Raw genomic sequence first — 43,515 nt, forward strand, 5'->3', positions numbered from 1 at the left:
TCGGTGCGCCGATGCAGCGTTCGCCGAAAAGTACCGAAGCGGTTTACTTGCTGGCCAAGCAATCCTTTGCGCTGGGCTATCGTCGCCTGGAGTGGAAATGCAACAACGGCAACGCCCGCTCCAAGTACGCGGCGGAGCGGTTGGGATTCAGTTTTGAAGGCGTGTTCCGCCAGCACATGGTGGTCAAAGGGCAGAACCGCGATACCGCGTGGTACTCGATTCTGGACTCGGAATGGCCGACGGTCGGCGCCGGGTTCGAGCGCTGGTTGAGTGATGAAAACCAGACGCCATCGGGGCAGGCGAAAACGTTGGCAGAATGCCGCGGCTGACATTGGCCTGAGAAAACGCCTTCGCGGGCCAGTCGCGACGCCGCAACGGTCCGACTGGCCCGCGAAGCTTTCTATCGTCGAAAGCCCGGTTTCCATATTGGCTAGAGCCGTATCAATTCACTTCGCGTCGAATTCGCACTACGCCCATCTTCAGTCCAAACGGACGGAACACTGCGTTCAGCGATTTCAATGTCTGATTCCCTTCGCCGTGCTCGATATGCACCAGCGTGCGGACCGAAATCTTGCACATTTTTGCGAATTGGGACTGGTGCAAACCTGTGACCTCGACGCGTAATCGACGAACCGCTTCGCCTGTTTCAAGGGTGCCTTGAGCCAGCGCTGTCTGGATGCTTTCTATGAGCAGAGTGCGCTCTGCAACAGTCATGCTCATTTCAGATCCCACTCTTTCAAACGCTGCTGCAGATTTTTCAAGGCAATTCGCGGATGGTTCATCGTTGCGGCGGGCAGTCCACTGGCAGTCAAAATATCGGGCAGTGCGGCGAGGCGTCTGGCGTCCTCGCGCAATCGATCGAATGATTCGGGCGCATCATTTAGCCCGGCCAACGGATCATCCGGATCGGCAATATTGGCCAATGCACGACACACTCCGCGCCAATCAACGTCCCCCGCTCTTTCTAACTCCTTTGGCCACTTGGTGGTGCGTGTCACACCCTCATCGTCCATCACCATCGGCGCCAAATCGTAGATCGGCGCCAGGCGATACGAAGCTGTGCCGCGGATGATCGCGGTGTTGCGGCCATGGTTGTACATACCGTCTTCACCTGCATTTAAATGCATTTTCTTAAAGGTTTTTGAAGTCATGAATGCAATATAGTGCATTCATGACGTTCGGAACACCTTCTTGAATGCATTAAAATGCAGTTCAAGGATCAAAATCCTTTCAAAATCGCAAAATAATGCACATGTGAAACCTAGACATCATTTTGTAAAAACCCTCCGCTATACAGGACGCCCCGCTTATAACAAAAAGGCTGTCCATCCATGCCGTTCTCGCCCCAGCGCCTGGCGCTCACCATCGCGTTGCTGATCAGTGCCACTGCCGCCCACGCCAAAAACGTACAGATCGATACCGCCACCACCGCGGCGCAAACCCTCGGCGGCAGTGACACGCTGACGATCTCGGCGCCAGGCAGCATCAGTAACGCGGGCAAGACCGTGAGCCTGAAGGACAGCACCAGTGGCGCCGGCGTGGTGATCGATAACGCGGGCCAGATCATTTCCACTGGTGGCCGGGCGATCGACAGCAGCGGCGACCTGACCCAGGCGCGCAACTACAGCATCTATAACCGCGCCGGCGGGCAGATTCCCGGCTTCAACGATGCGCTGCGCATCGACAGCAATTTCCCCGGCGGCAGTTTGCTGATCGACAACAGCGGCATCATTCGCTCCACCACCGGCCAAGGCCTGGACCTCGATGCATTGCGCAGCGCCGGCGTCAAAACGACGATCATCAACCGCGCCGGCGGCTTGATTCGAGGGGACGCCAGCGACGGCATGAAGACGGGGGCCAATGCGACGATCACCAACTATGGCGAGATCTCCACCGGCGACTCGCACAATGCCGATGAAAAATTCGACGGCATCGATATCGACACCGCGACCGGGGTCACGGTGACCAACTACGGCAACATTTCCGGCGGTCGCCACGGCATCACCACCGACCTTGGCGCCACACTCGTGAACTTCGGGACCATCACTGGTCGCAACGGCTCGGGTTATGGCTCCGATGGCGATGGCACGGTAATCAACCACGGCACGATCACTGGCGCCTATTCGGGCCTGCAACCCAACGGCGACGGCGATGGCGTGGACATCGACAAACTCGCGCACATCGAAAACTACGGCACCATTCAGGGCGTCGGCGCGGGCGGTGTGGACAAGGGTGGTTTCGCCAACGGCAGTGAAGGCATCGCGCTGGGCGGCGGCTATGTGTTGAACGCCAACGGAGCGCTGATCAGCGGCGCCAACAGCGCCATTCTGGTGGACGACGGCAGCGGCGGTTCGGGCGTGGCGGCGACCACCCTGGAAAACTTCGGCACCATCCAGGGCCTCGATGGTTTTGGCGTGAAGTTCGTCGGCGAGTTCGATGACAGCGTCATCAACGGCGGCACCATCAGCGGCAGCAACGGCCTGGCACTGGACCTGGGCGGCGGCAACGACAATTTGACCCTGCGCAATGGCAGTCGATTCGTCGGCGTGGTCGACGGCGGTAGCGGTTACGACCGTGTGGTGATGGATGACGCATCGGGCGGCAGTTTCGGCGCCAGTCGCAACTTCGAATGGCTGGAGGTCAGACAGGGCGCGTGGACCCTGACCGGCAGCGGTGATTTCAGCGACGGCGGCGCAGTGCGCAATGGCGCGACGCTGATCAACCAGGGCGGCATCGCTGGCACCCTGACGGTCGATGCCGGCGGTGTATACGCTGGCGGTGGTTCGGTGGGCAATCTGCTGGTCAACGGCACACTGCGCACCAACTCCCAACTCGGCACCGCGACCATCACAAACGACCTGACCATGGGCAGCGGCTCGACCCTGGCCTTCGGCGTCAATGCCGATGGCAGCAGCGCGCCGATCCAGGTCGGCGGCGTGGCCAATTTGAACGGCGCGACGCTGGCGGTGAACCCCGGCAGCGGCACCTATCCGTGGCAAAGCCACTACACCGTGCTGCAAGCGGCGAGCATCAACGGGACTTTCGGCAAGGTCACCAGCGACTACGCGTTTCTCACGCCGACCCTGGCTTACACCCCGACCGCAGTCGACCTGACCTATACCCGCAACGACGTTGCCTTCAACCAACTCGCGGTGACCGGCAACGGCGCCAGCGCCGCCAACAGCCTGGCCTCGATCGGCAAAAACAACGCGCTGTACAACGCCCTGCTCAATACCACCAATGCCACGGCCGGTAGCGCCATCGAACAACTGGCCGGCGCCAGCAATGCCAACCTGACCAGCGCCACACTGGGCGCCAGCAGTCAGATCGGCAGCAGCATGCTGTCGGCGATGCAACACATGGGCGGCGGGGCGGGATTGTTGGTCGGCCTCGATCAGCGCGACACGCCGGTGCTCGCCTCCAGCGGCGTGCCGTCCGAAGCGCGCAACCTGAACGACCCGAACGCGCAGGTCCGACTCTGGCTGCAAGCCATTGGCGGCTACGGCAAGCTCGATGGCGAACACGGCAGCAGCGGCCTGGAACAGCGCACCAAAGGCAGCGTGCTCGGTGCCGATTGGGCGCTGAATCCGCAATGGCGCCTGGGCATGCTTGGCGGTTACTCGAGGACCGACCTGGACGCCACCGGCGTCGATGGCAACGTCGAGAGCTGGCACGCCGGCGTCTACGCGCTACGGCAAAGCGGCCCATTCGCCCTGCGCCTCGGCGCGGCCTACAGCGGCCACCAGGGTGAAAGCAAACGCACCGTTGCCTTCAACGGTTTCAGCGACCGACCAAAAGGCGATTACGACGCCGACAGCCAGCAAGCCTTCGCCGAACTGGGCTACGCGATGGGCAGCGGCCGCCTCAGCGCCGAGCCCTTCGCCAGCCTCGGCTACCAGCGTTATCACCGCGACAGCTATCAGGAAAAAGGAGGAGCTGCCGCACTGCACGTCGACGAGCAAACCCAGGACAACTTCAGCAGCACTTTCGGCCTGCGCCTGGCACACCTGAATACGCTGGACAACGGCATGAGCCTGACGCCGCGCATGACGGCGGGCTGGAAGCACACCTATGGCGACGTGAGCAGCTCGACGCGTCAGGCGTTTGTGGTCGGGGGGACTGCATTCAGCGTGGATGGCAGCGCACTGGATCGCGACAGCCTGGTGCTGGAAGCCGGACTCGACCTGGGCATCTCGGCGCGGCATACGGTGGGGGTGGGCTACAGCGGGGAGATCGGCAGCAATAGCCGCAATCACGGGTTGATGGGTCAATGGCAGATGAGCTTCTGATTTTTCGCCAACAGATGCTTCCGGGATTGCTGTAGGGCAATACGTTTGATGATCGTTGAAACCGGACGTGTTCCAGGCCCTCGGTAGATTCGGCTACAAGCGACGTTTCCATGCCTTTCAACGCACCCGGAAATGCCCGGCATCCTGAAATTGCAGCGACTTTTAGAGTTTGGCCTTCCTTCGAAAAAGGCCAAACCCGATGTCTGATCCATTCAAGTTCCGACCACATCGCCTTACGCTGGCCATTGCGCTGGTGCTGGGATGCGCTGGATTTTCAAACGCTCAAGAGCCGTCTGTTCACACCGAATCACCTGCCCCCGTCGATGCCGGGGAATTGCCGAGGATTGAGTTGAAACGCGACCCTCTGGGTGTTCTTCAAGCCTTTACCAACGCCGGAAATACCGTTGTCTCAGAGGTCGACTCACCTCGCAGGCTCATAAAAGGAAAAGAGGCCAACGACCTCATCATCTTGAAGAACGGTGGCAGCTTCGAAGGCCGGGCTGACGGCGGCAAAGGCATGAATGTCATACACCTTGATGCCTCTGACGGTGGAGAGTTGGGAGACACAAAAAACTTCGCTGGCCTGTTCAGTTCCCAAGGCTCATGGACGTTGAACAGCAAAAGCGATTTCAAAGACGGTGTGGCGGTGTTCAGGGACGGCGTGCTGACCAACAACGGCAAGATCCTCGGTCGTGCGATTGCGGTGGGGCAACTCTTCAACAACGGCGACATCAGGGGCCGCGTCGACGTCGAAGAAGGTGGCACCTTCGCGGGCTCTGGCACCGTCGGCAGCCTTCACGTACACGGTCAAGTCAACGTCAATAGACTGCACGGTGCTCCAAAGGTCAGAGGTGACTTGAGCCTTTCCAAAACCGGCGTATTGGCCTACGAGATCAACCCGGACGGCAAAGGCGAAACCATCAAGGTCGCAGGCACTGCCAGCCTGGGCGGCTCAACGCTGAAAATCGTCACAATGCCGGGCGTCTATCCACCCAGCAGCCGACACACCCTCATTGAGGCGAAAAAGGTCGAAGGCGAATTCGGCAGCGTCCTCAATGACCTGGCCTACATGGAACCCGAACTCCACTACAACAAAACCAATGTCGGCCTGACCTACGCCCGTAACGATGTGCCTATCGAGAACCTTGCTACTAGCGAAAATGGACGCGAGTTCGGTAAGAACATCGTTGAGCCACCTGTCATTCCGGGCGTTGAAATACCTGCAGAAACCGTAAACACGGCAGTCGCCGAATTAACGCCATCCGCTGCCACTGAAACTCCCGAAGCCGTTGCAGCACCCTCCACCGTCGAGGGCATCTCCGCCACTGCGCTACAACCTGCGGCCATCGCAGACACCTCGGAAACGGCGCCGCAACCTTCCGCCTTGCCCGATACTCCCGGCGCCGTTCCAAAGCCGTCGCCCACCGCCAGCACTCCGGTAACCGCTCAAACACCACCCACCCCAACGAACGCCGCCGTCGCCGCCCTGCTCGCCTCGAACAAGCAAACAGCCGCCCTCGCCCTTGAGCAACTGGCCGGCGCCAGCAACGCCAACCTCGCCAAAGCGACCTTGAGCAGTGTCGATCCGGTGAGTGGCAGCCTGCTCTCGGCCATGCGCCAACTCGACAGTACTCACGGCAGCGGCAACTTGCGCGAGCGGAACAATGCGCCACGTCTGGCGGCCGGCACCGAAGACCATGGCCGGGTCTGGCTGCAAGCGCTTGGCCACGGCGGAAAGCTCGATCGCGGCGTTGCCCCCCTGCAACATTCGAGCAAAGGCCTGCTGCTCGGCGCGGACTGGAGCATCGATGAGGAATGGCGCCTGGGGTTAATGGGCGGTACATCCCGGACTCGACTGGACAGCAAGGAATTCGACGGCGATCTCGACAGTTGGCATGTGGGCGCTTATGCGTTGCGTCAGCACGGTCCGATGGCGCTTCGTCTGGGCGCGACTTACAGCCGCCACGACGGCAGCACCGCACGCCGGGTAGCGTTCAACGGTTTCAGCGACCGCCCTCAAGGCCGCTACGACGCCAACACCGAACAAGCCTTCGCCGAAGTCGGTTACAACCTGGGCCGCGCCAACGTCAGCATCGAACCCTTCGCCAACCTTGGCTACCAACGCTACCAGCGCGACGGCTACACCGAAAAAGGCGGCGCCGCCGCGTTGAAGGTCCAGGGCCAGACCCGGAACAACATGCACAGCACCTTCGGCCTTCGCCTGGCGAAACTCAACACGCTGGATAACGGCATGCAACTGACGCCGCGCTTCAGTGCCGGCTGGAAACACACGTATGGCGATATCTACAGCGACACCCGCCAGCGCCTGGTGACCGGCGGCAAGAACTTCACCGTTAGCGGCGCGCCGCTGGATCGTGACAGCCTGTTGGTGGATGCAGGGCTGGACCTCGGGTTGTCCACCCAGCACAGCATTGGCGTCGGCCTCAACGGCGAGATAGGCACCGACAGCCGCAACCACGGCGTAACCGGCCAGTGGCGGATGGCGTTCTGAATAACCCGCGCCGCTCTCACTGACGCGATGCAGTAAATGTGGGAGCGGGCTTGCTCGCGAATACGGTGTGTCATTCAGCATGTATGTCAGCTGACCCACCGCTTTCGCGAGCAAGTCGAATCGTCACTCCCACATGGGCACGAGGCGCCCCAAATGACAGGCAAAAAAAGGGGAGCACATGCCCCCCCGAGGTTTAAAGCGGTCTATCGAGGCTGTTAACTCAGCCTTCGATCTCGATCAGGATTTCGCCCGGATTCACCCGGTCGCCCTTGGCCACGTGAATGGCGGTGACTTTGCCGGCGACGGCGGCCTGGACTTCGGTTTCCATCTTCATCGCTTCGGTGATCAGCACGGCTTGCCCGGCTTTCACGGTGTCGCCTTCCTTGACCAAGACGTCGACAATGTTGCCCGGCATGGTGGTGCTGACGTGGCCCGGAGCGGTGGCCTGCTTGCGCTTGCTGCTGCCGCCGCTGACGAATTCGTTGAGCGGTTCGAACACCACTTCTTCCGGCATGCCGTCGATGGACAGGTAGAAGTGACGCTTGCCTTCCGCCTTGACGCCGACGCCAGTGATGTCGACGCGGTAGGTTTCACCGTGAACGTCAATGACGAACTCCGTCGGCACGCCTTCGCCGCCAGCGGAGGCCACGCCGCCCGCCTCAGGAATCGGCAGCAGCACTTCTGGCGTGAGGGTGCCGGCAGCGCGTTCTTCGAGGAACTTGCGGCCGATGTCCGGGAACATGGCGTAGGTCAGCACGTCTTCTTCGGATTTGGCCACGGCACCGATTTCGGCACGCAACTTGGTCATTTCCGGCTTCAGCAGATCGGCTGGGCGGACGTCGATCACTTCTTCGCTGCCGATCGCCTGACGACGCAGTTTCTCGTTCACCGTGCCCGGTGCTTTGCCGTAGCCGCCTTGCAGGTAGAGTTTCACTTCGTTGGTGATGGTCTTGTAGCGCTCACCGGCCAGCACGTTGAAGAACGCCTGGGTGCCGACGATTTGCGAAGTCGGAGTCACCAGCGGCGGGAAGCCGAGGTCTTCACGCACGCGCGGGATTTCGGCCAGCACTTCGCTCATGCGGTTCAGTGCGCCCTGCTCTTTCAACTGGTTGGCCAGGTTGGAAATCATCCCGCCCGGCACCTGGTTGACTTGCACACGGGTATCGACGGCGGTGAACTCGCTTTCGAACTGGTGGTATTTCTTGCGCACGGCATAGAAGTACAGGCCGATCTCTTGCAGCAATTCCAGGTTCAGGCCGGTGTCGAACTCGCTGCCTTTAAGGGCGGCGACCATCGACTCGGTGCCCGGATGGCTGGTGCCCCAGGCGAAGCTGGAGATCGCGGTGTCGATATGATCGGCGCCGTTTTCGATGGCCTTGAGCTGGCACATTGCGGCCAGGCCTGCGGTGTCGTGGGAATGGATGAACACCGGCAGCGACTGCTCGGATTTCAACGCTTTCACCAGTTCGCCAGTGGCGTACGGCGTCAGCAGGCCGGCCATGTCCTTGATCGCGACCGAGTCGCAGCCCATGGCTTCCATTTGCTTGGCTTGCGCCACGAACGCTTCGATGGTGTGCACCGGGCTGGTGGTGTACGCGATGGTGCCCTGGGCATGTTTGCCGGCGGCTTTCACCGCTTCGATGGCCACGCGCAGGTTACGCACGTCGTTCATCGCATCGAAAATGCGGAACACGTCGATGCCGTTGACCGCTGCCTTGGCGACGAAGGCTCTGACCACGTCATCGCTGTAATGGCGGTAGCCCAGCAGGTTCTGGCCACGCAGCAGCATTTGCAGGCGCGTGTTAGGCAGCGCCGCACGCAGTTGGCGCAGGCGCTCCCACGGGTCTTCTTTCAGAAAGCGCACGCAGGCGTCGAACGTTGCGCCGCCCCAGCATTCCAGCGACCAGTAGCCGACTTTGTCGAGCTTGTCGCAGATCGGCAGCATGTCTTCGGTGCGCATCCGGGTGGCGAGCAGCGATTGGTGGGCGTCGCGCAGGATTGTGTCGGTTACGTGGATTTTCTTGGTCATTGGAATATTCCTCACAGGCCTGCGTGGGCGGCGATGGCGGCGGCGATGGCCAGGGCCAGCTCTTCGGGTTTGCGCTTGATCGAGTAGTTGGTCAGTTCAGGGTGGGCTTCAACGAAGCTGGTGTTGAACTGGCCGCTACGGAATTCCGGGTTACGCAGGATTTCCTGGTAGTACGCGGCGGTGGTCTTGACCCCTTGCAGACGCATGTCGTCGAGGGCGCGCAAGCCACGGTCCATTGCCTCTTCCCAGGTCAACGCCCACACCACCAGTTTCAGGCACATGGAGTCGTAGAACGGCGGAATGGTGTAGCCGGTGTAGATCGCCGTGTCGGTGCGCACGCCGGGACCGCCGGGCGCGTAGTAACGGGTGATCTTGCCGAAGCTCGGCAGGAAGTTGTTTTTCGGGTCTTCGGCGTTGATCCGGAATTGCAGCGCGAAACCGCGGTGCTGGATGTCTTCCTGTTTCACCGAAAGCGGCAGGCCGGACGCGATGCGGATCTGCTCACGCACGATGTCGATGCCGGTGATTTCTTCGGTGATGGTGTGTTCCACCTGCACGCGAGTGTTCATCTCCATGAAGTACACCTCGCCCTCGGCAAGCAGGAACTCCACGGTGCCGGCGTTCTCGTAACCCACGGCCTTGGCCGCACGCACCGACAGGTCGCCGATGTAGGCGCGCTGTTCCGGGGTCAGTTGCGGGCTCGGGGCGATCTCGATGAGCTTCTGGTTGCGGCGCTGGATAGAGCAATCGCGCTCGAACAGATGCACCACATTGCCGAAGCTGTCGCCGAGGATCTGCGCTTCGATGTGCTTCGGGTTGACGATGCACTTTTCCAGGAACACTTCCGCCGAACCAAAGGCTTTGGTCGCTTCGGAAATCACCCGTGGGAAAGCTTGTTCGAGTTCTTCGCGGCTGTCGCAGCGACGAATCCCACGACCACCGCCACCGGAGGTCGCCTTGAGCATGACCGGATAACCGATACGGTCGCCTTCGACCAAGGCTTCGGCGATGTCCGCGACGTTGCCTTCGGTGCCCGGCGTGACCGGCACGCCGGCCTTTATCATGCTGCGGCGGGCTTCAGTCTTGTCGCCCATGCGGCGAATGACTTCAGCCGATGGACCAATGAATTTGATCCCGCGCTCGGCGCAGATATCGGCCAGTTCGGCGTTTTCCGAGAGGAATCCGTAGCCGGGATGCAATGCATCACAACCGGTTTCGACAGCCAGGTTCACCAACTTGCGCGCATTCAGGTAACCGGCCAGTGGCTCGGCACCAATGCTGTGGGCCTCGTCCGCACGCTTCACATGCAAGGCATGACGGTCGGCGTCGGAATAGATCGCGACCGAGCGAATGCCCATTTCGGCGCAGGCACGTACGATTCGTACGGCAATCTCACCACGGTTGGCGATCAGGATCTTTGTTATCAATTGGAGGTTCCCTTGAGCCGGTGGCACCACGACCTGCTAGACCAGGTCGACGCGTGACTAAATGTTTCAATTTAGTCGCAGGCCCACACTAGCCCCCACAAGGGATTAACAAAAATGATTAATAATTGGGTTAGCCATAAGTAAAGACTTATAGTTGGCGCATCAGCCTGGGGTGAGAGCGTTCATAAAATGCGTAAGTCATTGATGCGTATGACATTGCGTCAGTTGCAGATTTTCAATGAGGTCTGTGATTTGCGGTCCTACAGCCGAGCCGCTGATGAAATGTCCCTCACACAACCGGCCGTCAGCCTACAGATTCGTCAGCTCGAAGAGCTTATCGGCCAGCCGCTGTTCGATTACGTAGGCAAAAAACTCTACATGACCGAAGCAGCCGAAGCACTACAGCGTGCCAGCCGCGACATTTTCGGGCGCCTGGAAAACCTCGACATGCAGCTCTCGGACATGCAGGGATCGCTGCAAGGCCAGCTGAAACTGGCGGTGGAATCCAGCGCCAAGTATTTCGTGCCGCACCTGTTTGCCGCGTTCAAGCGCCAGCATCCCGAGGTCAATTTACATCTGACAGTCGTCAATCGCGGGCAAGTGATTCGTCGTCTGTCGGACAACCGCGATGACTTGGTGATCATGTCGATGGTCCCGCAGGATATGGGCCTGGAGTTTCTGCCGTTTCTCAACAACCCGATCGTTGCCGTGGCGCCGCCGGACCATCCGCTGTGCCACATGGGGCCGCTGCGTTTGCAGGATCTTGAGCCGTACACACTGCTGCTGCGCGAACCGGGTTCCGGTACACGCCTGGCGTGCGAAGAGTATTTCAAGGAGAAACGCGTGCACTTCACGCAGACCCAGGAGGTCTCTTCCGCCGAAGCTCAACGTGAGTGCGTGCTGGCGGGCCTGGGCCTGGCGCTGTTGACGCGCCACGCCCTGAACCTTGAATTGGCGACCGGCGCCCTGATCGAGCTGCCGGTCGAAGAATTGCCGATCTACCGCAGCTGGTGCCTGGTGCAAGCCAAGGCGAAACGGCTGTCACCGGTGGCGCACGCGTTCCTGGCGTTTATCCGCAGCGAACGGGTGCAGATCAGCGCGCTGGTTGAGCGTTTCGACGGGAAGTTGCCGGTGCCGCCTGCCAGTAGTTGAGTTCCAGGTCAGGGAAATCACCGATCTCGGCCAACAGTTGACGGCGTTCGCAGCGGTCTTCGATGGCGCGGCGAAATTCCATGCGGCGCTGATCTTCTTGCTGACGACGGGTTTTCAGGGCGCTGTTGCGTTCTTCGTAGGGCTGGGCCATTTCGAGTCTCCCAAGGCGATTACGGGAGTTTCAAGATAGGCGCGGGGGATGACGGTTTGGCGGCGCGAGGGTTACAGAGAGATGAAGGTTACTTTGTGGCGAGGGGCTTGTCGGGACGCCGCATCGCCACAATTCCAGCAGGATCAATCGTCCAGCGCTTTCACCGATTTGGGCGACAACCGCAAGCTGCGAAGGCTGCGCTTCACGCTCTTGAGGTGATTGACCAGGCTCGGACCGCGCGCCATCGCCACGCCCATCGCCAATACGTCGATCACCACCAGGTGGGCGATACGCGAGGTCAGCGGTGTATAGATTTCAGTGTCTTCGTGCACATCGATTGCCAGGTTGACGGTCGACAGCTCAGCCAATGGCGTCTGGCTCGGGCACAAGGTAATCAACGAAGCGCCGCTTTCACGCACCAGATTGGCGGTGATCAACAAATCCTTGGATCGCCCGGACTGGGAAATGCAAATCGCCACGTCCGTCGGCTTCAACGTCACCGCCGACATCGCCTGCATGTGCGGGTCGGAATACGCCGCTGCGGTCAGCAGCAAACGGAAGAATTTGTGCTGGGCGTCTGCCGCCACCGCGCCCGACGCGCCAAAACCATAGAACTCGACCCGCTGCGCCTGAGACATCAGCGACACCGCTCGTTGCAACTCCACCGGATCGAGCTTCTCGCGAACCTCCATCAACGTGTGCAGCGTGGTGTCGAAAATTTTCAGGCTGTAGTCAGCGACCGAATCGTCTTCATGAATCGCAAACTGCCCGAAACTCGCGCCAGCCGCGAGGCTTTGCGCCAGCTTCAGTTTCAGATCCTGGAAACCGGAACAACCGATGGCGCGGCAGAAGCGCACGATGGTCGGCTCGCTGATGCCGACGCTGTGGGCCAGATCGGCCATGGAACTGTGCATCACCGCCGCCGGGTCGAGCAGCACGTGGTCGGCGACCTTGAGCTCCGACTTGCGTAAGAGGTGACGTGACTGGGCGATATGTTGCAGCAGATTCAAAGGGCTGGACTCTTTGTTATTGGCAGGTGCCGGGGATGTAGCAAGCTTGTAGTTATACTACAAGAATTCGCTTTTTGCCTGCTCAATGCGTAACTCGATATCCCCATTCCACGCCACATGCGCTTCATGTAGCCCTAAAGCGCCGCGGCGTCCATACGCAACAGCGCCGCCAAGTCAGCGGCCTCGACGGGGCGACTGATCAAATAGCCCTGCACTTCATCACAACGCTCGGTTTTCAAAAACGCCAACTGCTCTGTCCGCTCAACACCCTCGGCGACCACTTTCAGCGACAAGCCGTGGGCCATGGCAATGATCGCGCGAGTGATTGCCGCGTCTTCGCTGCCCTCGCCCAATCCACGAATGAACGCCTGGTCAATCTTCACGTAATCCACGGGAATGCGTTTGAGGTAGCTGAGGGACGAATAACCGGTGCCGAAATCGTCAATCGCCAGCTTCACGCCCAGATCACGCAGCTGCTGGAAGGTCGCAATGATGTGCTCGACACTGTCCAGCAATTGGCTTTCGGTAAGTTCCAGCTCCAAGTAGTGCGGCGCCAGGCCGGTTTCTTCGAGCACCTGTCGCACCAGACTGACCAGCTTGCCCTGACGCAATTGATGCACTGACAAATTGACCGACACCCGAATCGGCTCAAGCCCTTGGCGCTGCCACTCGCAGGCTTGCCAGCAGGCCTGACGCAGCACAAATTCGCCAATCGGCCCGATCAGGCCGGTTTCTTCGGCCAGCCCGATAAAGTCGCCCGGAGGGATTCGGCCCATGGTCGGATGATCCCAGCGCACCAGTGCTTCGGCAGCATTCAGCCGGCCGGTGGCGAGGCAGAGTTTGGGTTGGTAATAGACTTTCAGCTGCTTGTCGTCGATGGCTTTGCGCAGCTGATTTTCAAGCTGCAAGCGCTCAAGGGTGCTGGCTTGCAGGCTTTCGGTATAGAACTGGAAATTGTTGCCGCCCAGGTGTTTGGCATGCTGCATGGCGATGTTCGACTGACTGACCAGCGCGGAAATTTCCCGCGCATTGTCCGGCAACAGACTAATCCCCATGGACGCGCTGACCACCAGTTCATGGCCGTCGACGGTGATCGGCAACCGCAACTTGGTCGACAACCGGGTGGCGACCCGAGCCAGGCTCGACAGGTTGCCGTAGGCATCGAACAGCACCGCGAATTCGTCACCGGAAAGTCGGGCGATGGTCTCCGCTTCAGGCAGTGCGTTTACCAGTCGCCGAGCCATTTTTTGCAGTAACTGGTCGGCAATTTCATGCCCGAGGCTGTCATTGAGCAGCTTGAAACGGTCCAGATTGATGTGCAGCAGCGCCAGACTGCGTCGGCCACCCTGACGCACCCGTTGATGAGCCTCACGCAGGCGTTCACGGAACAGCGAACGGTTGGCCAGGCCAGTCAGTTCGTCGTAATGCGTCAGGTAGCGCATGCGCTCTTCGGATTCACGTCGCGCCGAGAGATCGGCGAAGAAGCCGACGATATGGCTGACCTTTCCTCGAGAATCGCGCACTGCGTTCAATTGCAGCCATTGCGGATAGAGCTCGCCGTTCTTGCGGGTTTCCACCAGTTCACCCTGCCAGGTGCCGTGCTGCTCCAGCGCCTGATGAATCGCGCCGTAGTGCCGACGCGCATCGCGGCTGCACGGCAGCTCGACGACATTACGCCCGAGCATGTCGTCGATGTCATAACCGGTGACACGGCTGAAGGCCTGATTGATCGCGATCAGCGCGTAATTCGGGTCGAAAATCACGATGCCTTCACTGGCGGCTTCGAACACCGTCGCCGCCAGTTGGCGCTGTTCTTCTTGCCCCTTGCTGGCGCTGATGTCACGACGGGTGCCGACCATGCGGATCACCCGGCCACTCGCGCTGCGCTCAACCGCGCGGCCCCGGTCTTCGATCCAGACCCAATGGCCATCGCCGTGACGCACGCGATACTCGATCAGGTAATCCTCGCTGCGGCCCTTCAAATGCTCGACGAGCGCGCGCTTCAGCGCCGGCACGTCTTCAGGGTGAAGGCGCGGCTTGAGGTGGCTGAGCATCGCGGTCACATATTCCGGTGCCAGCCCGAACAATTCCTGCAACTGGGTGTGATGGACTTCGTCGGTTTGCAGGTTCCAGTCCCACAACCCGAGTTCGCTGGCTTTCAACGCCATCGCCAGCCGCGCTTCGCTCTTGCTCAGGGCCTGATTGGCCGCATCCAGTTCAAGGCTGCGCTGGGCGACACGGTTTTCCAGGCCGACCTGGGCTTCGCGCAATTTTTCCTCGGCGCCGCGACGCTGGTCGATCTCTTTGGCCAATTCGTAGTTGAGTTGGTCGCTACTGCTTTGCGCTTGCTGCAAGTGTTCGATCAGCGCCTGATTCTGGAAGCGTCGCAACAAACCACGATCAATCAGGCGATTCACTTGCCAGGCAACCACACTCAGCGCGCCCAACAGAATAAGGCCGAACCAGCCCCAGCCCTGCGCCTGCTCGTCGCCGCCCCAGAACAGATAACCGATGGCCGGTAACAGACAGGGCAAGGTGAACGATAGAAAGCCCGGCAGGCTGACCGCATAGGCAACGCTGGCCGACAGCGCTGCGGCGCCGATCAGGCCGAACACCCAGGCTTGTTGAATAAAGTTGTCGGCAGGCACCAGCGCAATGCCGGCGCCCGCCAGCGTCAGCCCGGTGAGGCCCGAGCCCAGAAGAAACATGCGTCGCCAGATCGGGTGCGCCTGGCGGTTGGGAATGGCTGAATCGAAGGCTGCGACCTGAATCACCCGTAACGCCACGAGCGACAACAACCAGACCAGCCAGACGCTGACCAGAAAGTAGCGCTGCGGGCTCCAGAGCAGCCACGCGCACACCAGACCGTTGGTCAGCATGAACAGCGTCGGCAGCAACGAGCCTTGATAGAGCAGGCGTGTGCGCTCGACCGCCATTTCCATCGCGTACTGTTTGCGGATAACCCGGGGCTCCACGGAGGGGCCCGACAGGTCGGTGCTGAGGGTCATAGGCAATGTTCTTGTTCTTATATTTGATGAGCATGAGCCCGAAACGTCGACGGAGCATACACAAGCCAATGCCCTTACCAAACTGCCCCAGATCATAAAATCGACAAAAAATTCGGCACCCCGCTGCCCCCGTAAAGCCTGTGAGCGAGCCCCGTCACCGCCTGCAGCGAGTGACCGACCGGTCGTCATTCGTGATTCTTTTATCGGCTAATGCAAAGCTCGGTTTGCCCGGTGTGACGGCGCACCCTAGAATGCCCCGATGCGCGATGATCTCTCCCTTCTGCTGAACTCCCTCAACGATGCCCAACGTCAGGCCGTAGCGGCCGCCGTGGGTCGTCAGTTGGTCCTGGCCGGTGCTGGTTCCGGTAAAACCCGAGTGCTGGTGCACCGTATCGCCTGGTTGATCCAGGTCGAAAACGCCTCGCCCCACTCGATCCTGTCGGTGACCTTCACCAATAAGGCCGCTGCGGAGATGCGTCACCGCATCGAGCAGTTGATGGGGCTCAACCCGGCCGGCATGTGGGTCGGCACCTTCCACGGCCTGGCGCACCGCTTGCTGCGGGCGCACTGGCAGGAAGCCGGCCTGAGCCAGACTTTCCAGATTCTCGACAGCGACGACCAGCAGCGGCTGGTCAAACGGGTGATCCGCGAGCTGGGCCTGGACGAGCAACGCTGGCCGGCCCGTCAGGCGCAGTGGTTTATCAACGGGCAGAAAGACGAAGGTCTGCGTCCGCAACACATTCAAGCCAGCGGCGACCTGTTCCTGGCAACCATGCGCAGCATCTATGAAGCCTACGAGGCGGCGTGCCTGCGCGCTGGCGTGATCGATTTCTCCGAACTGCTGCTGCGCGCCCTCGACCTGTGGCGCGATCATCCGGGCCTGTTGGCGCATTACCAGAAACGTTTCCGGCACATTCTGGTGGACGAGTTCCAGGACACCAACGCCGTGCAATACGCCTGGTTGCGACTGCTGGCCAAGGGCGGCGACAGCCTGATGGTGGTCGGTGACGACGATCAGTCGATCTACGGCTGGCGCGGCGCGAAAATCGAAAACATCTATCAGTATTCCGACGACTTCCCGGACGCCGAGACCATTCGTCTGGAGCAAAACTACCGCTCCACCGCCGGCATCCTCAAAGCCGCCAACGCCCTGATTGCCAACAATACCGGGCGCATGGGCAAGGAACTGTGGACCGATGGCGGTGAAGGCGAGGCGATCAATCTGTACGCCGCGTTCAACGAACACGACGAAGCACGCTACGTGGTCGAAACCATCGAAAGTGCGCTAAAAACCGGCTTGGCGCGCAGCGATATCGCGATTTTGTACCGCTCCAACGCCCAATCACGCGTTCTGGAAGAAGCCTTGCTGCGCGAGCGCATTCCGTACCGCATCTATGGCGGCCAGCGCTTTTTCGAACGCGCCGAAATCAAAAACGCCATGGCTTACCTGCGTTTGCTGGAGGGCCGTGGCAACGATGCCGCACTGGAACGGGTAATCAATGTGCCGACGCGCGGCATCGGCGAGAAAACCGTTGAAGCGATTCGCGACCACGCACGCCATAGCGATGTGTCGATGTGGGAAGCCATGCGCTTGCTGGTCGCCAATAAAGGCCTGACCGGGCGTGCGGCCGGGGCGCTTGGAGCGTTTATCGAGTTGATCGAAAACCTCGCCGCCAAGTGCATGGAAATGCCGCTGCACTTGATGACCCAAACCGTCATCGAGCAGTCCGGGCTGATTGCCTATCACGAAGCGGAAAAAGGCGAGAAAGGCCAGGCCCGGGTGGAAAACCTTGAGGAACTGGTCAGCGCCGCGCGCAACTTCGAAAACGCCGAAGAAGACGAAGACCTGACGCCACTGGCGGCGTTCCTCGGCCATGCGTCGCTGGAGGCCGGCGACACCCAGGCTGACGAGCACGAAGACAGCATTCAGTTGATGACCTTGCACAGCGCCAAGGGCCTGGAATTCCCCTACGTGTTCCTCGTGGGCATGGAAGAAGGCCTGTTCCCGCACAAGATGAGCCTGGAAGAACCGGGCCGTCTTGAAGAAGAACGGCGCCTGGCCTACGTCGGCATCACCCGGGCGATGCAGAACCTGGTGATGACCTACGCTGAAACCCGACGTTTGTACGGCAGCGAAACCTACAACAAGGTCTCGCGTTTCGTACGCGAAGTGCCGAAAGGCCTGATTCAGGAAGTGCGGTTGTCCAACAGCGTCAGCCGTCCGTTTGGGGGCGGCCAGCAGCAGAGTTCGAGCAGCCTGTTTGGCGGCAGCGAGATCCCGGACACCGGCTTCAGCCTTGGCCAGACTGTGCGGCACTCGGTGTTCGGCGACGGCGTGATCCTGAACTTTGAAGGCGCCGGCGCGCAGGCGCGGGTGCAGGTGAACTTCGGCGAAGGCAGCAAATGGCTGATGCTGGGTTACGCCAAACTCGAAGCGATCTGAAGCCTATCCGAGGGCTAATGTGGAGCGGGCTTGCTCGCGAAGGCAGCACCGCGGTTTGTCAGAAACACCGCGTTATCGTTCTTCGCGAGCAAGCCCGCTCCCACAGAGGACTGGGGGAGGCAGTGCTTCTTTTCTTCCTCGATTCGCCGCTATGACCAACATCTCGCCAGTGGCCGCAATCGGCCTGATCACGGCCGGGGTGATCATGCTGGCGCTGCGACGCCAGGCACCCTTCCCACAGAAACTATCCGCTCGTCCTACGGACCAACGTTAACAAGCCTTATTGCGCTGACTGAAGCTGAATGCAACCTGTCAGGCAAAAGCCCGAAACACTCTGCCGCTAGCCAGTAACTCTTCAGCTGTGCAACATGGCGCGCGTGCCATCCACAAATGGGATTACCCTTTATGAAACGTTTTCTTAGCATCGCCATGGCGTTGTGCATCGGCCTGACGATGAGCCTCGACGCCAACGCCAAGCGCTTTGGTGGCGGCAAAAGCGTCGGCGCTGCGCCGACCCACCAAACCAGCCAAATGGCGCCTTCTTCCGCTGCTGGCGGCGCTGCCGCGACCGCGGGTGCTGCCGGTGCCGCTGGCGCTGCAGCGAAGGCCGGCGGTGCTTCCCGCTGGCTCGGCCCTCTGGCCGGTATCGCTGCCGGTGGCCTGCTGGCTTCCATGTTCATGGGCGGCGGCTTCGAGGGCATGCAGATCTTCGACATCCTGATCATGGCGGTCATCGCCTTCCTGGTCTTCCGCTTCATCGCCGCTCGTCGCCGCAAGCAGCAAGAGCAAATGGCGCCTGCTGGCCACGCGCCGATGCAACGTGAAGTGTTCCAGCAGCAACCTGCGGGCGGTTCGATCTTCGGCGGTTCGGCAGCGCCAGCTGCCGCTCGTCCGGTGATCAACGCACCGGCCTGGTTCAATGAAAAGAACTTCATCGAAGCGGCCCGCAGCCATTTCCAGTCCCTGCAGCAGCACTGGGACGCCAACGAAATGGACAAGATCGCCGAGTTCGTGACCCCGCAAATGCTTGAGTTCCTCAAGCGCGAACGTGCCGATCTGGGCGACGGCTTCCAGTCGACCTTCATCGACAACCTCCAGGTTCAACTGGACGGCGTTGATGACCGTGCGGACAAGACCATCGCCACCCTGACGTTCAGTGGTGTGTCGAAGACCTCGCGTTTCGACCAGGGCGAAGTGTTCAGCGAAAGCTGGAACATGGAACGTCCACAAGGCGATAACCAGCCTTGGCTGGTCGCGGGTATCCGCCAGAACGGCTGACCCGAACAGCGTTAAGCGTTCCCCGACGCTGTTTCAAAAAAAGCCCCGGCCCATGCCGGGGTTTTCTATTTCGCGGTTGCATCTATAGCGAGCTACTGTATAAACCGCCCCAACTAAACCGCGCCATCAAGCAAGAGGATCCCGGACGTGGAAGAAATCATCGAACAACTGCGTGAAGCCAACGAACCGGTACCGGTCCCCTTGGAATTGCCTGACGAAGACCAGATCGTGGAAATCGAAGAACAATTGTTCATCGACATCCCCTTCGTCTTCAGAGAATTTTTGCTGACCGTCAGCGACGTGGTCTACGGTAGCCTGGAGCCGGTGACCGTCACCGACCCGCAATCCCACACCTATCTGCCGGACGTTGCCGCCAACGCCTGGGACGCCGGTGTCGATCGCAGCCTGATCCCGATCTGCCAGGACGGCGACGATTACTACTGCGTCGAGGAAGACGGCACCGTGGTGCTGTGGCAAGCCGAAGAAGAGCTGATCGCCGAAGAAACCTGGGAATCGGTGTGGCACTGGGCGCGGGACGTCTGGCTGGAAAGCTGAGGCGCCTGAGCCACCGCGTGGTCAATGCCCGGATGTTTCCTTATGGTTGTCCAGGGTTTCGAGCAGGGCCACCTGCATCCGCGTGTGCACGCGGATGAACCAGCGCCAAAGTAGTGCCGCCACGGCGGCCGCGACCACCGCAATCAGCAGCAGCAACTTGTTGGTCGGCAGGATACTGGCCGACAAGGCTGCCAGCAGCAGGAAGATCACCAACAGCGAAAGGATCGGGATCACTTCGGCGATCACCCGGCGCACTCGCTGCGTGTGGCGCCCCGCCATCTCGGGCTTCACGCCCATCTCCGCCAACAGCATCGACAACGCCTTGAGCTTGCGATAGGCAGCGATCAGGAACGGCAGCGACAACAGCAGCGCGCCGCCCCAGATCAACGCTTTCTGCCAGCTCGGGTCGCTGATCCAGGCTTGCAGGTAAGCGGACATGCGCTCGGCGAAGAATGCGCCCGAGAAGAAAATCGCAATCACCAGCGCCAGATTCACGCCGACCTGCAACAAAATCCGCCGAATCATCGACGCCAGCATCGCGCCCTCGCCCTGCGGCTGAATGCTGCGCAGCCATTCGCCATACATCCCGAACACGCGCCCGAGCCTGCTTGGCATCACCGCTGCCAGCTTGATCGACAGCGGATCGGCTGCGCGGATCAGGTAGGGAGTGAGCAGCGTGGTAATCACCGACACCGCCACAGCCACCGGGTACAGAAAATTACTGGTGACCTGCAACGTCATGCCCAGCGCGGCGATGATGAAGGAAAATTCGCCAATCTGCGAAAGCCCCATCCCCACGCGCAGTGAGGTGCGTCCGTCATTGCCGGCGATAAATGCCCCGAGCCCGCAGGACAGCATCTTGCCCAGCACCACCGCCACGGTGATCACCGCGATCGGCCAGGCGTATTGCAACAAGATCAGCGGATCAAGCATCAGCCCGATAGCGACAAAGAAGATGGCACTGAACAGGTCGCGAACCGGCTCGATCAGGCGTTCGATTTTCAGCAACTGCCGCGACTCGGCCATGATTGCGCCAATCAGAAACGCGCCGAGCACCATGCTGTATTCAAGTTTGACCACCAACAGGCAAAAACCGAAACACAGGCCCAATACAGTGATGAGCAGCATCTCGTTGCTTTCGAATTTGGCCACGTAAGCCAACAGGCGCGGCACCAGCAGAATCCCGATCACCAGCGCGACGATCATGAACAGCGAGAGTTTGCCGACGGTGGAAAACACTTCGCCAGAGCTGACGGTGCCGCTGACCGCGATGCTCGACAGCAAGGCAATGATGCCGATACCGAGGATGTCTTCAACGATCAGCACGCCGAAGATCAACTGCGCGAAACGCTCGTTTTTCATCTTCAGGTCGTTCAGCGCCTTGACGATGATGGTGGTCGAGGAGATCGCCAGAATCGCGCCCAGAAACAGTGAATCCATGGTGTTCCAGTCAAACCAGCGACCGATTTCGTAGCCGATCCAGATCATCAGCACAATTTCGAGGAACGCCGCGATAAACGCCGTGGCGCCGACCTTGAACAGTTTGCGCAGGCTGAATTCCAGGCCGAGGCAGAACATCAGGAAAATCACCCCGAGTTCAGCCAGGGTCTTGATCGTTTCTTCGTCGTGGATCAAGCCGAACGGCGGGGTATGCGGGCCGATGATGAAGCCGGCGACGATATAGCCCAGCACCACCGGCTGTTTGAAGCGATGGAAGAGCACCGTCACGACGCCCGCGACCAACATGATCACTGCCAGATCCTGAATAAAACTGATGGCATGCATGGCGCAAGGCTCCGGGAGGTGGACTTTCGGAGGGTAACACCGCGACTTCCGCCAGAAAGGCGGTGCAATATATGGAAACAGATCGATCGAGGCGTGACGGCAGCCACCCGCCCGGCGTCCCGATAACTGTTGGTTTGAAAAGCTGACAACGCACCCGCAGAGGTGCAACCCACCAAACCTGCCTTGAACCGTGAGAACGCTATGGAACCCGGAAACGCCCAGCTATCGATGACGGTACTGATGACCCCCGACATGGCCAATTTCTCTGGCAATGTCCACGGCGGCACCCTGCTCAAATACCTCGACGAAGTGGCTTACGCCTGCGCCAGCCGTTATGCCGGCCGCTATGTGGTGACCCTGTCGGTGGATCAGGTGATTTTCCGTGAGCCGATTCATGTCGGCGAGCTGGTAACGTTCCTCGCGTCGGTCAACTACACCGGCAATACCTCGATGGAGGTGGGCATCAAGGTGGTGACTGAGAATATCCGCGAACGCTCGGTGCGCCACACCAACAGCTGCTTTTTCACCATGGTTGCGGTGGATGACGACCGTAAACCGGCCAGCGTACCGCCACTGCAACCGCAGAACAGCGAAGACAAGCGCCGCTTCATCCAGGCTCGGCAGCGTCGGCAGATTCGCCAGGAGCTGGAAAAGCGCTATCAGGAAATCAAGGGTGATGCCTGAGTCGTTCTGTCAGTTTGATGGCGTTCTTTAGATAGCCTTCGCGAGCAAGCCCGCTCCCACATTGAATGTGTGTGGGAGCGAGCTTGCTTCGGGCGGCGGTCCGACGATGGGATCGACGCAGGTTCAGAGGCTGATCGCGGTCGCTTCGAACTTCACCCGCGGATGCGCGATTCGGTCCTGCGCCCGTACCAGTTCCAGCTCGTAGCTGGCGCACGCCTGGGTCTCCAGCAACACCTCATGCACCGCCGCCGCCGTGAATTCAAACGCGGCCACCAAACTGTCGCCCAACAGCACGCGCGCCAGGAACAGCCCGGACGTCAGATCCCCCACGCCCACTGGCTGACGCGGAAACGCCAGCAAAGGACGACGCAGGTGCCAGCTGCCTTCAGCCGTGACCAGCAACATCTCGAAGCCATCTGCCGGTTTGCCCGGATAGTCCAGATGCTTGACCAGCACCGCTTTCGGCCCGCGTGCCAGCAGCGCTCGCGCCATGGCCAGGCAATCGAACAGCGACTGCGGTTTACGGCCGGCAAAGCTGTCCAGCTCCAACTGATTCGGGCACATGAAGTCCGCGACGGCCGCGGCCTCTTCCAGCAGGAAATCGCTGACTTCGGCCGGCACGCTGCAGCCCTTTTCCGGATGGCCCATCACCGGGTCGCACAAATACAGGGCCTTGGGGTTCAGCGACTTGATACGTGCCACGCCCGTCAGAATCGCCCGGCCCTGCGCCGCACTGCCGAGGTAACCGGACAGCACCGCATCGCAGTTGCCCAGCTCGCCAATGGCCGCGATGCCTTCGACCAATTCAGGGATCTGGTGCGGCGCCAGCACTTCACCGGCCCATTGGCCGTATTGCGTGTGGTTGGAGAACTGTACGGTGTTGAGCGGCCAGACGTTCACCCCGACCCGCTGCATCGGGAAAACCGCGGCGCTGTTGCCGGCGTGGCCGAACACCACGTGGGACTGAATGGCGAGCAGATGGGGCGTACGTTTCATGCGGTGAGTTTTCCGTCAAACGATTGAAATTCGAGCCGCGCAGTATGCGACTAAACGCAGCCTGTACGACAGACCGGCGACGCAGTTAAGCTGGCGCTATCTTGTTGGAGCAACCTGTTGATGCTGACTCTCGGAAATATCTTCGTGCTGATGCTGTTGGCCACTGGCGGCGCGTGGCTCTGGCACAACCACGGCTTGCGCGAGCGCGCACTGGAGCGGGTCAAGCAGCATTGCACCAAGCTCGGCATCGAGTTGCTGGACGGCAACGTCGCCTTGAAAAAAATCGGTTTTATCAAAGACGCCAGCAATCGGCGGCGCCTGGCCCGTGTCTATAACTTCGAATTCACGGTGACCGGCGAAACCCGCCACAACGGCACCATCACCCAGTTCGGCGCCCACAGCGCGCAGATCGAGCTGGCGCCCTACCCGATGCCGTTTGACGATTCGCCTGAAGTGGTCGACATCGTGAAGCCGCGCGCTGAAGTGATCGAACTGAGCCAGTGGCGGCAAGAACACACCAAATGGCGTCCGTGATTCACATCGATGATTCAGCCCGGGAATGACCGGCAGTCGGCGAGCGCTTTTTGCAATGAATCAACCTCCTGCGGCTCACTGAAAATCAGCTCGACCCGCGAATCCTGGCGCCATTCGCTGGGCTGCCATTGCAGTTCGGCGTTATCCAGCGCATTGGCTGAAACCCAACCCTCGGCGCTGTGGATAACCAGCTTCGCCCGCCGCCAGGCAAGGCTTTCAAGCCACTGAGCGAGCAGCACCGCGTCGAATGTCTGGCTCGGGTGCCAGCGCCAGCCAATGCTCCAGCCGCCCTCTTGTTGCTGACTCAAGCAAATCGGCACTGCAGGATCGCTCCAGATGGCCGGTAGCTGCCCTACGCCTTGGGGCGCGACGAAGTTATCCACACCTGCTACGGCACGCGCCCCAAGCCCCGGCAACTCGCTCAATGGCAACCGGGCTCGCTGCGTCCAATACAACGGGTTTGCCGGTAACTGCGCAGTGATTCGCCGCCTGTCCTCCTCGTCGAGATGTTCAGACTTGTTCAGCAACAACAAACCAGCGCGGCTCAGCGCCTCCTGTTGCGACTCAGGCAGCGGTTTGCCGGCAGCAAGGGCCTGGGCATCCAGCACCAGCACGCATGGTTGAACCGCCAGCACGCCGACCCACGGTGCTTCACCCAACTGCCGGAGCAACTGCGCCGGATGCCCCAATCCGGAGGGCTCGATGAACAATCGATCCGGCCGCGCCTTGCGCAACAACCGCCCGAGCCCGATCTGAAACGGCGCACCGTTTACGCAGCACAAACAGCCGCCGGCCACTTCACCCAGTGCGATACCATCGGCGTCCTGAGCCAGCAGCGCGGCGTCGAGGCCGATCTGGCCGAACTCATTGATCAGCACCGCCCAGCGCTCATCGGTTGGCCGTTGCGCCAGCAGCTGCTTGATCAGGCTGGTCTTGCCGGCGCCCAAAGGGCCAGCAATGACGTGAGTCGGAATGTTCTGCAACATGGTCGGCATTTTCTGAGGAGGTGAAGGATGCGGTTGATGGGATGGTCGCTGCTCTTGGCAATGTGTTCCGGGGAGGCGCTGGCCCAGGCTTGCGTGGTACATAGCACGGCGGAGCGGCTCGACGTCAAAGTCTGCCAGCAGAACCGTAACATCCCGGAAAAACTCTTCGCTGACGGCTTCTGCCAGCCGACGCTGGCCGGGCAGAAAGTCGATGTGCAGTACGTCGACCAGTGCCCCACCGGTGCTTTCGGCGTGTGCAGCAACGCGCAAGTGGCCAATATGCCTTACCGGCAGGATATTCACTATTACGGCGTGGCTACCGATGCGGCGTATCTGAAGCCGTTTTGCGAAGCACAGAGCCAAGGCAATTGGCTCAAGCCTTGAATGCCTGGGCCGAGCCAATCCAGCGCCAGGATCAACCGGGCGCCAACATCAGGCCACCGCCTCTTCGTGCCAAGGCCCAAACGGGTCTGGCAGAAGCCGCCAGCGCTCGACACCCAAGGCCATTTCGGCGTCGGTCAGCAGGCAGCGGTCGAGTTCAGCGGTGAGTTGTGCGAAGTCGATGTGCTGGCCGATGAACACCAGTTCCTGACGGCAATCGCCGGTGCCGGCGGTCCAGCTCTCCATGATTGCGGCAGTGCTTTCCTCATCTTGTGGCCATTGGTTCTTCGGCACGAAACGCCACCAGCGACCGGCGAAACCATGGCGCATCAACCCGCCCGCCTGAGACCAGCTGCCGGCGTCCAGGTGCTTGCTGGCCAACCAGAAAAAACCTTTGGAACGCAGGAGTTTGCCGTTGCCCCAGGGGCGATCGATGAAGCTGAAAAAACGCTGTGGGTGGAATGGTCGGCGCGCCCGATAAGCCGTCGAGGCGATGCCGTACTCGGCGGTCTCCGGCACGTGTTCACCGCGCAATTCCTGCAACCAACCGGGGGCCTGGGCGGCTTTTTCAAAATTGAAGCGGCCGGTATTCAGGATCTTTTCCAAGGGAATTTCGCCCATGACCATCGGAATGATCTCGGCATGGGCATTCAGGCGTTCGAGGATCTCGATCAATTCCTTGCGCTGGTCACCGCTGATTAAATCAATTTTGCTGATGAGGATGACGTCGGCGAATTCGACCTGCTCGATCAACAGTTCAGTGATCGATCGCTCATCCTCCTCGCCCAGGGTTTCACCTCGGGAGGCGAGGCTCTCGGCGGCCTGGTAATCCAGCAGGAAATTCAAGCCATCGACCACCGTGACCATGGTGTCGAGCCGCGCGATGTCGGTCAGGCTTTGGCCTTCTTCATCGCGAAAGGTAAAGGTTTCGGCCACGGGCAGCGGCTCGGAAATGCCGGTGGACTCGATCAGCAAGTAGTCGAAGCGACCGTCCCTGGCGAGCTGGCTGACTTCTTCCAGCAGGTCTTCGCGCAGGGTACAGCAGATGCAGCCGTTGCTCATTTCGACGAGTTTTTCTTCGGCGCGGTTCAGGCTGACATCGCGCTGCACTTCGCTGCCATCGATATTGATTTCGCTCATGTCGTTGACGATTACGGCGACTCGAAGCTGTTCACGGTTACGCAGCACGTAGTTCAGCAGCGTGCTTTTGCCGGCGCCAAGAAAGCCCGAAAGCACGGTGACGGGAAGACGATGGGGCATCAGGTATTCCTCACAAGGATGCCCGTCGCGGTGTCGGGCTTATTCAAATGTTATGGTATAACAATTCAAACAATCCACTCCTCATTTGCCCATGACGGCAAACACCCTTGAGAAAACCTGGGCGTATTACCTTGAAACTTGCGTTGATGAACACTTCGCTGGCGAGTTGGAAGCCCTATCCGCCGACCATCGAGGCACGATTGGAAACACTCGATGTTCCACGTGGAACTAAGAATCGACGTACCCTGTTCATCCGCGCGCGCCCCTGGCGGTGATGCCGGGCAGGTCAGTAACAAGGTGTCATAAAGACTGAATTAATGGCCGCCACGGTGTTGCCGATAACCACCCCTCATAGCCCATCCGGGCATCAAGAGTATCGACATGATTCACATCACCCTCAGCGACGGTTCAGTGCGCGAATACGACCAGCCGTTGTCGGTGTACGAGCTTGCCGCGAGCATTTCCCTCGGCCTGGCAAAAGCCGCCGTGGCCGGACGTGTCGAAGGCGTGTTGGTGGACTGTGAATTCATGATCAAGGCCGACGCCAGGGTCAACATCGTCACGCCTCAGGAACCGGATGGCCTGGAGATCCTGCGACGCTCATGTGCGCTGATGTTGGCCATGGCGATCAAACAATTGCATCCGACGGCGCAATCGCACGAAGGCCGGGTAGTGGGCGACGGCTTCTATCATGAGTTTGTTGTCCAGCGCGCGCTCACTCAACTCGACCTACCCCTGATTGAAGCGCGCATGCATGCGCTTTCAGCGACCAATCACTCGATTCGCCGCCAGGGAACAACGCCGCTGTACCGCATGGGCGACTTCGAGTTGGTCAGCGCAGGGCCACATGTTCCGGCGACCCGAGTACTGCAAGCGTTTTCCGTTGACCACCTGTGCGGAACGTCGACACAACGGATTTACGGCACGTGCTGGTCCTGCCAACAGGACCTGGATCAATGGCTGGCGCCGCCCCACGTCGTCATCGTCAGCATGGAAGAATGCCAGGCGGATTACGCACAATCGGTAACCGAAACACTGCGCCGCAGCGGCGTGCATGCCCGCTCGGATTTACGCAACGAGAAAATCCGCTACAAGATTCGCGAACACAGTCAGTCCGTGCCGTATCTATTGGTCATCGGCGAAAAAGAAAAGAAGGGTGGATTTGTCAGTGTGCGCAGCCGCACCGGCGAAGACTTCGGCAGGATGGGCATCGAAGTGGCGTGTGATTGGTTGGCATCAACGAAAATGGCAGGCCACTAATATCGCGAGGCCTACCTCCCACAAGGTCATGAGCAAAACCCTGTGGGAGTGCGCCTGCTCAAGAAGCTTCAAGCCCTCGGTTTAACCGTCCCGCAATCCTGCCCCAACCAGACGGCGCGGCTTTCGAGGCTGCCCTTCTGCTGAATGCCGGTCGCATTGAACGTGCCATTGACCTTGGTGGTGAACTCACGATCACTGAGGAACGTGGCAACTCCGGCGCCCTGCGCCTTCGGACAGCTGAAGCGGAACTTCCACTGATTGCCGTTGCGATCGGTGATTTCCTGTTTGCAGCCGGATTGCGGATCAGTCAGGGGAATGTTGTCCGTCTTCACCTGCTCTGGTGTCAGGCACGCGCGAATGCCCTTGCCGCCCATGGTGATCCCCTGCTTCTCCAGCTGTGCACGCTGCTCCGGGGTCATCTGGTTTTGCAGTTGACCAAGGATCAACTGCAAATCGGGCAGGTTCTGGTCATCGACCTTCATGTTGCTGGTGGTCAGCTCCCACAAACCCGGCTGAAGCATCTGTGCCTGAGCGGCCACAGGAAGTGCCAAACCAATAGCCATGGCCAAACCCGGCAGACGAACATTCATTGCGTAACTCCTGATCAGTAGTGGCCGTTAGACGTCAGCCGCCGGCTTCGGTTCATGGGCCAATTAAATAGCGACATTCTGCACAGAACATGGTCTGTTACGCATTGAATCTTCAGGAGCAAGGTTGCCCCATGGATTATTTTGCACCGCACATTTTCGGCTATACGATTGCACTGCTTCACACGCTGGGCCTGATCGCCGCTACCCACGCCGTACTCACCGTCCGGACCGCCCAGGGCTCGATTGCCTGGGCCCTTTCGTTGGTGTTTATTCCCTACCTGACGCTCATCCCGTATCTGGTCTTCGGCCGCAGCACCTTCGATGGTTACATCAAGGCCCGGCGTCAGGCCAACGAAGAAATGCGCAAGGCGATTTCCGAGCTCAACTGGCGCCCTTGGGTCGAAGAAGCGCTGACCGCCCGCGCATCCAATGCTTACGCGTCCCTGCGGGCGATGCCGAAAATGGGCCGCATGCCGTGCCTGGCGAACAACGAAGTTCGTTTGCTGATCAATGGCCAAGCTACGTTCGACGCCATTTTTGCTGCGATCAGCGAAGCAAAGCACGCGGTGCTGATTCAGTTTTTCATCATCCACGACGACCGTCTCGGCCAACGCCTGCAAACGTTACTGCTGAAGAAAGCCGCCGAGGGCGTGGCGATTTACCTGCTGTACGACCGCATCGGCAGCCATGCCCTGCCCCACAGTTACGTGCAACCGCTGCGCGACGCGGGCGTCGAGGTCAAAGCCTTCGCCACCCGCAGCGGCTGGCTCAATCGCTTCCAGGTCAACTTTCGCAACCACCGCAAGATTGTGGTGGTCGACGGCCTTACAGGCTTCGTCGGCGGGCACAACGTCGGCGACGAATACATGGGCGAGAAACCACCGCTGGCGCCTTGGCGTGATACCCACGTCCAGGTGCGCGGGCCAGTCGTGGCCTGCATGCAGGAATCATTCGCGGAAGACTGGTTCTGGGCGGCGCGTTCATTGCCTCCGCTGATCCTGCCGGACGTATACCCGGACGACGGCGTCCTGTGCCAGTTGCTGGCAAGCGGGCCGGCGGACTCCTACGAAACCTGTTCATTATTCTTCGTCGAAGCGATACACGCGGCGAACGAAAGGGTGTGGATCACCAGCCCCTATTTCGTTCCCGACGAAGCTGTTTTCGCTGCATTGAGGCTGGCGGTGTTGCGCGGCGTCGATGTGCGGCTGTTGCTACCGTCACGACCTGATCATCGCATCGTCTACGCCGCCTCCAGCCTGTACGCCTTTGAAGCGGTGCGCGCGGGTGTGCGGGTGTTCCGCTATGAACCCGGTTTCCTGCATCAGAAAGTGGTGTTGATCGACAGTGAAATCAGCGCCATCGGCAGCGCCAATCTGGATAACCGTTCGTTCCGGCTGAATTTCGAAGTGATGCTGCTGACCGTCGACAGCACGTTCGCCGCCGAGGTGGAACAGATGCTCAACGATGACTTCGCCCAGGCCCACGAGGTCAGCAGAGAAGAAAGCCGGGAGACCCACCGCCTGCAACAGCTCGGTATGCGGATCGCCCGGCTTATTTCTCCAATTCTTTAAGGCGTGTAGATATCGTCTCGGGTCCATGGCAATTCATGGCTGCCATCGGCATGCGCTTTCACCGCAAGGATCTGATGCAAGTTGATCCAGCCCTTGGCGAAGGCGTAGGCGCAGCCCGCCAGGTACAGTCGCCAGATCCGCAAGGCCTGCTCTGGCACTTGCCTGGCGGCGGCTTCCAGATTGTCCTCCAGGCGTTCGCTCCAGTGATCGAGGGTTCGCGCGTAGTGCAGGCGCAAGCTCTCGACGTCGACGATCTCCAGCCCCGCGTCGCTGATTTCGGCAGAGATCATCGACAGGTGCGGCAGTTCGCCATTGGGAAACACGTACTTCTCGATGAAATCCCCGGCACCGCGGCCGACTGGGCGTCCATCGGTATGCTTGGCGGTGATGCCGTGGTTCATCACCAGCCCACCCTCCTTCACCGCGCCGAACAGGATCTTGCAGTACTCCGTGAGGTTGGCGTGGCCGACGTGTTCGAACATGCCGACGCTGACCACTTTGTCGAAACGACCGTCCTGCGGCAGGTCACGGTAATCGAGCAATTGCAGTTCGACCAGGTCTTCAAGCCCTTCGTCTTTCACACGCTCACGCGCCAGCGCCAGTTGCTCTTTACTCAGCGTGATCCCGAACACCTTCGCGCCAAATTCCCGGGCCGCATACCGTGCCAACCCACCCCAGCCGCAACCGACGTCGAGCAAATAATCACCGGGCTGCAAGCGTAACTTGCGACACAAGTGCCGAAACTTGGCTTGCTGCGCCTGCTCGAGCGATTCGCTGCCCGTCTCGAAATACGCGCAGGAATACGCCATGTCGCTGTCGAGCCACAACTGGTAAAACGCATTGGAAAGGTCGTAGTGGTAGGAGATCGCCTTGGCGTCGGTTTCCTTGTCGTGCACGGTGCGCACCGGCTGACTGTCCATGTCGCCCAGCAAGGCGAGGCTCCACTCATCGCAGACGCGAATCACGTCGCTGATGGAGCCTTCGAGCTCGAGCTTGCCTTCGACAAACGCAGCCCCGAGTGCATCCAGGCTGGGATGAGTGAACTGGCTGACCATCTGGGGATCTTTGACCACGATGGTGACGCTGGGCGTCGGCCCCAAATTGAATTCATGGCCGTCCCAGAGTCGCAGGCGAAGCGGTAACTGCAAATTCTGTAAGGCTGGTGGAAGTTGCGCGAGCATGGAAAGTCCCCCTTGTTTCAGACGTCTGAAATGAGGGTAGACCATCCCTGAAAAATAGCTGGCTATCGAATTAATAGCCGTCTTCTATGACTCGCAACGCGCTAGCCAACCCTCGCGAACTCACAGAGTGCAGTGCCCTCTTGGTAGATGACTGCAAACTCGACGCACAGTTCTCCAAGAGTTCGCCACTCAGCTTTCATCGTTCAATTTCAGCAAGGGCTCCTGGAACCGCAGCAGGCGCCCGGCATTACCCAGCACCAGCAGCGTGCTCAAGTTGTGCAACAACGCAGCAATCATCGCCCCTGCCGCGCCGAGCCAGCCGAATGCGGCAAAAGCCACGATGGCCAACGTCCAGCCCAGGCCGATGATCACGTTGACCTGCAACGTATGTCGGCATTGTCGGCTTAGCCGCACACAGGTCCCGAGGCGACGCAGATCACTGCCGATCAGCACGATATCGGCCGAGGCCAGTGCAATGTCGGCCCCACCCGCGCCCATCGCCACGCCGACGACACCGGCCTTGAGTGCCAGCGAATCATTGATACCGTCGCCCACCACCATGGGCCGGAAGCCGTTGTCGATTTCCGCCAGCACGCGGTTGAGTTTGTCCTCGGGCAACGCCTGCGCCTCGACATCGCCTATGCCGACATCGCGGGCCAAGGTGTTGGCCACGCTTTGCCGATCGCCCGTCAGCAACAACTGCCGACCCAGCCCCAGTTCACGCAACTCGTTCAAGGCGAATCGCGCTTCGGGTTTGGCGCTGTCTGCCAGCAGCAACCACGCCAGGAATTCCCCGTTGAGCGCGAGGCCGGCAATCGGGCCGTCATGCTCGGGAACCGTCGAGGTGGTGATGCCCAATTGCGCAAACAACTCCGGCCGGCCCAGCGCCGCTGCGCCCTGCTCCGTCGTCGCCACAACGCCCAGCCCCTGGCGCTCATGAATGTCCGAGAGCAACAGGAAATGCTCTTGTGCCACCAGCCCGGCCAACGCGCGGCTCACCGGATGACTACTCGCCGAACCGAGGCTGGCGGCAAGTTTCAGCAGCTGAGTACGGTCTTCCAGCGGGCTGTCGATGGATTGCAGGCGCAAGGTGCCAAACGTCAACGTGCCAGTCTTGTCGACCACCAGCGACGTCAGGTCCGCCAACTCTTCGAGAAACGCCGAGCTGCGGATCAGAATGCCGTGCCGCGCCGCCACGGCGACGCCGGCAATCGCCGTGGCCGGCGCCGACAACACCAAGGCGCAGGGGCAAGCCGCCACCAATACCGCGAGCATCGCTTGCGCATCGTTGGTGACGAACCAGGTCACTGCCGCCAGCAGCAACACCAACACCATGTAACTGCCGGCGTAGCGTTCCAGCAAACGGGTGATTGGAGGCTTGGAACGCTCGGCGCTTTGCATCAACGCGATGACTTTGCCCAGGGTCGACTCGTTGCCGGTGCGGGTCACTTCGATCCGCAACAAGCCATCAAGGTTGATCGCACCGCCGAAGACCTGCATGCCAACGCCCGCTTCCATCGGCACCGACTCACCGGTAATCGATGCGGTGTCGAGGCTCGCTTGACCGGACAACACCCGGCCATCCGCCGGCACTCGATCACCGGCCCGCACCTCTACGAGGTCGCCGGCCTTGAGCGTGCCGTTGTCGACTTCCAGCACCGAGCCATCCGCCTGTACCTTGCGCGCGTGGCTGCGGGTCAGTTTGCCGAGGGCGTGAATCGCCTCTTGCGAACCGATCACGCTGCGCTCTTCCAGCACGTGGCCGAAGATCATGATGATCGGCAGCAGCGCAGCGGTCAGCAGATCACCGGTGGCCCACGCACCGAGCATGGCCAGCGCAATCAGTTGATCAGTAATGCCATGCAGGCTTGGATAACGCAGGCTGTACCACGCCGAACGCATCACCGGCACGGCCACCAGCAGCGAGGCAAAACCCAACAGCAACTGACTGACCCCGGTTTGCTCTGGCGACAACCACCGCCAGGCCAACCCGAGGCCAAGCAGCCCGAGGGCGAGCATCGCCAACGTCAGTTGACGCGCAGCGCTGCGTTGTTCGGCCGAGGACAACATGCTCGGCGCGGCGGCGGTTGGGGCGGTCATTGCGCAGCTCCCTGAATGATCAGACGGGAATCGTCTTGGGGATCGACCGTGGTGACCGACCCGGCCTGGCCGAGAATCTTCGGCATCCGCTCACGGTAAATGCGCAGCAACATCTGCGGGTCGGTGCCTTGTTGTTGCGCCTTGGCCAGGCTCAATACCGTGGCCGTATCGGCGGACGCTTTCGCCACCCGTTCGCTGGCTTGTGCATGAGCGACTTGCAGTGCGCGATCCGCTTGTTCATTGGCCGACTGGGTGAGCTTCTCGGCTTCCGTACGCGCGTTGGCCACCGCTTTGTCGGCTTGCTGGCTTGCCGTCAGCACCGCGTTGAAGGCGTTCACGGCGGGGCCGGGCAAGCTCGATTGCACATCAACGCGTGAGACTTCAATCCCAAGCCCCTGCCCTGTCGCCGTCAGGTCGGCGAGGCGTTGATTGATGCCCTGCACCAAATCACCGCGCAAACGCTCACGACGTTCGGCGGCCTGGCTGTCCGCGCCGATCAACTCCGGTCGGGCCACGAGAATGGTGTCCAGGTCTCGCGCCGCCGTGAGCGCCACGGCGCTGCGCGTGACTAACCGGTCCAGCGCCGGCAATACGTGTTCACCTTGCAGCACGAACGCATACGGTTCGGTGACTTTGTAGAACACCCGCACATCGAGTTGCACCACGCCCGCGTCACCCGTCAGCAGGTAACCGGAACCGGCAAGAGCATCGCTGATCGGCGTGGCGAACGACGCCACCCGATCCGCCTGCACGGCGACATCACTGCGCAGCAGGTTTTCCACCCGACGTTCAATCACCCGATCCGCTGCCGGCAACAACACCACCTGTTCAAAAGGTCGCGGCCACGCCAACAGCAACCCGGCATTCTGAATGCGATCCAGCGCGCCGAAGTACAACACCACGGCGCGGTTTTGCGGATCAATCTGCCGCACGTTGGAGAACGCCCACGCCAAAGCAGCCAGAACCGTCACCGCGTAGAGCGCCAGAAAAGCCACTCGTCCGGCCTGAATCCAGGGGCTACTTAACTCACGTGTTCCACGTGGAACTAATTTCATGGCTGCGACCCGGACTTGTTATCGAGGGTCGGAGGGCCGTCAACCAGTACCCGGAAAGGCGCGGCATCGGTGCGCAAAATCAGTTTGGTGCCCGGTGAAACAATCGTGCCCAAGGTGTCCAGCGAGCGCAGCAGGTTGTACAACTGCGGCGAGCCGGCGTAAGCGCGACCGTAAATCTGCGCCGCTTCAACGCGAGACTGCGCTTCGATATCTGCGGCTTTGACCGTCGCATCCGCCTGCACAATGCGCGCATCACGCTCAGCGGCCGAACGGATTTGCGCCGCTTCACGCTTGCCAATGGCGGTGCGTTCGGTGGCAATGGTTTCACGCTCGGCGCGCATGCGGTCGACCGTGGCGGTGAGCGTTACCGACGGCAACGTCAGCCGTTCGATGCCGACTTGCAGCACGCGCACGCCATAGGTGGTGAGCAACTGTTGATCGATCTGCTGACGCAGTTGCGCTTCAAAATCGGCGATGTGCACTTGGTTGGCATCGGTGTTGACCAGGTTCGCCAAGTCAAAACTGCTGGCGGTGGTTTCCAGCGCAGAACCGACGAAGGTGCGAATTTGCCGCGCCGCTTCGTCCGGCTGATTCTGCACCGCGCGCATAAAGCGTTGCACGTTGTCCGGATCACCCTGCACCTGCCACGCCACGTAAGCCTGAACAATGATGCGCAAACCGTCTCGCGTACCCACGTCCTGCAAACCGCTGGACGTCGTTCGCAACCGCAAGTCCACCGGAATCGCTGCTTCAAACGGTGCCGGCCAGCGCCAACCCAGACCCGGTTCCAGCAACACCCGCGACGGGTTACCGAAGCGCGTGATCACCGTCGCCTCCCCCGAGCGCACTTGCACCAGGCTTGCAGCCGCAATCGCGAACGCAACCAGCAAGGCCGCCCAGCCCATGCGCCGCCACGGGAACGGGCCGGCTGCTTCGGGCGCGCCGTGATGGTGATGATGGTGACCGTGGTGATGCCCCGCGTGGCCGTGATCGTGGCCGGCGTGGTCGTCGTGATCGTGTGCAGGCGACTGGCTCAATGGGTAGCTCCTGGCTGAGGGCTATTACGCGGCGACGCAGGATCAGCCGGCAGCGTGAAAGTACGGAGGTCGATGGTCGGCGCGTTGCCGCTGCCGCCCAGGCGATGATCGAGCACCAGCAACCTGGCGTTGGCCAGGCCCTGGGTCAGTTGGCTGAAGTATTGTTCGAGCACGAAGGCTTGGCCGGCGCTGGCGTAAGCCTTTTGCTCGGCGCTGAATTTCAGATTGGCGGCCTGCGCCGCCGAGTTGACTTCGTGGGCGCTGGCCGTCGCTTGATCACGGGCAATGCTGGCTTGCAGTTGCGCCTGATTGGTTGCTTCCGCCGCAGCACCGCGCTCACGCGAGATCAACGCCTGCGCGCCAATCTGCGCCGCCTGCACAGCGTGATACGCATTGGCGGCACCAGCGGGCGGATGAATCGCCTCGACCACGGTGGCGAGAATTTCCACGCCACTGTCGAGTTTTTGCAGGTCAGCCTGCACCGCGCGACCGATTTCCTCGCCCAGCCCTACCCGGTCTTCACCGAGCAAACCGTCAAGGGTTCGCGAGGCAAAATCGTGAACCAGAATGCGGCTGGCGGTGCTGCGGATCAGCGTCGGTACGTCGGCACTGTTGTAAGTCGCGGCCAACGCGGCTTGATCGGTGAGGCCGATGCGATAGACGAAGCGCACGTCCATGTTGACGATCTGGAAGCTCTGCTTGTCGCCACGACTGCTGGCGATGACCTGGGATTTGTCATTCACATGGCTGGCGTCCCACAACCGATTGGCGATGGCCGGGGCCGGGCCTTCCGCAGGTTCGGCCGCCACCGGCGCCGAGGCTTCACCGACGCTGGTGGCCAACTCGTGGACCACGCCGTTTTCGACGCTCAGCACACGGCCCAATGGCCACGGCAACCCCGCGTGCAAACCCGGCCCGAAGACCTCTACCGGTTTGCCGAAGCGCTCGTAGATGCCACGCCCTTGCAGCGGAATTTCGTGAACCCCCGTCAGCGCCCAACCGACAACGGCCACCACCGCCAGCACCGGCAGAAACGCCCGGCGCATGTAGGTGAAGGCCCAGATCTGCCGCAGGTCGATGCCGAAACGGTTGTGCAATTCGTGCTGCAACGCGAGCAGCGGTTGAGGTGGCCAGCGCAGCAGGTCGGCGACGAAGCTTCGCGCCAGCAGTGACGGCTCGAGTTGTTCACGCTGCGGACTGAACAGCGACAGCACCGCGCGCAGCAGCAGTTCGACCGCAACCAGGCCCGGCAGCACACCGATCAACACCGCCAGACGCACCGGCCACACCGAACTCTCACTGGCGAACAACAAGCACAACGCGCTGAGCACCAGACACGTGATCGCGACGCGGCTCATCTGCGCCAACGACTGCGCTTCCGGCCACGCGGCGAGGTTTTCCTGAGCCATCTGACGTTCGAACACCAGTAACCCGAACGCCAGCAACAACGACAACGCGGCGCTGATACTGGCCCAGACGCCCAGCGCCGTCGGCACTAATGCGAGGTTCCAGAACTGACCGATGCTGTACAACGCCAGCAGCGCCCAGCCGCCGAGCCAGAGCGTCGGCTCGCCGATTTGGCCGATGATTCGCGTCGAGCGCCGGTCGAGTCGGTCCAATAGCCGTTCATACCAGCCTTGCGGCGCGACGGTTTCTGCGTCAGGCACCACCGTCACTGGCAGCAGCGGATTCATGGCCCGCACCCGCCACTGCGTCACCCACCACGCCGATTGCATACCGGCAATCAGCACCAGCAAACCGGCGCTCTGATTCACCAGCAACGCCGCCCACAATGAAAGCGGCGCAAACAATCCGACAAAAAACGCCAACAACAATCCAACGGCCGCCAAGACGCTGAGGCCGATAGCGAACTGTCGCAATCGTCGGCCGTGGAACACCGCCTGTTGAAAACGCGGCAGCCCGGCTACCGGCGCTTCATCCACTTCGAGATCGACTTGCATACCACTCCAGTGTTGTTCTTCGCCCACGTCATATTTCGTTACGATATAACGCACATGGTGAAATTTTCGTACTCAATCGCCCTATCTAAAGATGCCCAACCTGTCGCTAGCCTGAAGCCTTGACCGAAATAGCCCGCAACGCACATATTACGTTCGTAATTTTTATCAAAGACTACTTTTAACCAGCCCGAACCTTCACTTCAGGAGAGCATCCATGAGCAGTTACGACGTCGTGATTCTGGGCGGTGGCCCCGGTGGTTATAACGCAGCGATCCGTGCAGGCCAGCTAGGTTTGAAAGCCGCTTGCGTCGAAGGCCGCGCCACCCTTGGCGGCACTTGCCTCAACGTCGGCTGCATGCCGTCCAAGGCGCTGTTGCATGCCTCCGAGCTGTACGACGCGGCCATGGGCGCGGAATTCGCCAACCTGGGCATCGAGGTCAAACCCACGCTCAACCTCGCGCAGATGATGAAACAGAAGGACGAGAGCGTTACCGCGCTGACCAAGGGCATCGAGTTTCTGTTTCGCAAGAACAAGGTCGACTGGATCAAGGGCTGGGGCCGGATCGACGGGCCGGGCAAGGTCACAGTGACCGACAGCCAGGGCGCCAAGACCGAGCTGACCGCCAAAGACATCATCATTGCCACCGGCTCTGAGCCCACGCCCCTGCCGGGCGTCGAAGTCGACAATAAACGCATCCTTGATTCCACCGGCGCGCTGTCGCTGGCCGAAGTGCCGAAGCATCTGGTGGTGATCGGCGCCGGCGTCATTGGGCTGGAGCTGGGTTCGGTATGGCGGCGCCTGGGCGCGCAGGTGACCGTGATCGAGTTTCTCGACCGCATCTGCCCCGGTGTCGATGCCGAGGCGGGCAAAACCCTGCAACGCTCGCTGAGCAAACAGGGCATCAGCTTCAAATTGAGTTCGAAAGTCACCAGCGCCACCACGTCGGAAAACGGCGTTCAGCTCAGCGTTGAGCCAGCGGCGGGCGGCACGGCAGAAATGATCGAAGCCGATTACGTGCTGGTGTCCATCGGCCGTCGGCCGTACACCCAGGGCCTGGGCCTGGAAAACGTCGGCCTCGCCCCGGACAAGCGCGGCATGCTCGCCAACAAGGGCCACCGCACCGAAGCGGCGGGCATCTGGGTGATTGGCGACGTCACCTCCGGGCCGATGCTCGCGCACAAGGCCGAAGACGAGGCCATGGCCTGCGTCGAGCAGATCGTCGGCAAGGCCGGCGAGGTCAATTACAACCTGATCCCCAACGTCATCTACACCAGACCGGAGCTGGCCAGCGTCGGTAAAACCGAAGAACAGCTCAAGGCCGAAGGCCGCGCCTACAAAGTCGGCAAATTCCCTTTCACCGCCAACAGCCGGGCGAAGATCAACCACGAGACCGAAGGCTTCGCCAAAGTCCTGGCCGATGAGCGCACCGACGAAATTCTCGGCGTGCACCTGGTGGGGCCGAGTGTCAGTGAAATGATTGGCGAATATTGCGTGGCGATGGAGTTCAGCGCGTCGGCCGAGGACATCGCATTGACCTGCCATCCGCATCCGACACGGTCCGAGGCGTTGCGCCAGGCGGCGATGAATGTGGAGGGGATGGCGACGCAGATGTAGCGGGTAGCCTGTTCGGCCGCCTTCGTCGGAACGCCGCCCGGAGCAAGCCCGCTCCCACATGGGTTTTGTGTACACCACAGATCCAATGTGGGAGCGGGCTCGCTCGCGAAAGGCGCGATACGGTCTAAAGCGGCAAATGCCCCAACGGCAACGCCCCCGGCGTCTTCACCGTATGAATCGCAAAGTTGCTGCGGATGTCACTCACCCCCGGCAACTTCAATAAGCGCTCGGTGAGAAACCGGTCGTAGCCGCGCAAATCCGGCACCACCACTTGCAGCAGGAAATCCGATTCCCCTGACACCAGAAACGCCGAAATCACTTCGGGCAACGCGGTCACGGCGAGGCGAAACGCTTCCGCCTGTTCATCGTTGTGGCGCTCAACCTTGACCCCGACAAACACCGTCAGCCCAAGCCCCACTTCATCGCGATCAAGATTGGCCTGATAGCCGCGAATCACGCCCGCCTCTTCCAGCATCCGCACCCGACGCAAACACGGCGAAGCCGACAGGCCGATTTTTTCCGCCAGTTGCACATTGCTCAGGCGCCCGTCCCGTTGCAGGGCGGCGAGAATCTTGCGGTCGTAAGCGTCAAGTTTCATGGTTTGGCAGATCCGGATGGTAGAGACGTCAAGAATCGGCAGATTATGCCAATTGCCAGCGCTTTAGAAGCTGACTACGCAAGCACCCACTCTGCCCTTGCGCCCTAGACTGGCGTTACCGAATCGATAACGAATGGGGTGCAACGTGGCAGGACTCTGGCTGTATTTCATGGCGCTGGCGGTGGTGTTTCTGCTGCCGGGGCCGGACATGATCCTGCTGCTGCAAACCGGCGCCCGACAAGGCAAAGGCGCGGCACTGGCCACGGCCGTGGGGTTGGGCATCGCCCGGGGGTGTCATGTCGCACTGGCGGCGCTGGGGCTGGCGGCGCTGTTCAAAGCCGCGCCGTGGACCTTCGATGTGGTGCGTCTGGCCGGGGCCGCGTACCTGCTGTGGATCGGCATTCAGTGCCTGCGAACCACGATGTTGCCGAGCCTGAATGGCGGCGATGAAACCGCAGCCACAGCGCACTGGCCGGAAGCGATTCGCCGTGGCTTGCTCACCAACCTGCTCAACCCCAAGGCCTTGCTGTTCTGTTCCGTTTTGCTGCCGCAATTCATCAACCCGGCTGCCGGCCCGGTGCTGGGCCAATTTGCGCTGTTGGGCATGATGCTGGTCGCTGTCGGTCTACTGTTCGACAGCGCCTACGCCCTGGCCGGCGCCGCGCTGGGCCGCTGGCTGCAACGCAGTCCCTCGGCCCAGCGCCTGCAACAGTGGTTGTTCGGCAGCCTGTTGATCGGCTTCGCGGTGCGGCTGACCTTTATTCAACAGGCGTAAGCCTTAGGGTGCGTGACGACGGCGGCGACGGTTGATCAACACCAGCGCCGCAGCGGTCACGGCGATGACTGCGCCGATCAACACCGGCCACTTGTAGGGACGCAGCGCCGAACGTGCCGTGTCAGTCACTTGAGTGACGTAGCGCTTGCTCGCGTTTTCAAAATCGGGAAACGGGCACTGATGGCCGAAATCCACCGCCCAGTCCACGTACGGCCCTTCTTGGACATAGCGCTGATAGAGCGCGCTTTGGTCTTCAAGGCTGCTGTTCCAGCCCGCCGCCGAACACAACACCGCCGCAAAGGCCTGACTGGTGTGCGGCAAGTTGTCGGCCGCGCGGCTGGCCAACGCCGTTGCAACAAATCGATAGTGATAGCGCTCGTCGGGTTTGGCGGCGCTGGCTTGCTGGCGCTGGACTTCGCCTTCAGCCACTAACGGGCCGACCTTCAGCTCACTGTTTTCGAGGCTGTAATTGCCGCCGAACGTGGCGTAGTCCGGGGCCATTTCGTAACCGAGAATATCCATCCCCCACTCGCGCGCCGTCCACGCAGCGTTGAACAACGCGGCCGCACGTTTGGTCGGCCACCACGCCGAATTCGCGATCTGCCGTTGTTGCGCATACAGCCTGGCTTTCTTCTGCAAGTCGGGATTGTCGAAATAGCCCAGCGCCTGGTCGTAACGCTCTTCGCGCAGCAATCGACGCCCGAGCAGATTGCGCAGCTGCGCCGCCACCGGCAATGCCACGTAGTTGTCGCGATCCTGCTGGCTAAGCGGCGGTGGCGCCGGCACTTGAGTGTCGACGTAGTGTTTGAGTTCATCGACCGTCAGCACGCGTTCGGCGACCGTCGCCGCGTCGAACCAATAAATACTTTGGCTGCGATACAGCTGATCGAACGCTTGCAGATAATCCCCGCGTTGCAGCGCCAGAATCGCGCTTTCGCCCTCGACCCGGCATTTGGGCTGGACACTTTCCAAGTCGTAGTCAGGCGTGCGCCGCTCGCCCCAGGATTCGTTCTGCGGGAACGCCTGAGCCGCCTTGGCATACGCCGCAGCCGCCGCGTTTTTATCGCCGTCACGCAACGCCAGCTTCGCCCGTAGCCACCAGGCCAGGCCGCCGTCGCCGGCGTGTTCGAGGAAGGCTTTGGCGCTGGCGTAATCGCCCTGTTGATAATTCATCGCCGCCAAGCGGTCGGCGTTATCCAGACTGCCGCGCGTACTGCTTTGCAGGAGCTTGATCAGCTTCACTTCGTTGGGCGGCTGATCACCAAATGACCAGCCCAGTCGACTGATCAGCGATGCGGTCACCAACTGCTGCACCGGTTGGCCCTTGAGCAATTCGGCAAGTTGATCGTCAGGCATCGCCAGCAGGTCGGTCATCAACAACTTCAGCGAGGTATAACCCACCGCCGAACCGTGCAGGTTTTGCGTGGCGTAAAGCTCGATCGCGCTGTTCCAGTCGCCGGCGTTGCGAGCCACGCGGGCTTCTTCGCCGAGGCTGGCGACACCTAACTCCAGCGGATCACTGAAGCCGTCGATGCTCAATTGCCGCGTCTGCTCGAACGCCGTTCGCGACTGCGCCAGCAGGTCCGGCGTGGCGTCGGCTTCGGCGCTCATGGCGAACAGCGCACGGCCCAGCGAATACGCGGCCCAGGTGCTGCGCAACGGGCGTTGCTCGGCCGGCAATGCCAGCACTTTCTGGAAATAGTCGGCGGCCAGTCCGTGATCGCCCGCGTTAAACGCGACGGCACCCGCCAGATAAAGCCTGAGTTCGGTCGGCAGGCTTGCGCCCTGGGTCTCGACTTCATGGGCATCGGTCAGGCTGCGCAGCTGCGTCACCAACGCTTGCTGCTGCGCCGTCAAACCCGACTGCTCGGCCTTGTCTCGCTGCACCGCGTAGTCAGTCGCTTCCATGCTGTAAGGCGTGGCGACAACGTTCTTCAGCCCGGCAATGGCATGCCCGAGCCGGTTGATCTCGAACTGGAAGTTGCCCTCCGGCAGTTCCGCCAGCGATTGGGCGCGGTTGTCCAGCAAACGCATCGGGAAGTCCGGCCCGCAGGCCAGCGCCGAACCCAGCGGCAGGCTGAGGCTCAGGCAAAGCACATGGCGGGGCCAGTTACGGGTGAACATTCGAACCTCCTTGATCAATAAACGCGCAGCGGGCCCAACCGATGGCGCGCTGCTCGCCGGCCGGCAATCGACCGTCGCGCAAGCGGGTGAAGGTAAGCAGATCCGGGCGTTGTTGCAACGCATAACCGGCCAGCGCATCGGCGCCGTCGCAGTCCTTGACCGCCAGCGTGACGCGTTGCGGCCAGGCACGGTCAAGATTGCCTTGGTTGCTGACGCTGATGTCGTAGAGGCCGTTGCGGGCGACGAGTTGCAGGCTCAAGCGACTGTCGAGCGTCTCGCCGCGCGCCACCGCACGCAAGGTGTTCAGGCTCCAGGCCCGGCGATCACCGGCCAGCGGCAGGCGAAACCAGATCAGACCGGCCAGGTGCGCCGGTGGATCGGCGCGCAACTCGGCGGCGAGTTGGCTCAGTTGCGAAGGGTCCGCCAGCAATTCCCGGCGTTCAACGATGCGCTCAATGGGCACTTCGCTTTCCACAACCGGTGCCCCGTTGGCGCCCGGTAGCAAGGCCACGCCGTAGGCCGGCAGCGCCAGGTAAAAAGGTCTCGAGGTGATGCGACTCCAGGCCTCGGCCCATTGCCGGGCCTGATCCGGATCAAACAGCCCGCGACGCGGATCGCTGACGGCGTGCACCTGCAACACGCTGCTGTCGACGCTCGCCAACAGCGCGGGTAATTCAGGGCTGTGCAGCCAGGTCGGCAACGCGGTGATGCTCAAGGGCAAGGTCGCTGGCAATGCCGTGCGCAGGTGCTTGAGGAATTCCCGGTAAGCCGGCAGCCGGGCGTTACCCGCATCGTGGTCGATTTCAACACCGGAGACGGTCAGCCCCTGCGTTTGCCAGTCGCTCAGCACCTGCTGGATCTGCGCGGTGACTTCGTCCTGATCCAGCGCCTGGAGCTGGCCGTCGAGACGAATCACCGCAATCAGCGGTCGACCATCCCGCTTGAGCAGCGCCGGATCGATCCGCGCCCGACTCCACCCGGCACCGGGGAACGCCTGCAAGGCCAGCACGCGCAACGTTGAGAAGTCCGCGCGGCTGCCCTGCAATGCGGCGTCATGGGCCGACGTCCATTGCCGTTGCCAGACGTAGAGCTGCTGGTCGAGTGGCGGCGGGTCTTTTTGCTCGCAGCCGCTGAGCAGCACTAAAGCGGCAAACGACGCGACCAGCCG

Annotated in this window: 33 protein-coding genes and 1 pseudogene; 14 read left to right on the top strand and 20 right to left on the bottom strand. The window is 61.0% G+C overall.

The window, feature by feature from the left end; all coding sequences use genetic code 11:
- On the top strand, positions 1-329 hold a 329-nt coding region (locus ACQKP4_RS16675), incomplete at its 5' end, for a GNAT family N-acetyltransferase (RefSeq protein WP_427634764.1).
- 112 nt (positions 330-441) lie between these two features.
- On the opposite strand, the gene ACQKP4_RS16680 is transcribed toward ACQKP4_RS16675, so the two are convergent.
- Together ACQKP4_RS16680 and ACQKP4_RS16685 are read right to left on the bottom strand one after the other, a co-directional pair.
- Positions 442-720: a helix-turn-helix domain-containing protein gene (locus ACQKP4_RS16680; protein WP_427634765.1), complete on the bottom strand. Its 279-nt coding sequence runs from the start codon at positions 718-720 to the stop codon at positions 442-444.
- A pseudogene (locus ACQKP4_RS16685) lies at positions 717-1,094 on the bottom strand (type II toxin-antitoxin system HipA family toxin); the annotation flags it as partial. The gene ACQKP4_RS16680 and the pseudogene ACQKP4_RS16685, both read right to left, overlap by 4 nt.
- A gap of 237 nt (positions 1,095-1,331) precedes the next feature.
- Between ACQKP4_RS16685 and ACQKP4_RS16690 the strand changes: the two are divergent.
- Both ACQKP4_RS16690 and ACQKP4_RS16695 read left to right on the top strand, forming a co-directional pair.
- Positions 1,332-4,289, top strand: a complete 2,958-nt coding sequence (locus ACQKP4_RS16690; RefSeq protein ID WP_427634766.1) for an autotransporter outer membrane beta-barrel domain-containing protein — start codon at positions 1,332-1,334, stop codon at positions 4,287-4,289.
- 517 nt (positions 4,290-4,806) lie between these two features.
- Entirely contained in the window at positions 4,807-6,801 is a 1,995-nt protein-coding gene (locus ACQKP4_RS16695; protein WP_427634767.1) for an autotransporter domain-containing protein, read from the top strand.
- 220 nt (positions 6,802-7,021) lie between these two features.
- Here the strand turns inward: ACQKP4_RS16695 and oadA are convergent, their stop codons facing one another.
- Positions 7,022-8,830: a sodium-extruding oxaloacetate decarboxylase subunit alpha gene (gene oadA / locus ACQKP4_RS16700; RefSeq protein WP_427634768.1), complete on the bottom strand. Its 1,809-nt coding sequence runs from the start codon at positions 8,828-8,830 to the stop codon at positions 7,022-7,024.
- Positions 8,831-8,841: 11 nt separating this feature from the next.
- The gene (locus tag ACQKP4_RS16705; RefSeq protein ID WP_427629169.1) at positions 8,842-10,257 is read right to left on the bottom strand and encodes an acetyl-CoA carboxylase biotin carboxylase subunit; all 1,416 of its coding nucleotides are present in this window, start codon (positions 10,255-10,257) and stop codon (positions 8,842-8,844) included.
- 189 nt (positions 10,258-10,446) lie between these two features.
- On the opposite strand from ACQKP4_RS16705, the gene ACQKP4_RS16710 reads away from it, so the two are divergent.
- A complete protein-coding gene (locus ACQKP4_RS16710; protein WP_427634769.1) occupies positions 10,447-11,409 on the top strand; it encodes a LysR family transcriptional regulator in 963 nt (320 codons plus the stop codon).
- Here ACQKP4_RS16710 and ACQKP4_RS16715 read toward each other — a convergent pair.
- From ACQKP4_RS16715 to ACQKP4_RS16725, 3 genes are all read right to left on the bottom strand, one after another.
- Positions 11,351-11,560 (bottom strand): PA3496 family putative envelope integrity protein, encoded by a 210-nt coding sequence (locus ACQKP4_RS16715; protein WP_427634770.1) that lies wholly within the window; start codon positions 11,558-11,560, stop codon positions 11,351-11,353. The two genes, ACQKP4_RS16710 and ACQKP4_RS16715, sit on opposite strands and share 59 nt — an antisense overlap.
- Before the next feature lie 143 nt (positions 11,561-11,703).
- On the bottom strand, positions 11,704-12,570 hold the full coding sequence (gene hexR / locus ACQKP4_RS16720; protein ID WP_008027445.1) for a transcriptional regulator HexR: 867 nt from the start codon (positions 12,568-12,570) through the stop codon (positions 11,704-11,706).
- Positions 12,571-12,704: 134 nt separating this feature from the next.
- The gene (locus tag ACQKP4_RS16725; protein WP_427634771.1) at positions 12,705-15,578 is read right to left on the bottom strand and encodes an EAL domain-containing protein; all 2,874 of its coding nucleotides are present in this window, start codon (positions 15,576-15,578) and stop codon (positions 12,705-12,707) included.
- A gap of 259 nt (positions 15,579-15,837) precedes the next feature.
- On the opposite strand from ACQKP4_RS16725, the gene uvrD reads away from it, so the two are divergent.
- From uvrD to ACQKP4_RS16740, 3 genes are all read left to right on the top strand, one after another.
- Positions 15,838-18,021, top strand: coding sequence for a DNA helicase II (gene uvrD, locus ACQKP4_RS16730; RefSeq protein WP_427634772.1), 2,184 nt, complete (start codon positions 15,838-15,840; stop codon positions 18,019-18,021).
- Between the two features lie 405 nt (positions 18,022-18,426).
- The gene (locus ACQKP4_RS16735) at positions 18,427-19,299 is read left to right on the top strand and encodes a Tim44 domain-containing protein (RefSeq protein ID WP_427634773.1); all 873 of its coding nucleotides are present in this window, start codon (positions 18,427-18,429) and stop codon (positions 19,297-19,299) included.
- A 147-nt stretch (positions 19,300-19,446) separates the two neighbouring features.
- Positions 19,447-19,854 carry an SMI1/KNR4 family protein gene (locus ACQKP4_RS16740; protein ID WP_427634774.1) on the top strand — a complete coding sequence of 136 codons (408 nt, stop codon included), beginning with the start codon at positions 19,447-19,449 and terminating at the stop codon, positions 19,852-19,854.
- 21 nt (positions 19,855-19,875) lie between these two features.
- On the opposite strand, the gene ACQKP4_RS16745 is transcribed toward ACQKP4_RS16740, so the two are convergent.
- A complete protein-coding gene (locus ACQKP4_RS16745) occupies positions 19,876-21,639 on the bottom strand; it encodes a cation:proton antiporter (protein ID WP_427634775.1) in 1,764 nt (587 codons plus the stop codon).
- Positions 21,640-21,840: 201 nt separating this feature from the next.
- On the opposite strand from ACQKP4_RS16745, the gene ACQKP4_RS16750 reads away from it, so the two are divergent.
- Complete coding sequence (locus tag ACQKP4_RS16750) at positions 21,841-22,323, top strand: acyl-CoA thioesterase (RefSeq protein WP_427634776.1); 483 nt, start codon at positions 21,841-21,843, stop codon at positions 22,321-22,323.
- 123 nt (positions 22,324-22,446) lie between these two features.
- On the opposite strand, the gene pdxY is transcribed toward ACQKP4_RS16750, so the two are convergent.
- Positions 22,447-23,319, bottom strand: coding sequence for a pyridoxal kinase PdxY (gene pdxY / locus ACQKP4_RS16755; protein WP_427634777.1), 873 nt, complete (start codon positions 23,317-23,319; stop codon positions 22,447-22,449).
- Between the two features lie 120 nt (positions 23,320-23,439).
- Between pdxY and ACQKP4_RS16760 the strand changes: the two genes are divergently transcribed.
- Complete coding sequence (locus ACQKP4_RS16760) at positions 23,440-23,853, top strand: DUF3301 domain-containing protein (protein WP_427634778.1); 414 nt, start codon at positions 23,440-23,442, stop codon at positions 23,851-23,853.
- Positions 23,854-23,867: 14 nt separating this feature from the next.
- Here ACQKP4_RS16760 and ACQKP4_RS16765 read toward each other — a convergent pair whose 3' ends face one another.
- The gene (locus ACQKP4_RS16765) at positions 23,868-24,839 is read right to left on the bottom strand and encodes a CobW family GTP-binding protein (RefSeq protein WP_427634779.1); all 972 of its coding nucleotides are present in this window, start codon (positions 24,837-24,839) and stop codon (positions 23,868-23,870) included.
- A 27-nt stretch (positions 24,840-24,866) separates the two neighbouring features.
- Here ACQKP4_RS16765 and ACQKP4_RS16770 point away from each other — a divergent pair, with 27 nt between their 5' ends.
- Entirely contained in the window at positions 24,867-25,223 is a 357-nt protein-coding gene (locus ACQKP4_RS16770; RefSeq protein WP_427634780.1) for an NADH:ubiquinone oxidoreductase, read from the top strand.
- Between the two features lie 48 nt (positions 25,224-25,271).
- Here ACQKP4_RS16770 and zigA read toward each other — a convergent pair whose 3' ends face one another.
- Entirely contained in the window at positions 25,272-26,480 is a 1,209-nt protein-coding gene (gene zigA, locus ACQKP4_RS16775; RefSeq protein WP_427634781.1) for a zinc metallochaperone GTPase ZigA, read from the bottom strand.
- Positions 26,481-26,861: 381 nt separating this feature from the next.
- Between zigA and ACQKP4_RS16780 the strand changes: the two genes are divergently transcribed.
- On the top strand, positions 26,862-27,740 hold the full coding sequence (locus tag ACQKP4_RS16780) for a His/Gly/Thr/Pro-type tRNA ligase C-terminal domain-containing protein (RefSeq protein WP_427634782.1): 879 nt from the start codon (positions 26,862-26,864) through the stop codon (positions 27,738-27,740).
- A 68-nt stretch (positions 27,741-27,808) separates the two neighbouring features.
- Here ACQKP4_RS16780 and ACQKP4_RS16785 read toward each other — a convergent pair whose 3' ends face one another.
- Positions 27,809-28,330, bottom strand: a complete 522-nt coding sequence (locus ACQKP4_RS16785; protein WP_427634783.1) for a DUF3617 domain-containing protein — start codon at positions 28,328-28,330, stop codon at positions 27,809-27,811.
- Positions 28,331-28,461: 131 nt separating this feature from the next.
- Between ACQKP4_RS16785 and cls the strand changes: the two genes are divergently transcribed.
- The gene (gene cls, locus ACQKP4_RS16790; RefSeq protein WP_427634784.1) at positions 28,462-29,901 is read left to right on the top strand and encodes a cardiolipin synthase; all 1,440 of its coding nucleotides are present in this window, start codon (positions 28,462-28,464) and stop codon (positions 29,899-29,901) included.
- On the opposite strand, the gene cfaB is transcribed toward cls, so the two are convergent.
- From cfaB to hflK (ACQKP4_RS16815), 5 genes are all read right to left on the bottom strand, one after another.
- On the bottom strand, positions 29,898-31,082 hold the full coding sequence (cfaB, locus tag ACQKP4_RS16795; protein WP_427634785.1) for a C17 cyclopropane fatty acid synthase CfaB: 1,185 nt from the start codon (positions 31,080-31,082) through the stop codon (positions 29,898-29,900). The genes cls and cfaB overlap by 4 nt on opposite strands.
- Before the next feature lie 189 nt (positions 31,083-31,271).
- A complete protein-coding gene (locus ACQKP4_RS16800; RefSeq protein WP_427634786.1) occupies positions 31,272-33,182 on the bottom strand; it encodes a heavy metal translocating P-type ATPase in 1,911 nt (636 codons plus the stop codon).
- Complete coding sequence (gene hflK / locus ACQKP4_RS16805) at positions 33,179-34,237, bottom strand: protease modulator HflK (protein WP_427634787.1); 1,059 nt, start codon at positions 34,235-34,237, stop codon at positions 33,179-33,181. Before hflK (ACQKP4_RS16805) ends, ACQKP4_RS16800 begins: the two co-directional genes overlap by 4 nt.
- The gene (gene hflC / locus ACQKP4_RS16810) at positions 34,234-35,274 is read right to left on the bottom strand and encodes a protease modulator HflC (RefSeq protein WP_427634788.1); all 1,041 of its coding nucleotides are present in this window, start codon (positions 35,272-35,274) and stop codon (positions 34,234-34,236) included. Before hflC ends, hflK (ACQKP4_RS16805) begins: the two co-directional genes overlap by 4 nt.
- Positions 35,271-37,235, bottom strand: a complete 1,965-nt coding sequence (hflK, locus tag ACQKP4_RS16815) for a protease modulator HflK (protein ID WP_427634789.1) — start codon at positions 37,233-37,235, stop codon at positions 35,271-35,273. The genes hflC and hflK (ACQKP4_RS16815) overlap by 4 nt, the downstream gene beginning before the upstream one ends.
- 214 nt (positions 37,236-37,449) lie before the next feature.
- On the opposite strand from hflK (ACQKP4_RS16815), the gene lpdA reads away from it, so the two are divergent.
- Positions 37,450-38,850, top strand: a complete 1,401-nt coding sequence (gene lpdA, locus ACQKP4_RS16820) for a dihydrolipoyl dehydrogenase (RefSeq protein ID WP_427634790.1) — start codon at positions 37,450-37,452, stop codon at positions 38,848-38,850.
- A gap of 124 nt (positions 38,851-38,974) precedes the next feature.
- Here lpdA and ACQKP4_RS16825 read toward each other — a convergent pair whose 3' ends face one another.
- Positions 38,975-39,448: an Lrp/AsnC family transcriptional regulator gene (locus ACQKP4_RS16825; protein WP_427634791.1), complete on the bottom strand. Its 474-nt coding sequence runs from the start codon at positions 39,446-39,448 to the stop codon at positions 38,975-38,977.
- A 145-nt stretch (positions 39,449-39,593) separates the two neighbouring features.
- Here ACQKP4_RS16825 and ACQKP4_RS16830 point away from each other — a divergent pair, with 145 nt between their 5' ends.
- Positions 39,594-40,223 carry a LysE family translocator gene (locus ACQKP4_RS16830; RefSeq protein ID WP_427634792.1) on the top strand — a complete coding sequence of 210 codons (630 nt, stop codon included), beginning with the start codon at positions 39,594-39,596 and terminating at the stop codon, positions 40,221-40,223.
- Positions 40,224-40,226: 3 nt separating this feature from the next.
- Here the strand turns inward: ACQKP4_RS16830 and ACQKP4_RS16835 are convergent, their stop codons facing one another.
- A complete protein-coding gene (locus ACQKP4_RS16835) occupies positions 40,227-42,347 on the bottom strand; it encodes a hypothetical protein (protein WP_427634793.1) in 2,121 nt (706 codons plus the stop codon).
- Positions 42,334-43,512 carry a DUF3142 domain-containing protein gene (locus ACQKP4_RS16840; protein ID WP_427634794.1) on the bottom strand — a complete coding sequence of 393 codons (1,179 nt, stop codon included), beginning with the start codon at positions 43,510-43,512 and terminating at the stop codon, positions 42,334-42,336. Before ACQKP4_RS16840 ends, ACQKP4_RS16835 begins: the two co-directional genes overlap by 14 nt.
- Between the last annotated feature and the right edge of the window lie 3 nt (positions 43,513-43,515).

Origin of the sequence: Pseudomonas sp. NPDC086278 (genome assembly GCF_050280905.1) — a bacterium.
In the GTDB taxonomy this organism is placed as follows: Bacteria; Pseudomonadota; Gammaproteobacteria; order Pseudomonadales; family Pseudomonadaceae; genus Aquipseudomonas.

What these genes read in the sequence shown, in the direction of transcription:
- ACQKP4_RS16715 (WP_427634770.1), bottom strand. Translation starts at nt 11,560, where the DNA reads ATGGCCCAGCCCTACGAAGAACGCAACAGCGCCCTGAAAACCCGTCGT.
- zigA (WP_427634781.1), bottom strand. Translation starts at nt 26,480, where the DNA reads ATGCCCCATCGTCTTCCCGTCACCGTGCTTTCGGGCTTTCTTGGCGCC.
- ACQKP4_RS16745 (WP_427634775.1), bottom strand. Translation starts at nt 21,639, where the DNA reads ATGCATGCCATCAGTTTTATTCAGGATCTGGCAGTGATCATGTTGGTC.
- hflK (WP_427634789.1), bottom strand. Translation starts at nt 37,235, where the DNA reads ATGCAAGTCGATCTCGAAGTGGATGAAGCGCCGGTAGCCGGGCTGCCG.
- ACQKP4_RS16695 (WP_427634767.1), top strand. Translation starts at nt 4,807, where the DNA reads ATGAATGTCATACACCTTGATGCCTCTGACGGTGGAGAGTTGGGAGAC.
- ACQKP4_RS16760 (WP_427634778.1), top strand. Translation starts at nt 23,440, where the DNA reads ATGCTGACTCTCGGAAATATCTTCGTGCTGATGCTGTTGGCCACTGGC.
- pdxY (WP_427634777.1), bottom strand. Translation starts at nt 23,319, where the DNA reads ATGAAACGTACGCCCCATCTGCTCGCCATTCAGTCCCACGTGGTGTTC.
- uvrD (WP_427634772.1), top strand. Translation starts at nt 15,838, where the DNA reads ATGCGCGATGATCTCTCCCTTCTGCTGAACTCCCTCAACGATGCCCAA.
- cfaB (WP_427634785.1), bottom strand. Translation starts at nt 31,082, where the DNA reads ATGCTCGCGCAACTTCCACCAGCCTTACAGAATTTGCAGTTACCGCTT.
- ACQKP4_RS16680 (WP_427634765.1), bottom strand. Translation starts at nt 720, where the DNA reads ATGAGCATGACTGTTGCAGAGCGCACTCTGCTCATAGAAAGCATCCAG.
- ACQKP4_RS16825 (WP_427634791.1), bottom strand. Translation starts at nt 39,448, where the DNA reads ATGAAACTTGACGCTTACGACCGCAAGATTCTCGCCGCCCTGCAACGG.
- cls (WP_427634784.1), top strand. Translation starts at nt 28,462, where the DNA reads ATGGATTATTTTGCACCGCACATTTTCGGCTATACGATTGCACTGCTT.
- ACQKP4_RS16710 (WP_427634769.1), top strand. Translation starts at nt 10,447, where the DNA reads ATGCGTAAGTCATTGATGCGTATGACATTGCGTCAGTTGCAGATTTTC.
- ACQKP4_RS16765 (WP_427634779.1), bottom strand. Translation starts at nt 24,839, where the DNA reads ATGTTGCAGAACATTCCGACTCACGTCATTGCTGGCCCTTTGGGCGCC.
- ACQKP4_RS16800 (WP_427634786.1), bottom strand. Translation starts at nt 33,182, where the DNA reads ATGACCGCCCCAACCGCCGCCGCGCCGAGCATGTTGTCCTCGGCCGAA.
- ACQKP4_RS16725 (WP_427634771.1), bottom strand. Translation starts at nt 15,578, where the DNA reads ATGACCCTCAGCACCGACCTGTCGGGCCCCTCCGTGGAGCCCCGGGTT.
- ACQKP4_RS16690 (WP_427634766.1), top strand. Translation starts at nt 1,332, where the DNA reads ATGCCGTTCTCGCCCCAGCGCCTGGCGCTCACCATCGCGTTGCTGATC.
- ACQKP4_RS16785 (WP_427634783.1), bottom strand. Translation starts at nt 28,330, where the DNA reads ATGAATGTTCGTCTGCCGGGTTTGGCCATGGCTATTGGTTTGGCACTT.
- ACQKP4_RS16735 (WP_427634773.1), top strand. Translation starts at nt 18,427, where the DNA reads ATGAAACGTTTTCTTAGCATCGCCATGGCGTTGTGCATCGGCCTGACG.
- oadA (WP_427634768.1), bottom strand. Translation starts at nt 8,830, where the DNA reads ATGACCAAGAAAATCCACGTAACCGACACAATCCTGCGCGACGCCCAC.
- ACQKP4_RS16780 (WP_427634782.1), top strand. Translation starts at nt 26,862, where the DNA reads ATGATTCACATCACCCTCAGCGACGGTTCAGTGCGCGAATACGACCAG.
- hflK (WP_427634787.1), bottom strand. Translation starts at nt 34,237, where the DNA reads ATGAAATTAGTTCCACGTGGAACACGTGAGTTAAGTAGCCCCTGGATT.
- ACQKP4_RS16770 (WP_427634780.1), top strand. Translation starts at nt 24,867, where the DNA reads ATGCGGTTGATGGGATGGTCGCTGCTCTTGGCAATGTGTTCCGGGGAG.
- lpdA (WP_427634790.1), top strand. Translation starts at nt 37,450, where the DNA reads ATGAGCAGTTACGACGTCGTGATTCTGGGCGGTGGCCCCGGTGGTTAT.
- ACQKP4_RS16750 (WP_427634776.1), top strand. Translation starts at nt 21,841, where the DNA reads ATGGAACCCGGAAACGCCCAGCTATCGATGACGGTACTGATGACCCCC.
- ACQKP4_RS16835 (WP_427634793.1), bottom strand. Translation starts at nt 42,347, where the DNA reads ATGTTCACCCGTAACTGGCCCCGCCATGTGCTTTGCCTGAGCCTCAGC.